Annotated in this window: 55 protein-coding genes and 1 pseudogene; 18 read left to right on the forward strand and 38 right to left on the reverse strand. The window is 38.2% G+C overall.

What is annotated here, in order from left to right; all coding sequences use genetic code 11:
• The 9 genes from Q0162_RS08635 to Q0162_RS08675 form a co-directional block, all read right to left on the reverse strand.
• Window positions 1-603: WG repeat-containing protein (locus tag Q0162_RS08635; RefSeq protein WP_297890946.1), on the reverse strand; the 603-nt coding region annotated here is incomplete at its 3' end.
• Between the two features lie 126 nt (window positions 604-729).
• A complete protein-coding gene (locus Q0162_RS08640) occupies window positions 730-3,153 on the reverse strand; it encodes a DNA translocase FtsK (RefSeq protein WP_297890947.1) in 2,424 nt (807 codons plus the stop codon).
• Window positions 3,154-3,336: 183 nt separating this feature from the next.
• On the reverse strand, window positions 3,337-3,837 hold the full coding sequence (gene tpx, locus Q0162_RS08645; RefSeq protein ID WP_002680011.1) for a thiol peroxidase: 501 nt from the start codon (window positions 3,835-3,837) through the stop codon (window positions 3,337-3,339).
• Between the two features lie 85 nt (window positions 3,838-3,922).
• Window positions 3,923-5,617 (reverse strand): single-stranded-DNA-specific exonuclease RecJ, encoded by a 1,695-nt coding sequence (recJ, locus tag Q0162_RS08650; RefSeq protein WP_297890948.1) that lies wholly within the window; start codon window positions 5,615-5,617, stop codon window positions 3,923-3,925.
• 194 nt (window positions 5,618-5,811) lie between these two features.
• Window positions 5,812-6,750, reverse strand: a complete 939-nt coding sequence (locus tag Q0162_RS08655; protein ID WP_297890949.1) for a hypothetical protein — start codon at window positions 6,748-6,750, stop codon at window positions 5,812-5,814.
• 21 nt (window positions 6,751-6,771) lie between these two features.
• Window positions 6,772-7,704 carry a hypothetical protein gene (locus tag Q0162_RS08660; protein WP_297890950.1) on the reverse strand — a complete coding sequence of 311 codons (933 nt, stop codon included), beginning with the start codon at window positions 7,702-7,704 and terminating at the stop codon, window positions 6,772-6,774.
• Window positions 7,705-7,811: 107 nt separating this feature from the next.
• Window positions 7,812-8,750, reverse strand: a complete 939-nt coding sequence (locus tag Q0162_RS08665) for a hypothetical protein (RefSeq protein WP_297890951.1) — start codon at window positions 8,748-8,750, stop codon at window positions 7,812-7,814.
• 112 nt (window positions 8,751-8,862) lie between these two features.
• Window positions 8,863-9,810: a hypothetical protein gene (locus Q0162_RS08670; protein WP_297890952.1), complete on the reverse strand. Its 948-nt coding sequence runs from the start codon at window positions 9,808-9,810 to the stop codon at window positions 8,863-8,865.
• A gap of 173 nt (window positions 9,811-9,983) precedes the next feature.
• Window positions 9,984-10,847 (reverse strand): sigma-70 family RNA polymerase sigma factor, encoded by an 864-nt coding sequence (locus Q0162_RS08675; protein WP_002680009.1) that lies wholly within the window; start codon window positions 10,845-10,847, stop codon window positions 9,984-9,986.
• Window positions 10,848-10,949: 102 nt separating this feature from the next.
• Here Q0162_RS08675 and Q0162_RS08680 point away from each other — a divergent pair, with 102 nt between their 5' ends.
• Complete coding sequence (locus Q0162_RS08680) at window positions 10,950-11,945, forward strand: glycosyltransferase (protein WP_297890953.1); 996 nt, start codon at window positions 10,950-10,952, stop codon at window positions 11,943-11,945.
• A 111-nt stretch (window positions 11,946-12,056) separates the two neighbouring features.
• Here the strand turns inward: Q0162_RS08680 and Q0162_RS08685 are convergent, their stop codons facing one another.
• From Q0162_RS08685 to pncB, 6 genes are all read right to left on the reverse strand, one after another.
• Window positions 12,057-12,452 (reverse strand): PepSY-like domain-containing protein, encoded by a 396-nt coding sequence (locus Q0162_RS08685; RefSeq protein WP_297890954.1) that lies wholly within the window; start codon window positions 12,450-12,452, stop codon window positions 12,057-12,059.
• Window positions 12,452-12,895, reverse strand: a complete 444-nt coding sequence (locus Q0162_RS08690) for a PepSY-like domain-containing protein (protein WP_096087953.1) — start codon at window positions 12,893-12,895, stop codon at window positions 12,452-12,454. Before Q0162_RS08690 ends, Q0162_RS08685 begins: the two co-directional genes overlap by 1 nt.
• Before the next feature lie 41 nt (window positions 12,896-12,936).
• A complete protein-coding gene (locus Q0162_RS08695) occupies window positions 12,937-13,617 on the reverse strand; it encodes an ABC transporter ATP-binding protein (RefSeq protein ID WP_297890955.1) in 681 nt (226 codons plus the stop codon).
• Entirely contained in the window at window positions 13,618-14,163 is a 546-nt protein-coding gene (locus tag Q0162_RS08700) for a Smr/MutS family protein (protein ID WP_002680007.1), read from the reverse strand.
• Between the two features lie 130 nt (window positions 14,164-14,293).
• On the reverse strand, window positions 14,294-14,494 hold the full coding sequence (locus Q0162_RS08705; protein WP_002679869.1) for a hypothetical protein: 201 nt from the start codon (window positions 14,492-14,494) through the stop codon (window positions 14,294-14,296).
• 68 nt (window positions 14,495-14,562) lie between these two features.
• Window positions 14,563-15,735 carry a nicotinate phosphoribosyltransferase gene (gene pncB, locus Q0162_RS08710; protein ID WP_297890956.1) on the reverse strand — a complete coding sequence of 391 codons (1,173 nt, stop codon included), beginning with the start codon at window positions 15,733-15,735 and terminating at the stop codon, window positions 14,563-14,565.
• A 224-nt stretch (window positions 15,736-15,959) separates the two neighbouring features.
• Between pncB and Q0162_RS08715 the strand changes: the two genes are divergently transcribed.
• The 5 genes from Q0162_RS08715 (at window position 15,960) to Q0162_RS08735 (ending at window position 21,297) form a co-directional block, all read left to right on the forward strand.
• Complete coding sequence (locus Q0162_RS08715) at window positions 15,960-18,440, forward strand: SLBB domain-containing protein (protein WP_297890957.1); 2,481 nt, start codon at window positions 15,960-15,962, stop codon at window positions 18,438-18,440.
• 4 nt (window positions 18,441-18,444) lie between these two features.
• Window positions 18,445-19,587, forward strand: coding sequence for a Wzz/FepE/Etk N-terminal domain-containing protein (locus Q0162_RS08720; RefSeq protein WP_297890958.1), 1,143 nt, complete (start codon window positions 18,445-18,447; stop codon window positions 19,585-19,587).
• A 13-nt stretch (window positions 19,588-19,600) separates the two neighbouring features.
• Window positions 19,601-20,227, forward strand: coding sequence for an HAD family phosphatase (locus Q0162_RS08725; protein WP_297890959.1), 627 nt, complete (start codon window positions 19,601-19,603; stop codon window positions 20,225-20,227).
• The gene (locus Q0162_RS08730; RefSeq protein ID WP_297890960.1) at window positions 20,224-20,622 is read left to right on the forward strand and encodes a pyruvate carboxyltransferase; all 399 of its coding nucleotides are present in this window, start codon (window positions 20,224-20,226) and stop codon (window positions 20,620-20,622) included. The genes Q0162_RS08725 and Q0162_RS08730 overlap by 4 nt, the downstream gene beginning before the upstream one ends.
• Window positions 20,623-20,712: 90 nt before the next feature.
• Entirely contained in the window at window positions 20,713-21,297 is a 585-nt protein-coding gene (locus Q0162_RS08735) for a DUF4112 domain-containing protein (protein ID WP_297890961.1), read from the forward strand.
• 104 nt (window positions 21,298-21,401) lie between these two features.
• Here the strand turns inward: Q0162_RS08735 and Q0162_RS08740 are convergent, their stop codons facing one another.
• The 5 genes from Q0162_RS08740 to Q0162_RS08760 all read right to left on the reverse strand — a co-directional run bounded on the left by Q0162_RS08740 (window position 21,402) and on the right by Q0162_RS08760 (window position 26,392).
• Window positions 21,402-22,670: a DUF2851 family protein gene (locus Q0162_RS08740; RefSeq protein WP_297890962.1), complete on the reverse strand. Its 1,269-nt coding sequence runs from the start codon at window positions 22,668-22,670 to the stop codon at window positions 21,402-21,404.
• Window positions 22,671-22,697: 27 nt separating this feature from the next.
• Window positions 22,698-23,273, reverse strand: coding sequence for a phosphatase PAP2 family protein (locus Q0162_RS08745; RefSeq protein WP_297890963.1), 576 nt, complete (start codon window positions 23,271-23,273; stop codon window positions 22,698-22,700).
• A complete protein-coding gene (locus tag Q0162_RS08750; protein WP_297890964.1) occupies window positions 23,273-25,027 on the reverse strand; it encodes a DEAD/DEAH box helicase in 1,755 nt (584 codons plus the stop codon). Before Q0162_RS08750 ends, Q0162_RS08745 begins: the two co-directional genes overlap by 1 nt.
• 118 nt (window positions 25,028-25,145) lie before the next feature.
• Window positions 25,146-25,382, reverse strand: a complete 237-nt coding sequence (locus Q0162_RS08755) for a hypothetical protein (RefSeq protein WP_297890965.1) — start codon at window positions 25,380-25,382, stop codon at window positions 25,146-25,148.
• Between the two features lie 65 nt (window positions 25,383-25,447).
• Complete coding sequence (locus tag Q0162_RS08760) at window positions 25,448-26,392, reverse strand: hypothetical protein (protein WP_297890966.1); 945 nt, start codon at window positions 26,390-26,392, stop codon at window positions 25,448-25,450.
• 130 nt (window positions 26,393-26,522) lie between these two features.
• Between Q0162_RS08760 and Q0162_RS08765 the strand changes: the two genes are divergently transcribed.
• On the forward strand, window positions 26,523-26,762 hold the full coding sequence (locus tag Q0162_RS08765) for a helix-turn-helix transcriptional regulator (RefSeq protein WP_297890967.1): 240 nt from the start codon (window positions 26,523-26,525) through the stop codon (window positions 26,760-26,762).
• Here the strand turns inward: Q0162_RS08765 and Q0162_RS08770 are convergent.
• From Q0162_RS08770 to Q0162_RS08790, 5 genes are all read right to left on the reverse strand, one after another.
• Entirely contained in the window at window positions 26,759-29,218 is a 2,460-nt protein-coding gene (locus Q0162_RS08770) for a tetratricopeptide repeat protein (RefSeq protein WP_297890968.1), read from the reverse strand. The two genes, Q0162_RS08765 and Q0162_RS08770, sit on opposite strands and share 4 nt — an antisense overlap.
• Before the next feature lie 81 nt (window positions 29,219-29,299).
• Window positions 29,300-30,460 carry a hypothetical protein gene (locus tag Q0162_RS08775; protein ID WP_297890969.1) on the reverse strand — a complete coding sequence of 387 codons (1,161 nt, stop codon included), beginning with the start codon at window positions 30,458-30,460 and terminating at the stop codon, window positions 29,300-29,302.
• Between the two features lie 149 nt (window positions 30,461-30,609).
• A complete protein-coding gene (locus tag Q0162_RS08780) occupies window positions 30,610-31,152 on the reverse strand; it encodes a DUF3592 domain-containing protein (protein ID WP_297890970.1) in 543 nt (180 codons plus the stop codon).
• 11 nt (window positions 31,153-31,163) lie between these two features.
• On the reverse strand, window positions 31,164-34,526 hold the full coding sequence (gene secA / locus Q0162_RS08785) for a preprotein translocase subunit SecA (protein ID WP_297890971.1): 3,363 nt from the start codon (window positions 34,524-34,526) through the stop codon (window positions 31,164-31,166).
• Window positions 34,527-34,687: 161 nt separating this feature from the next.
• Entirely contained in the window at window positions 34,688-34,909 is a 222-nt protein-coding gene (locus Q0162_RS08790; RefSeq protein WP_002673751.1) for a DUF2795 domain-containing protein, read from the reverse strand.
• 276 nt (window positions 34,910-35,185) lie between these two features.
• On the opposite strand from Q0162_RS08790, the gene Q0162_RS08795 reads away from it, so the two are divergent.
• The 4 genes from Q0162_RS08795 (at window position 35,186) to Q0162_RS08810 (ending at window position 39,411) form a co-directional block, all read left to right on the forward strand.
• The gene (locus Q0162_RS08795) at window positions 35,186-36,436 is read left to right on the forward strand and encodes a 3-phosphoshikimate 1-carboxyvinyltransferase (RefSeq protein ID WP_297890972.1); all 1,251 of its coding nucleotides are present in this window, start codon (window positions 35,186-35,188) and stop codon (window positions 36,434-36,436) included.
• A gap of 187 nt (window positions 36,437-36,623) precedes the next feature.
• Entirely contained in the window at window positions 36,624-36,917 is a 294-nt protein-coding gene (locus Q0162_RS08800; RefSeq protein WP_040361328.1) for an HU family DNA-binding protein, read from the forward strand.
• 226 nt (window positions 36,918-37,143) lie between these two features.
• Window positions 37,144-38,688, forward strand: coding sequence for a ribonuclease E/G (locus Q0162_RS08805; protein ID WP_095901959.1), 1,545 nt, complete (start codon window positions 37,144-37,146; stop codon window positions 38,686-38,688).
• Between the two features lie 57 nt (window positions 38,689-38,745).
• On the forward strand, window positions 38,746-39,411 hold the full coding sequence (locus Q0162_RS08810) for a uroporphyrinogen-III synthase (RefSeq protein ID WP_297890973.1): 666 nt from the start codon (window positions 38,746-38,748) through the stop codon (window positions 39,409-39,411).
• Window positions 39,412-39,503: 92 nt separating this feature from the next.
• Here Q0162_RS08810 and Q0162_RS08815 read toward each other — a convergent pair whose 3' ends face one another.
• The gene (locus tag Q0162_RS08815) at window positions 39,504-40,313 is read right to left on the reverse strand and encodes a hypothetical protein (RefSeq protein ID WP_297890974.1); all 810 of its coding nucleotides are present in this window, start codon (window positions 40,311-40,313) and stop codon (window positions 39,504-39,506) included.
• A gap of 153 nt (window positions 40,314-40,466) precedes the next feature.
• Between Q0162_RS08815 and Q0162_RS08820 the strand changes: the two genes are divergently transcribed.
• Window positions 40,467-40,859 (forward strand): helix-turn-helix transcriptional regulator, encoded by a 393-nt coding sequence (locus tag Q0162_RS08820; protein ID WP_297890975.1) that lies wholly within the window; start codon window positions 40,467-40,469, stop codon window positions 40,857-40,859.
• 149 nt (window positions 40,860-41,008) lie between these two features.
• Here the strand turns inward: Q0162_RS08820 and Q0162_RS08825 are convergent, their stop codons facing one another.
• The 9 genes from Q0162_RS08825 to Q0162_RS08865 all read right to left on the reverse strand — a co-directional run bounded on the left by Q0162_RS08825 (window position 41,009) and on the right by Q0162_RS08865 (window position 48,609).
• Complete coding sequence (locus Q0162_RS08825; protein WP_297890976.1) at window positions 41,009-44,548, reverse strand: efflux RND transporter permease subunit; 3,540 nt, start codon at window positions 44,546-44,548, stop codon at window positions 41,009-41,011.
• Window positions 44,549-44,551: 3 nt separating this feature from the next.
• Complete coding sequence (locus Q0162_RS08830; protein WP_126371720.1) at window positions 44,552-45,361, reverse strand: hypothetical protein; 810 nt, start codon at window positions 45,359-45,361, stop codon at window positions 44,552-44,554.
• A gap of 146 nt (window positions 45,362-45,507) precedes the next feature.
• Window positions 45,508-46,128: a WG repeat-containing protein gene (locus Q0162_RS08835; RefSeq protein ID WP_095901953.1), complete on the reverse strand. Its 621-nt coding sequence runs from the start codon at window positions 46,126-46,128 to the stop codon at window positions 45,508-45,510.
• 30 nt (window positions 46,129-46,158) lie between these two features.
• Window positions 46,159-46,683: an O-acetyl-ADP-ribose deacetylase gene (locus Q0162_RS08840; protein WP_095898996.1), complete on the reverse strand. Its 525-nt coding sequence runs from the start codon at window positions 46,681-46,683 to the stop codon at window positions 46,159-46,161.
• A 7-nt stretch (window positions 46,684-46,690) separates the two neighbouring features.
• Window positions 46,691-47,041: a DUF6794 domain-containing protein gene (locus tag Q0162_RS08845; protein WP_235607156.1), complete on the reverse strand. Its 351-nt coding sequence runs from the start codon at window positions 47,039-47,041 to the stop codon at window positions 46,691-46,693.
• Window positions 47,042-47,226: 185 nt separating this feature from the next.
• Window positions 47,227-47,442, reverse strand: a complete 216-nt coding sequence (locus tag Q0162_RS08850; protein WP_232033988.1) for a hypothetical protein — start codon at window positions 47,440-47,442, stop codon at window positions 47,227-47,229.
• A gap of 8 nt (window positions 47,443-47,450) precedes the next feature.
• Window positions 47,451-47,795 carry an SMI1/KNR4 family protein gene (locus tag Q0162_RS08855; RefSeq protein WP_232033987.1) on the reverse strand — a complete coding sequence of 115 codons (345 nt, stop codon included), beginning with the start codon at window positions 47,793-47,795 and terminating at the stop codon, window positions 47,451-47,453.
• Between the two features lie 19 nt (window positions 47,796-47,814).
• Window positions 47,815-48,333 carry a transposase gene (locus tag Q0162_RS08860; protein ID WP_297890977.1) on the reverse strand — a complete coding sequence of 173 codons (519 nt, stop codon included), beginning with the start codon at window positions 48,331-48,333 and terminating at the stop codon, window positions 47,815-47,817.
• 45 nt (window positions 48,334-48,378) lie between these two features.
• The gene (locus tag Q0162_RS08865; RefSeq protein ID WP_232033985.1) at window positions 48,379-48,609 is read right to left on the reverse strand and encodes a transposase; all 231 of its coding nucleotides are present in this window, start codon (window positions 48,607-48,609) and stop codon (window positions 48,379-48,381) included.
• A gap of 117 nt (window positions 48,610-48,726) precedes the next feature.
• Here Q0162_RS08865 and Q0162_RS08870 point away from each other — a divergent pair, with 117 nt between their 5' ends.
• The 6 genes from Q0162_RS08870 to Q0162_RS08895 all read left to right on the forward strand — a co-directional run bounded on the left by Q0162_RS08870 (window position 48,727) and on the right by Q0162_RS08895 (window position 54,212).
• The gene (locus Q0162_RS08870; protein ID WP_009413704.1) at window positions 48,727-49,074 is read left to right on the forward strand and encodes a hypothetical protein; all 348 of its coding nucleotides are present in this window, start codon (window positions 48,727-48,729) and stop codon (window positions 49,072-49,074) included.
• A 228-nt stretch (window positions 49,075-49,302) separates the two neighbouring features.
• Window positions 49,303-49,905: a CDP-alcohol phosphatidyltransferase family protein gene (locus tag Q0162_RS08875; protein WP_088594990.1), complete on the forward strand. Its 603-nt coding sequence runs from the start codon at window positions 49,303-49,305 to the stop codon at window positions 49,903-49,905.
• Complete coding sequence (locus Q0162_RS08880) at window positions 49,895-50,671, forward strand: phosphatidate cytidylyltransferase (protein WP_297890979.1); 777 nt, start codon at window positions 49,895-49,897, stop codon at window positions 50,669-50,671. Before Q0162_RS08875 ends, Q0162_RS08880 begins: the two co-directional genes overlap by 11 nt.
• Window positions 50,659-51,699 carry a patatin-like phospholipase family protein gene (locus Q0162_RS08885; protein ID WP_297890980.1) on the forward strand — a complete coding sequence of 347 codons (1,041 nt, stop codon included), beginning with the start codon at window positions 50,659-50,661 and terminating at the stop codon, window positions 51,697-51,699. The genes Q0162_RS08880 and Q0162_RS08885 overlap by 13 nt, the downstream gene beginning before the upstream one ends.
• Window positions 51,696-52,442 carry an SDR family oxidoreductase gene (locus tag Q0162_RS08890; protein ID WP_002679880.1) on the forward strand — a complete coding sequence of 249 codons (747 nt, stop codon included), beginning with the start codon at window positions 51,696-51,698 and terminating at the stop codon, window positions 52,440-52,442. Before Q0162_RS08885 ends, Q0162_RS08890 begins: the two co-directional genes overlap by 4 nt.
• A gap of 66 nt (window positions 52,443-52,508) precedes the next feature.
• The gene (locus Q0162_RS08895; RefSeq protein WP_297890981.1) at window positions 52,509-54,212 is read left to right on the forward strand and encodes a bifunctional alpha/beta hydrolase/class I SAM-dependent methyltransferase; all 1,704 of its coding nucleotides are present in this window, start codon (window positions 52,509-52,511) and stop codon (window positions 54,210-54,212) included.
• 41 nt (window positions 54,213-54,253) lie between these two features.
• Here the strand turns inward: Q0162_RS08895 and Q0162_RS08900 are convergent, their stop codons facing one another.
• From Q0162_RS08900 to Q0162_RS08910, 3 genes and pseudogenes are all read right to left on the reverse strand, one after another.
• Window positions 54,254-54,430, reverse strand: a complete 177-nt coding sequence (locus tag Q0162_RS08900; RefSeq protein ID WP_002679975.1) for a hypothetical protein — start codon at window positions 54,428-54,430, stop codon at window positions 54,254-54,256.
• Window positions 54,431-54,435: 5 nt separating this feature from the next.
• A pseudogene (locus Q0162_RS08905) lies at window positions 54,436-54,612 on the reverse strand (class I SAM-dependent methyltransferase); the annotation flags it as partial.
• 72 nt (window positions 54,613-54,684) lie between these two features.
• The gene (locus Q0162_RS08910) at window positions 54,685-55,221 is read right to left on the reverse strand and encodes a DUF4304 domain-containing protein (RefSeq protein WP_297890982.1); all 537 of its coding nucleotides are present in this window, start codon (window positions 55,219-55,221) and stop codon (window positions 54,685-54,687) included.
• Window positions 55,222-55,267: the final 46 nt, after the last annotated feature.

Below are 55,267 nucleotides of genomic sequence, written 5' to 3' on the forward strand. Positions count from 1 at the left end.
ATCTATAAAACCCCATTTGTTATTTAGCCTAACGTTTGCTAATCCTTCTGAAAAATCCAAAACAAAATCATACTTTATAGGGATCACTTCTTTACCTGTTTTATCTATAAAACCATATCTATAATTCAAACTCACGCTTGCTAATCCTTCTGAAAAACTGCTCGCATCATCATACTTTATAGGAATCACTTCTTTACCTATTTTATCTATAAAACCATATCTATTATTCAATTTTACTAAAGCTAATCCTTCTGAAAAACCCCTAGCATTATCATACTTTATAGGAGTCACTTCTTTACCTGTTTTATCTATAAAACCATATTTTTTATCTAATATTACTAAAGCTAATCCTTCTGAAAATCTATCTGCATAATCATACTTTATAGGAATAACTTCTTTACCTGTTTTATCTATAAAACCATATTTTTTATCCAATTTTACCATTGCTAATCCTTCATAATATTCATCTTTCCAAGCGTACTTCTTTGTTTGTTGCACAGGCTGGGCAGACGGCTCTTTTTTTACCTTTTCTTCAGGTAGCAGCCCCTGTCCATAACCAAGGGTAGCAGTTAGTAATAGAGTGTAAAGTAATATATTTTTCATGTTTGTAATATTTTTAAAGTATATTGTAATTTTTTGCATATTTATGATTTAAAAATGTTATGTTTTTTACATAACCAACTTTGCTAAAGTTTTACATTTTGGCAAAGTTAAGCGATGCAAAAGTGATTATTCACTTCCTCCTAAGAGGCGGTCTAAACTTGTGATGTCCTGCACGAGCACTTGGCGGGCTTTACTGCCTTCAAAAGGTCCTACTACACCGGCGTGTTCTAACTGGTCGATGAGGCGACCTGCGCGGTTGTAGCCCAATTTGAGTTTGCGTTGCAAGAGCGATGCTGAGCCTTGTTGCGCATTTACCACTATCTCGGCAGCTTCGCGGAACATAGAGTCGCGTTCAGAAGGGTCGAAATCTAAATCCATACTTTCACCCTCAGCACCTACGTATTCAGGTAGCAAGTAGGCATCAGGGTAGGCGCGTTGCGCTCCGATAAAATCAGTGATGTGTTTGATTTCGGGGGTATCCACAAAAGCACATTGTATGCGCACAGGTTCATTACCTTGTGAATAGAGCATATCCCCCCTACCGATGAGCTGTTCAGCCCCAGATCCGTCCAAGATGATTTTGGAGTCGATTTTTGAACTCACTTTAAAGGCAACACGTGTAGGGAAGTTGGCTTTGATAATACCTGTAATTACGTTAGTAGATGGACGTTGGGTAGCGATAATCAAGTGAATACCAATGGCGCGGGCAAGCTGTGCCAAACGAGCGATAGGGAGTTCCACCTCTTTACCTGCCGTCATTATCAAGTCGGCAAACTCATCTACCACTAGTACGATGTAAGGCAAGAAACGATGCCCCTCGTTAGGGTTGAGTTGTCGTGCTTTGAACTTAGCGTTGTACTCTTTGATATTGCGCACTTGAGCATTTTTGAGCAGCTCGTAACGGTTGTCCATTTCTATACAGAGGGAGTTGAGCGTGTTTACCACTTTTTTGTTATCGGTGATAATAGCTTCTTCACTATCAGGTAGTTTGGCGAGGAAGTGGCGTTCAATTGTCTCGAATATAGAAAGTTCTACTTTTTTAGGGTCTACCAACACAAACTTCACCTCAGCAGGGTGTTTTTTGTAGAGCAATGAACTCAGTACCACATTGATACCTACCGATTTACCTTGTCCTGTAGCCCCTGCCATTAGCAAGTGTGGCATCTTAGTAAGATCGGCGACAAAAGTTTCGTTGCTAATGGTTTTACCAAAGGCGATAGGGAGTTCCATTTCGGCATTTTGGAATTTCTGCGCCATAATCATCGAGCGCATATATACAGTGGTAGGTTTTTTATTAGGTACCTCAATACCAATGGTTCCTTTGCCAGGGATAGGAGCGATGATACGAATACCGAGAGCCGCAAGTGAGAGGGCGATATCGTCTTCCAAACTTTTGATTTTAGCAATACGCGTACCTGCCACAGGCACAATCTCATAGAGCGTAACAGTAGGTCCTACAGTTGCTTTGATTTTGGAAATTTCGATTTTGTAATCGGCTAAAGTTTTGATAATGGTGTCGTTGTTTTCCTTTAGTTCTTCTTCGTTGATAATGATACCTTTATCTCTGGGTTCGTTCAACAATTCGATTGTAGGGAAACGATAGTCGCTGAGATCTAAACGAGGGTCGTATTCACCATAGTTTTCCACTAATTGTTTAGCTAAATCCTCAGGGTCTATTACCGAAGGCGGCACAATAGGAGTGATGGTAAGTGGAGGAGCTTCTTCTTCAGGTATATTGGTAATTTCCAATTCGCCTTTGCCATCGAGGAATGGAATTTCTTTTTTATGAGTAAAAGGGTCTATTTTTTCATCTTCTCCTTGTGGTATAACAATTTCTACATCTTGCTGATCGTCATCGTTAACTTCTGTATCGGCAGAGGCGGTAGAAGGAGTTTCGTTTATATCTTTTTGTTCGTGCTCGTGTTCATCGTTGTGTTCACGTTTAAATTTAGCCGAAACACTTTGGAAGAAAGCTAGTATTTTTTCGGGAGTAAGCTGCCATTTTACAACGGCGTACACCAAGGCGAAGAAAAAAAGTATTAAAAAAGTACCTATTTTACCAAAATAATCTTGTAGAAAATGATTTACTTCATAGCCAGAAACTCCTGAAAGGATTGTAGATTTTCCTTGTAGAAATCCTAAAAAAGTAGCGATGAATACCATTGTCAAAGTGCCCCAATACCATCGGTTGAGTAAGGCTATTTTGATATCTAACAAACTTTTGAGTCCTGAGAGGAAAATGAGCCATACCGCAATAAAAGTAGCAATACCAAAGCCTTTGTACATTAACAAATAGCTAAGATAAGCCCCTATTTTACTTCCTATGTTATTGGCAATTTCTTCACGATTAGTAAGATCTTCCCACAAACTTTGGTCGGCTTGCCAGGAAAAGAAAAAAGAGATAAAAACAAAAATCAAAAAGAGAGCGAGAAGTACTAAAAACCCTCCCCATATTAACCGGAGTTGTTTAGATTTAACCGCTTTAGCCTCTTTATTTTTTGCTGAAGGTTTATTGTTATCTTTATCCTTATCTTGTTTTTTTTTTGCCATTTTCTTTTAGGATTTAGGGGTCAAAGGGACAAATGTTAGATGTTAATTATCAGGGAATAGGCAACAGGTGTCAGGGTGACCTCATTGAGGGGGCAAAGGTAAGAATAATTTAGCGATTTGGCAATAAAAAAGGTAACAAGCTGTGTATTACTTGTTACCTCTATAATCTTCAATTATCAATTATTAATTGTTAATTGCTTCGAGTGCTTTAGCGTAGTTAGGTTCGTTTGTTGTTTCGGGTACTTGCTCGGTATATACTACTTTGCCTTGTTCGTCAAGTACTACTATACAACGAGATAGCAATCCTTTTAGCGGACTATCGGTGAAAACGATAGGATAGTGAGCTGCAAAATCACCGCGGAAATCGGAGAGCATTGTAAGATTATCAATACCTTCGGCTGCACAGAAACGTGTGAGCGCAAAAGGTAAATCTTTTGATATACAAAGAATTGCTACGTTGTTGAGCTTTGAAGCCTCAACGTGAAATTTGCGCACAGATGCAGCACATACGCCTGTATCTACACTGGGAAAAATGTTTAGAATTACTTTTTTACCTCTGAAATCAGAGAGTTTTACTTCAGCTAAATCGTTTTTAACAGCTGAAAATTCAGGGGCTGCAACGCCTACTTTTGGAAGTTCACCAGCGGTGTGTGCTGGTTGTTCGTGAAATGTAATGTTTGCCATTTTTTTAGTTAAAAGTTAAAAGTGAATAGTAAATAGTGGAGCTGCAAAAATAATACCAAAATATATTAATTAGCAAATTATCAAATTATCTTATGTCTCTGATTTGCAACTGCAAACTTACTTTGCCATTCCACACATTTTCTTCTACCGAATAGACAATGCTAAAGGGTTTGCCAGAGGTGATTAGGGGAAGTTTATGAGCCAAACCAAAGCCTATGGCATCAAAATAGGCTGTGTTGCCTACCTCTCGCAAACAGAGTTTTAGGTGCTCGTTAGTTTTGCCTATGTGTTTTGCAAAGCCTGTATCGACTACATTTTCGGCATAGAAGAGCGGTGGCAGGTTTTGAGGTCCAAAAGGCTCGAACTGCTTGAGAATATTATAGAATTTTTGAGTGAGTTTGCTCAAAGGAAGTGCAGTATCTATAGAGAGTTTTGGGGTGCGCAATTCAGGGTTGATGGTTTGTTTAACCACAGTTTCAAAGGCTTCTTTGAAGAGTGGATATTGCTCGGGGAGGAGCGTGAGTCCGGCAGCGTATTTATGTCCGCCAAACTGTTCCAAATATTGGCTACACTGCTCCAAAGCCTCATAGATATCAAACCCTTGTACCGAGCGCGCTGAGGCGGCATACTTGTCGCCACTCTTGGTAAATACTATCGTGGGGCGGTAGTAATGTTCAATAAGGCGAGATGCGACAATACCTATCACGCCTTTGTGCCATTCTTCATTCAGCACTACCGAGGTATAGCGATTTTGCTCGCCATTACTCTCTATCTGCCCCAATGCTTGTTCAGCAATATAGCTATCTAATTCCTTTCGGTGGGTGTTGAGTTCATCAATTTCTTGGGCTTTGAGTAGTGCTTTTTCAGCATCAGGTTCAGTAAGGAGCGCTACTGCATATTTGCCGTGCTCTATACGTCCGGCGGCATTGATACGCGGGGCAGCCTTGAACACTACATCACTTACTGTAATCGCCCCTTGATGTTCACCAAAGAGCGCTTTTACTCCTGCTGAGGGCTGCTGGTTGATCACTTCTAAACCAAAGTACATCAGCGTGCGGTTCTCACCATTCATTGGCACAATATCGGCAGCAGTGGCAACGGCTACCAAATCTAAAAGAGGCATCAGTTCGCTGAACGGGCGTTGCAAATACTCGTGATATGCTTGTGCCAATTTAAAACCTAAACCACAGCCACAGAGTTCTTTATACGGATAAAGGCAATCAGCTTGTTGGGGGTCGAGTACTGCCACGGCATCGGGCACTTGATCGGAAGGGCGGTGGTGGTCGGCAATGATACAATCAATTCCTTTTTCTTTGGCATATTGCACTTTATCAATAGCTTTGATACCACAATCCAAAGCGATGATAAGGGTACAACCTTGCGCCTCGGCATAGTCAATCCCTTGAAAAGAAATGCCATAGCCCTCAGTATAACGGTCGGGTACATAAGTGAACAATTTAGAAGTGAAAGTGCTGAGATAACGTTCCATTAGAGAAACCGCACTAGTGCCGTCGACATCGTAATCGCCATAGATAAGGATAGTTTCATTATTTTTTAAGGCTTGGTCTAAACGAGTAACGGCTGCTTGCATTCCTTTCATCAGGAAAGGATTATGCAATTGAGATAGGGTAGGACGGAAGAAGTCTTTAGCCTGCTGAAAAGTGGTGATACCTCGTTGGGCTAAGAGTATTGCCAAGGGCTCGCTGATGTTGAGCTCTTGTTGTAGTTGTTTTACAGTGGCTTGCGGTGGCAGCGGTTTAAAGTTCCAAGTGTAGTTCATTTTATTTAGGTAAGAGGTAAGAGATAAGAAAAAACTTTGCCAAAATCTATTACATTCTAATATTCAAATATATTCGTATTGTTTTTTGATAGATAACACTCCATCAGCATTTAATAATAGTAAAATATTTTCTTGATGATCAACTGCTTTAAGAGTGGTTTTAGTGTTCGTAAGTTAAAGCTATTCTTTATTTTTTAAAAGTCATTATATCCGCTAATTCCATTAGGAGTATTAATAAACCATACTTCCCCTTTATTTTCTAAGGATTTTCCTGCTGAGACTATTCCATAATGTTTGATCTTGTAATTATGCTGAAGAATACTTCTATCATTTGGATCTTTAGTGTTTCTTCCCATATAAGCATCATAATTAGGATATAATGTATTTCCATAAGTATATTCTTGTTTATATAAACTAAGAACCTCAGCTACTGAAAAAGGGGTATTAGCTACTATTTCACCAAAATTAGGAGTTTTAAGAGGTACTGCTACTGCTTTGTTCCCAGATACTCCTCCTTCACTGCTGTATATTCCTTTGAGTACATAGACCGTAGTTTGAGGGGCTAATTCTGGTTTTATCAGGTATAATACTGAAGTAGCCTTATATACAGGAGCTGCACCGCTAGGATATTTAACGACTTTTGTTTTATCTATTTGATTTTTGTTTACAATATCACTACTATTAGCAATCTCATTAGCAGATGAAAACTCTAATTTTTGATTGCCTATAACTGCATATTCAATAGCTACTGATGATAAATTTTTGATTGACAGATAGTCAGCACCAAGAGGAGTGTAATTCATTTTTAATTCATTTTGATGAAATCTTCGAGTAGTTCCGTGCACAAAAAGCAGACTATCATACACTACTTTTACTTCTTCTCCTCCAATGATAAAAGGAGTAGTTTTACGTTCAGTTTTTACAATGTTTTCAGCGTTCCCATTAATAAAAACTGAGTAGCTTACTTCTACCTCAGCAGGTGAGTTATCTACTGAATTAACTACTATGTAATTATGCTTTAACACTTTTGTCTTATTACTTGTAGCTATTTCTATCTCTGGTTTAGAGCAAGTCATAAATACATTGGTAAGGAAAGTGAATAGCACTAAAGTTTTTAAGAATAGATTTTTCATAGTAATACGAATTAAGATACGCTAAAAAGTATTAGTGCCAAAAGTTCCTTCAAAAGTATTGATAAACCATATCTGCCCTGTATTTTCTAATGTTTTACCAGCATCTATAGTTCCATAGAGTTTCAAATAGTACTTCCTCTGGGAAATACTGTGATTATAAGGTCTTGCCCTATCCATATAGGTATTATATTCTGGATATAATGTATTTCCATAAGTATATTCTTGTTTATACAGACTAAGAACCTGAGCTACTGAAAAAGGTGTATGAGCTATCACTTCACCAAAATAAGGTACTTTAAGAGGTACTGCTACAGCTTTGTTTCCAGATACTCCTCCTTCACTACTATATATTCCTTTGAGTACATAGACCATAGTTTGAGGGGCTAATTCTGGCTTTATTAGATACAATACAGGAGTAGCTTTATATATAGGAGCTGCACCGCTAGGATATTTAACTACCTTAGATTTATCAATTTCATTTTTGTTTACAATATCACTGCTATTAGCAATCTCATCAGCAGATAAAAACTCTAATTTTTGATTACCTATAACTGCATATTCAATAGCTACTGATGATAGATTTTTGATTGATAGATAGTCAGCACCTTCAGGGGTATAGTTTCTTTTTAGTTTTCTTTGGTAATCGTGGAATTTTTTATCCCGAATATATACAATACTATCATAATTTACTTGCACAGACTCTCCCCCTATAATGAAAGGTGTTGTCTTGCGTTCTGTTTTTACGATATTTTTAGTATTTCCGCTGATAAAAACTGAATAACTCACTTCTACTTCAGCAGGTGAATTATCTACTGAATTGACTACTATATAATTATGTTTAAGAGAGTTCGTCTTTATGTTTTCAATTACTTCTTCTTCTGTTTTAGTACATTTTAATTGAAAACTGACTAAGATACTAAACACTAAAAATACTTTTACAATAAACTTTTTCATAGTATTTTATTTTTAATCATAAACTAAATACCAAGGATTCCACCAGTGAATGCATAGAAGTAAAACAAAAGTAAGAGTTTATAATTTAAAACTAAATCTCATCTTTTTTAAAAACTATTAGAGCCCATTATTCCATTTGGGATATTGATAAACCATACCTCCCCTTTATTTTCTAAGGATTTTCCTGCTGAGACTATTCCATAATGCTTGATCTTGTAATTATGCTGAAGAATACTTCTATCATTTGGATCTTTAGTGTTTCTTCCCATATAAGCATCATAATTAGGATATAATGTATTTCCATAAGTATATTCTTGTTTATATAAACTAAGAACCTCAGCTACTGAAAAAGGGGTATTAGCTACTATTTCACCAAAATTAGGAGTTTTAAGAGGTACTGCTACTGCTTTGTTCCCAGATACTCCTCCTTCACTGCTGTATATTCCTTTGAGTACATAGACCGTAGTTTGAGGGGCTAATTCTGGTTTTATCAGGTATAATACTGAAGTAGCCTTATATACAGGAGCTGCACCGCTAGGATATTTAACGACTTTTGTTTTATCTATTTGATTTTTGTTTACAATATCACTACTATTAGCAATCTCATTAGCAGATGAAAACTCTAATTTTTGATTGCCTATAACTGCATATTCAATAGCTACTGATGATAAATTTTTGATTGATAGATAGTCAGCACCACGAGGAGTGTAATTCCTTTTTAGTTTTCTTTGGTAATCGTGGAATTTTTTATGCCAAATATACACAATGCTATCGTAATTTACTTGCACAGACTCTCCTCCTATAATGAAAGGTGTTATCTTGCGTTCTGTTTTTACAATATTTTCAGTATTCCCTTCTACAAAAACTGAATAACTCACTTCTACTTCAGCAGGTGAATTATCTACTGAATTAACTACTATATAATTATGTTTAAGAGAGTTTGTCTTTATGTTTTCAATTACTTCTTCTTCTATTTTAGTACATTTTAATTGAAAACTGACTAAGATACTAAATACTAAAAATACTTTTACAAAAAACTTTTTCATAGGATTTCAATTCTAATCATAAAATAAACTAAATACCAAGGATTCTACCAGTCAATGCATAGAAGTAAAACAAGAGTAAGAGTTTATAATTTAAAACTATTCTTCATTTTTCTTAATCTTCATATTCCTGAAAACCATCAAGGGCATAACTTCCTTTAAAAGTATTAATAAACCATATCTGCCCTGTATTTCCTAATGTTTTGTCTGGAAGTATAGTCCCATAAAATTTAAGATAGTATTTGCCTTGAGAAATGCTGTAATTATAGGGTCTTCCTCTATCCATATAGGCATCATATTCTGGATATAATATATTCCCTGAAGTGTATTCCTGTTTGTATAGGCTGAGGATATCAGTTACTGAAAAAGGTGTATGTGCAATCACTTCACCAAAATTAGGAGTTTTAAGAGGTACTGCTACTGCTTTGTTCCCAGATACTCCTCCTTCACTGCTGTATATTCCTTTGAGTACATAGACCGTAGTTTGAGGGGCTAATTCAGGTTTTATTAGGTACAATACAGGAGTAGCCTTATATATAGGGTTTGCACCACCAAGATACTTAACAACTTTTGATTTATCGATTTCATTTTTGTTTATAATATCACTCCTATCAGTTATTTTTTGAATAGGATCATATTCTAATTCTTGGTTGCCTATAATAGCATATTCAATAGCTACTGATGATAAATTTTTGATTGATAGATAGTCAGCGCCACGAGGAGTGTAATTCCTTTTTAATTCATTTTGATGAAATCTTCGAGTAGTTCCGTGCACAAAAAGTAGACTATCATACACTACTTTTACTTCTTCTCCTCCAATGATAAAAGGAGTAGTTTTACGTTCAGTTTTTACAATGTTTTCAGCATTTCCATTAATAAAAACTGAGTAACTTACTTCTACCTCAGCAGGTGAGTTATCTACTGAATTAACTACTATATAATTATGCTTTAACACTTTAGTCTTATTACTTGCAGCTGTTTCTATCTCTGGTTTAGTACATTTTAATTGGAAGCTAATTAAAATACTAAAAATTAGAAATACTTTTACAATAAACTTTTTCATAGGATTTATTTAACTCAAAATTACTATGGAGCAAAGATACAACTTTTATTGTTAAAAAAAATAAGTACAATCACAATAAAAAAACTTTGCCAAAGGTGCGAGCCTTATAGGCAGGAAACTTTGGCAAAGTGTAGAGGTACAGTTATAATTCCTATTTCGTAACTTGTAATTGACTATCCTAAGTATGTCTTTAGAATTTTACTACGGGAAGTGTGTTTGAGACGGCGAATCGCTTTTTCTTTGATTTGACGTACACGCTCACGGGTGAGATCAAAAGTTTCTCCTATTTCCTCAAGGGTCATAGCGTGCTGGTCGCCCAAACCGAAATACAAACGGATTACATCGGCTTCACGAGGGGTAAGGGTTTCGAGTGCACGCTCAATTTCGGTACGCAACGAATCTAAAATAAGCGACTTATCAGGATTAGGCGATTCGTTACTGCGAATCACATCGTAAAGATTAGAATCTTCTCCTTCTACCAAAGGCGCATCCATAGAGATATGACGCCCCGCATTTTTCATTGATTCTTTTACATCGTTTACGGACATATCTAACTCACGTGCAATTTCTTCGGCTGAAGGCACACGCTCGTTCGCCTGTTCGAGGTAAGCGTACATTTTGTTGATTTTGTTGATAGAACCAATTTTGTTCAGCGGCAAACGCACAATACGAGATTGCTCGGCTAAGGCTTGCAAAATAGACTGACGAATCCACCATACGGCATAAGAAATAAACTTAAACCCGCGAGTTTCGTCGAATCGCTGTGCGGCTTTGATGAGCCCTAAGTTCCCTTCGTTGATAAGGTCAGGAAGAGTAAGACCTTGGTTTTGGTATTGCTTAGCTACCGATACTACGAAGCGCAAATTTGCTTTGGTTAGTTTTTCTAAAGCAGCTACATCGCCTGCTTTGATACGTTGTGCTAATTCTACCTCTTCATCGGCAGTGATCAAATCTACACGCCCAATCTCTTGTAAGTACTTATCAAGAGACGCGGTTTCACGGTTGGTTACCTGTTTGGTAATTTTTAGTTGTCTCATTCAGAAAAAATCCTTAATTTTGTCGATTCTTATACGCCCTATTATACGTATAGCTTTACACAGATGTTACAAAACTTTTGAATTTTAACATTATATTAACAGATGAAATATAGTTTTATCATTCCTATATACAACCGTCCGGACGAGTTAGATGAACTACTAAATAGCCTTGTATCACAAACTTACGAAGATACTTTTGAGGTAGTAGTGATTGAAGACGGTTCTTCTATTCCTTCAAAAGAAGTATGCGAGAAATACAATAATGATTTATCAATCACCTATCTTCCTAAACCCAACTCGGGACCTGGGGACTCTCGCAATTACGGGATGCGACACGCTCAACACGATTATTTTTTGATTTTAGATTCCGATTGCATTTTACCTCCTCACTATTTAGAAGCTGTAGACGATTATTTGCAAACTCATTATGTAGATTGCTTTGGAGGACCTGATACCGCTACCGATGATTTTACTGATATACAAAAAGCTATCAACTACACGATGACGTCCTTGCTCACTACTGGGGGGATTCGCGGTAGCCAAAAGCGCATTCAACGATTTGAACCTCGCAGTTTTAATATGGGACTGTCACGCAAGGCTTTTGAGGCGACAGGTGGTTTTGGGAAAATACACCCTGGTGAAGACCCCGATTTAGTGATACGCCTCTGGGAACAAGGCTTTGACACTGCCTTTATCCCTACTGCTTTTGTGTTCCACAAACGCCGTATTTCGTGGGAAAAATTCCGCACCCAAGTGAGTAAATTCGGACAGACACGGGCGATTCTCAACCATTGGCATCCAGAGTCACGCAAACTTACTTTTTGGCTACCTACCTGCTTTACCTTAGGGCTTTGTGGCGCTCTCCTCCTCCTCATTTTTGGGCGTATAGAACCCTTACTTGTGTATGTGTGTTATTTTATACTGATAGCTTGGGACAGCGCTCGAGAAAATCGCAGTGTAAAAATAGGATTGCTCTCGGTTTGGGCGCTTTTGGTGCAGTTTTTTAGCTATGGCTGGGGCTTTCTCAAAGCTACTCTTAAAATTGCTTTTTCTAAAAAACCGATGGAGCAGTTGTTTCCACACTTATTTTTTAATTAGGTGCAAGTGCGAGCCACACAGGCAAGTGCGAGCTAAAATAGTAACATAGCAATATGATATTCAATAAAAAAAGACCTCCGAAAAGAGGTCTTTTTATTTGTAGTAAAGTTATTAATAATTCCCGATAGGGTCACCGTTGTGATTGAAAAACAAATCGGTGTGAGAACCTATGATGTCTACTTTATAACCTATATTGGTTTTTCTAATCCCTTCGATGATATAGCCCTGCTGGGTAACGTAATCGGCTATTTTTTTAGGGAAGAAGGTAGTAGGGATACTATTGCCGTCTTCACCATCTACTTTTAGCCAGTCACCATTAGCTGTAAATTCTAGCTCGGTGCGGTCTCTAAGTTCTACTGAATAGCCGTTGATATCATCTTCTCTTTCAACTTCTTTAACAGAAGTATGAGGAAAGTGAATGCTAATAAAATCACGTGCAGGCTGCGGCAATCGTGCGCACGAGCTGAGTGCAAGGCCTGCAAAAGCAGCAAAAAAGAGTTGTTTCATTAGTCGTCTATTCTTAAAAATTGTCCGTTAGCATTGAATTCTAAATCAAGTCCGTTAGCGAGTTCTACCTCATAACCATAGCGTTTCTTTTGGATTTTGTAAATCTCTGATTGAGGGTAAGTTTTCTTTACGTACTGAGCAATACCATTAGGGATAAGTTTTGCAGGTACAGCCTGAGTGCGAGTTTTTATTTCTTCCCAGTCGCCATTGGCATAAAATTCAATTTGAGTACCATCGTTGAAATACACTTTGTAATCTTGATCGTGGATATCATCGTCTTTCCATACTGATGCGATATCTCCTACTTTAAAGTGTTGTTTTACGAAAGCCTGTGCTTTAGCTGGCAATTGTTCGAAAGTGATAGGTAAATCTCTAGCTGATAAATTTTGTACTGCTACTACAGTCAATAAAAAAGTGGCGATAATTGATACTAATTTTTTCATCGTTTAATCTGTTTTTAAGTTTAACGCTGCAAAGATATGACCTAATTTGGGAAAGAATCTGGAATAATTATACGACCATCTACCATTACGAGTTTTCTATCTGCCATAGTAGCCAATTCTTCGTTATGGGTAACGATTACAAATGTTTGTCGGAATTCATTGCGCAGTTGGAAGAAGAGTTGGTGCAGTTTTTCAGCACTTTCGGAATCGAGGTTGCCGCTGGGTTCATCGGCAAATACTACTGAAGGGTAGTTCACCAAGGCACGTGCTACCGACACTCGCTGTTGTTCGCCTCCTGAAAGAGCATTAGGTTTATGGTCGGCACGCGAGGTGAGATGCAAAAAGTCTAAGAGCTCCATTGCGCGCTTTTCAGCTTCTTTTTTGCCTATTCCTCTAATGAGTGCAGGAATACAAATATTCTCCAAAGCAGTGAACTCAGGCAACAGTTGGTGAAATTGGAAGATAAACCCAATATGTTCATTGCGGAATTTTGCTAAGGCTTTAGAGGATAACGACAATATATCTGTGCCATTAATTACCAACGATGATGGTTTATTGGCATCGGGGCTGTCTAAAGTACCTAAAATGTGTAACAAGGTGGTTTTTCCAGCTCCTGAAGCACCTACTATCGATACAATTTCGCCTTTGGCAACATTCACCGATACGCCTTTGAGTACTTCTAAATTTTTATAAGTTTTATGAATATTGGTAGCTTGAATCATTTATTTTGCATTTTGATAGATATATACTTCGGTAGCGCCTACACCGTATTTGGCATATTCGGCATCGTAGAAAGTAACATTGGAGTAACGCCCTAAAAGGAATTCTAATTCGGTGCGCAGCACTCCCTCTCCCACGCCGTGAATGAACACTACCCGCTGGATGCGCTGTGCAATAGCAAACTCTAACTGCCGGCGAGCGGTTTCGAGTTGTAGGGTAAGCATATCGTAATTGGTCATATTTCTTGTGGAATCAACCAATTGCTCGATGTGCAAATCTACCTCCATTGGAGGGATGTTGCGCTCTTTTTTAGTGAGTGGCGATTTGTTCTTTCGCTTGCTCACTACATCTTTGCGCAAACTCTCTTCATCTATATTTGTGAAAGCTCCTTTTAGAGGTGCTTCTTCTTCAATAACTATTATTTCCTCAGGACGAAAAGTGAGCTCAAAGCCTTCAGTAGTAAGTACTGTTACCTGCTGAGGTGTAAGGCGCACTATATGTCCTTTGATGGTATCGTCTAATACTTCTATGTAATCTCCTATGTTCACAATGCGAGGTGCGAGGTGCGAGGTGCGAGCCGCACGGGCAGTTTATTTATTAATTTGTAAATTTCTTAATTATCCCATTTTAGACACACAAAACGTCATTCGTCATTCGTCATTTGTTATTCGTCATTCGTCATTCGTCTTCTGGGTTTCTTATTTTCGTTGCTGGGTCTTGAAAATCTTCCTCGTTTTTAGAGGGTAGGTTACGTGAAATGCGGTAAATACCTATCATCAATAGGCTTATACCGCCAATGAGTAATGCTTGGTCGTATTTGGGGAATAGATAACGCGACAGTGCTACCAATACCCCTAAAATCATTAGTATGTAATTCATTTTTTATCAGATTTTAGGTTTCAGGCATCAGGGGTCAGCCTAAAATCTGACCCCTGACCCCCAAAAACCTATTTAATTGCTAATATTCCTTTTGCGAGTTCAATCATTCTTGGGTCGCCGGTGTGTTTGTTAGGCTCATCGGAGAGTTTTACAGTAGGCACCCACTCATTGTCGCTGGTGAGTACTTCGGTGAGCTTCATCACTATGTTCATCGGGCGCAACCCTACATCATTAGTAAGGTCGGTACCTATACCAAATGAAATGCCTATTTTTCCTTTACAAGCCTGAGTAATCGCTTGTACTTTTTGAGGATTAAGTCCATCGGAGAAGATAATGTATTTAGAGAGCGGGTCTATACCCATTTTTTTGTAGTGAGCAATCGTTTTTTCAGCAAAGACGATAGGGTCACCACTGTCGTGACGCACACCGTCGAACAACTTACTAAATTTCTTGTCGAACTGCTTGAAAAACACATCGGTAGTATAGGTGTCGGAAAGGGCTACCCCAAGGTCGCCACGATACACATCTACCCAGTGCTCCAAGGATAGTGCATTAGCCATTTTGTAGCTATACTCGGCTGCGTGGAACATAAACCATTCGTGGGCGTGAGTACCTATAGGTTTCACCTTGTATTTCATCGCAAAATGCACATTGCTAGATCCTATAAAAGTTTGGTTGTAGCCTTCCATTAAGGTATGCATCACGATATCGTGCACGTGATACGAATGGCGACGACGGGTACCAAACTCAGCAAATACAACGCCTAATTCTTTATAGAACAATTCTTTTTCGCGAGTATTAGCAATCACCTGCTCATCTGTCCAAGCAGTCGCTTTGGTAAGTTTGTAGAAAAGCTCGCTAATCACCGAAAGCAGAGGCACTTCCCAAAGAATGGTGCGATACCAATAGCCCTCAACAGTTACCTGCAAGTCGGTGCCGTGTTGTTCGATATGCACTTCCGAAGGGTCATAGCGATAGCCTTCTAAAAAGTCTAAATACAGCGGACTCAAATAGGGGCAATTGTCTTTCAAAAACTGTTTTTCGGCTTTAGTGAGCTTTAATTTGGACATATTGTTCACCTCTTCACGCATAGCATCGGCAAAACCTTCGGGAAACTCGTGTTTGCCGCGGTTGATAAAGGTATAACGCGCTTTGTTTTTAGGGAATAATTGCACTACACCACATTGCATAGTGAATTTGTAGAAATCGTTGTCTAATAATGAATTTAAGATTGCAGACATATATTCTCAATTAAATAATTAACAATTAATAATTAACTGTTTATCAATGAATTAAGAGCGAATCCTTTTCATTGAAAAAGTTTTATTTTGGGCAAAGATATGATTTTTTTTTTAATTAGAATGAATTGCTGGGAATATAATAGCTCAAACAGAAAAAAATACTAACACACTCATTGGCTAATTAACAAATTATTCTTAATTTTGCCCCCAAAACAGATTTTAGAATGTCGAGACTTAAATTACTTCTTTTATTTTTATTTATCATAACGGCTCCTGCGATAGCGCAAATAGGTAATAATCAGCAATATAACAATGTTGACATCACCACTGTAAACATCGATAATCTCACCGATGGACAAATCAAAACCTATTGGGATCGCGCTCAAGCACAAGGTTATACTTTAGACCAATTTCTTGCTTTGGCACGTTCACGCGGTATGCAAGAAACGCAAGTGATGAAATTGCGCCAGCGCATTATGCAACTCGACAGCTATTCTGGCACTGAAAAATCTAATGCTAAAAATAAAAATGCCAATGACAAAACTCGTCGTCCTGCCGAGGGTGATGACATCTTTGGTTATACCGGTAGAGAGAAAAAAGATTCTCTCAATCGCAAACAGAAAAAAGACTCTATCTTTGGGATGAGCTTCTTCAAAAATCCTAAAATTTCCTTTACTCCTAACCTAAATATGCCTACCCCCGAAAACTACCAAGTAGGTCCTGGTGACGAGCTACTTGTGGAAGTATGGGGAGCTACCGAGGGTTCTTTCAAACAAAAAGTAGATGCTGAGGGTAATATTTTCCTCAATGGTGTGGGACGCATACACGTATCAGGACTTTCGTTTAGTGAGGTAAAAGCTAAGGTAAATTCGTATCTAAAACGCATCTATTCAGGCATTTCAGCTCCCGATGGCAGTTATGCTAAAATCTATACAGGCGTAACTATCACCCAAGTACGCACCGTAAAAGTGAATATCATAGGCGAGGTAGTAGTGCCTGGTACTTATTCACTTAGCTCACTTTCTACTGTGCTCAACGCTTTATACGCCTGCGGAGGTCCCTCAGAAAGCGGTTCATTTCGCGATATCAACGTATTTAGAGGAGGCAAGAAAGTCGCTACTTTTGATGTGTATAACTTCTTAATTAGTGGCTCAGAAAAAGGGAATATCGGCTTGCAAGACCAAGATGTAATCATCGTATCACCCTATAAAAACCGCGTGTGGGTAGAAGGGAAGGTGAAACGCAAAGGATTGTACGAAATGCTTGATGACGAAACTCTTGCTAACCTTGTTACTTTCTTTGGAGGTTTTACTTCCGATGCTTTTACAAATACCCTTGTGTTAGAACGCATTAAGGATGCTAAACGCGAAGTGCAAGAAATTGCCTTTAGCGAAATTGGCAAGATGAAAATGCAAAACGGCGACCGCCTGAAAGTGCATTCTATCACCAATGAATACCGCAACCGATTGAGTATAGGAGGAGCTGTCTATCAACCTGGTACTTATGAGTTTAAAGAAGGAATGACCGCTCACGACTTGCTTGAAAGAGCTAATGGTGTGAAAAAAGATGCTTCCCTCAATCGCGGACTCATTTTCCGTACCGAAAACCGCGTAGATTACCAAACGCTTAGCTTTTCGGTTAAAGAGCTCATTGAGAAGAAAAACGACATCCCTTTGAAGGATAACGATAGTATCCATATTTTCTACAAAGATTCTCTCCAATACAAACGCTTCGTAAAAGTAGAAGGTGCTGTAAAGTTTCCTAAAGAATTGCCTTTTATGGAGAATATGAAAGTGGAAGATGTGATTGCCTTGGCAGGTGGTCTCTCTAATGGTGCTGACCCTTCAACAATTGAAGTATTTAGAGAAATAAACGATGGCAACTTCCAGAGACTCAGCACAGCTTTCAAAGTATCGTCTAACAATGAACTTTTACCTAAAGAAGGTACTAATACACTCACTCTGCAACCTAACGACATTGTTTCAGTGCGTTATATCAAAGGTTTTACTCCTCTGCAAACTGTCTCGGTAATGGGAGAAGTTGTCTACCCTGGGGTTTATAGTATCCAAAGCAAGAACGATCGCATTTCCGACCTATTAGAGCGTGTGGGAGGATTTACTCCTTTTGCCTATAAAGAAGGGGCAACTTTAGTACGCAAAAAAACTGATGAGGGTGAAATTCAGCAAGAAGATTTTCTAAAAGAATTGGTTGAGTTAGAAAGCAATAGTAATGAAACTGCTAAATCACTGAAAAAAGCCAGCAAAAAAACTTCAGAATATCGTATAGGGATAGATATCAATAAAATTTTGAAAAAGAAACACAGCAAGCACGACCTAATCCTCAGTGAAGGTGATGTATTGCTCATTCCTTCCGAAAAACAAACCGTTGAAGTGCGTGGTGAGGTGTTAGCCCCTTCATTAGTGCGTTATCAAAAAGGATTTTCACTGAGAGAATACATTGATAGAGCAGGGGGGTTTGGCAACCAAGCTAAAAAGCGGGCTATATACGTGCTTTACGCCAATGGTGATGTGCGTGCTACTCGCAATTCTCTTTTCTTTAGAAACTATCCTAAATTAGAACCTGGAGCTATCATTATTGTACCCTCTAAACCTGAACGCCAACGTCTTAGCACTGGAGAAAGTATAGGTATTATTTCGGCAATTAGCACTATGGGAGTGCTTATTTACAATGTACTAAAAAAATAGAACTATGGCATTAAACGAAAATCAAGAAATAAGAGCTTCAGAAGATGTTATCAATCATTTAGGAGAAAATAAATTGATTCCTGTAGTCGACTCTGCAGAAGAAGGAACTGCTGAGGACGAAATAGATTTGATGCAGCTTATCCGCAAAGTATGGGGGGCTCGCAAATCGATTTTGTTATTTACTTTGCTTTTCTTTGTTATAGGGGTACTCATTGCCTTATTCTCGGCTAAAGAATACACCGCTACCACTATTATGGTGCCACAAACTACTGATAACAAATCAACAAGTGGATTAGGTGGATTGGCAGCAATGGCAGGTATCAGTTTAGGAGGAGGCTCCGAAACACTCCCGCTCACTACTTACGCTAAAATCATTGAAAGCGTACCTTTTAAACGAAAATTAGCACAAACCAAACTCACATTTTCTGACATTTCTAAGCCGGTAACTTACGAAGAATATTATAAGAACTACACTAAACCTAGCTTGATGGGGCGCGTGATGAGTATTTTCAGTTTTTCTAAAGCTACTCCAGCTCCCTCTACTGCTACCCAAGATAGTACTGACATTACTCGACTCTCCGATCAAGAGAGAAAAATCCTCAATAGTATAGACGATCGTATTAAGCTCAACGTAAGTGATAAAGATGGTTATTTCACACTCTCGTTTGTGATGGGAGAAGCACTCCCTGCCGCTCAAATGCTTGAGAGTGCCCAAAAAGTACTACAGGAAACTGTTACCGATTTCAAATTGCAAAAAGCTAAAGAAGAATTCGACTTTGTACAAAAACGCTTTGTAGAAGCCGAAAAAGATTTTAAAAACAAACAATACGCTGTGGCAGGTTTCCAAGACCGCAACCGCGACCTCTTTAGCAACCTTCCTCAAACTCGTTTGCAACAACTACAAGCCGAGTACAATTTGGCTTTCAACGTATATACAGAACTCGCTAAACAGCTGGAAGCCAAACGTATCAAGATGAAAGAAGACCAACCTATCTTTGCTGTTATCGAACCTGTGACTGTACCTAACGAACGTTCTAAACCTAAACGAATGATAATTATTGCTATCTGGACATTCTTAGGAATGGTCATAGGTATTGGAAATGTCTTCTTAAAAGACTTTAGACGACAACTCAAATCTAATTCCTAATTTCTAATTCCTAATGAATTACATTATCTTTGATATGGACGGGGTGCTACTAGATAGTGAACCAATGCACCAAGAGATTATTTATGAGACTTTTCAGCTGGAAGGCATTCCGTTTGATAAGGTATATATACAAACCCTCACAGGGATGTCGGCTTTTCCAATGTGGGAAAAGGTAAAACGCGATGCTCAACGTTCAGAAAGTGTAGAAGAACTCATAAAATTTCACCGCGATTATTTTTTCAAACGATTACCCGAAGTAAAAGTACCTTTAGTACCTCACGTAAAGGATGTATTAGAGAAATTCAAAAATGAAGGAAAACACTTATCATTAGCATCTTCATCTGGACACAAACTCATTGATATTTTTACTCAACAAACAAATATAGCACACTATTTTGAAGTGATAATGAGTGGCGATGATGTGAAATACAGCAAGCCTAACCCCGAAATATTCCTAAAGGTAGCCCAATGGTATGGATTACCAGCAACACGATTTACTGTGATAGAGGACAGTACCAATGGCGTAAAGGCTGCCAAAAGTGCTAATATGCAGTGTGTAGGCTTCCAGAATCCCCTTTCAGGCGGACAAGATTTAAGTCAAGCCGACCTACTTATCCATTCAATGCAAGAATTGTTATGACAAACAGTAACATACAACTCATAGAATGTGTAACGATAGCCAATGAGGATTATTTGCAATCTTTATTGGCTGTTGGTTTTTATGGTCTTGCGCTTAAAGCCGAACTACACTCTTTAGTTAGTCATTTAGATTTTTCAAATACCCAAACTAAAATCTTGCTTTTAGACGACGAACTGCCTGCCATTGAAAAACAAGGTATTACTATTAGCAGTTTGGCTACTGCCTACCAAGCCGGCACTACGCGTTTTTATAGTGCTATCAAAGGTTATGGCGGCTATCTCCCTACTGAAAAACTCCTCACCTTCTTCCAAGCCCAACACCTCCCTACGGGTATGAACCTACTCGCTTTTGAGAGTGCTTATAACGAAGCGCTACAAATATTTTCTTCTCTCTGACGCTATTTGGCAGTTTCACTCCCTATCTTTGCCCCGCGAAACAGAATTAACAATATTTTTAAAAGAAAATAAACATATTACCATATAAATATGAACATCCACAATCAAAGCTCAAGGAGAATACAACAAACACAAGAAAGCATTTCTCAGGAATTTGCTGATGTAACAAGAGCTATTCAACGAGAGGAGAAAAGAAGAAAAAAAAGAGAAGAATGGAAAAGGAGTATTGAGCAAAGTAATAGCTACCAAACAATAAAGTCTGTAAAAACACTAATGGATGACTATTATTTAGATCCTTTATTAGGACTAATACCTGTTGTAGGAGATATCTTACCACAGATATTCAATTTTTCTTTTTTCTACGTTTCCACTTTTAAAATTAAATCGTATGCCTTAACAGTGACTATTCTGCGTAATATCTTGATAGATATTTTAGTAGGAATTATTCCATATTTAGGTATTATACTTGATGTTTTTCATAAATCCTATCGAAAGAACTTCAATTTAATTGTAGGATTTGTTAATGATGATAGAAACATAATACGAGAAGTCAATCAGAAAGCGTTTTCAACTACTATATGGATAGCTATTATAGGAGTGGCTATTTATTATTTGACAGTATTTTTATGGTCTATAGTAATGGGAGTATATCATTGGTTTATAGGTCTATTCTAAAAAATCTATTTGTAAAAATAGTGGAAAACACTCCTACATTTCATTTTATCAAAGTTTGTGATATGAGGTTGATTTAAAGACTTTTTTAAATCCTACTTTGTTATTTATTTCCTCCCTAAAATCGAAATCCCTATAGCACAATCTAAACAGCGTTTGGATTGGCAATAATGTTTGTACTGTTGTAGAAGCACTTGGGTATCAAAAGCGGTGTTGATGGTGACACCTAATTGTTGGTATTGAGTGATAATGCTGTTGCTCTCGGCTGTCATTGTTTTGAGTTCTTCGATGAGAGATTCATTCATATCCTTGCCCAAACTTTGGTAATAGGCATATTTGATAGGAATGAATACATTGATCCAAATAAGTGTGATGAGACTCGCACTAATAGGCTTTTTTACTTTTTTAGAAGTTTTGGTAAAGGTATAGTGGGTTTCCCAAAATTCAGAGACTCCTACGGCAAAGAGTTTTTGGATACTTTTAAAATCATTCACTTCAAGAATTTGTGAAAACAAACCTTCGTTTAGTTCATATAGCTGTGCGAGTTGCGAGAGTCGGATAGTGGGAAAACCTTGCGGACGCAAACCGGTGAAATGTATTTTTACTACGGGTGCAGAGAGATTGTATTTCTGTTGTAGGTAATGATAATTTTGCAAGAGTTCACGTGGGTAAGTGAGTTCAGTTTCTTCGGGGAGTAAGCCTGCTTGCCCCAATAGTAGTGCTTCTAAATGTAAGGGGTGTGAACGCTCTTTACGGATAATACTAAAATCGAGATGTTTGCCCAATTGTAGGAAGGTTTCGCCGTTTACAGTGCCTCCAAAAGACTTGAGAAGCATACAAAAAAGTACTTTCTCCCAATCGAAATTGGCAGCTTTCCACAACTCGTTTACAACAGTGGCTTTTTCTTCTAAACGTTCCACTAACAAACGCTCATTCCACGAAAGTAAAGTAATGGCTGGCACAGTAGTATATTCCTTTTCACAAGGAATAAACCGGTAGTGTGAGGCTACAGTGGTATTGTATCGCTCTAAGAGTTCGGGGGAGATAAGACCTTGGAGTTCTAAAGTGGGAATAGGCTGGTTGTTAGCATCGAATACTTCTATATCGTGTTCCCAAACTACGTGCAGAATCACATTGCGATAGGCAGGATCACTCTCGTGACCGTGAACGTACCAATGCGATGATTTGAGATGCATTTCTACATTACCTGCCCATTGCTGCTCACCTATAAGCAGTTGGGCACTTTGGAAATCGGGACCAGAAAGGGTATTGTAGTCACCAAATGAGAGAATTTGCAAGCGCTCTCCTGTAGTAAGTACAGTGTTGAGAGGTACTTTTTTGTATTTCCATAGGTAGTGTAAGAAATCTTCTTTCATTTTGATTAGGTAACAGGTTTAGGAGGTTTATTGTTTAGTTGGGATTTTTAATCTTTTTTCGGTATATAGAAATAGAAAATAATAAAGGGTAGCTAAGAGTATACCGAAAATCCAACCCACCAATACATCACCTGGGAAATGCACGCCTAAATAAATACGGCTATAACTCACAATCACCGACCAACAGAGCAATAGAGTGGGGATATATCGGGCGTTTTTTCTAAGCAAGTAACTAAAAAATATGGCTATTGCCATTGTATTGGCGGCGTGTGCTGAAAAGAACCCATACTTACCACCGCAAATCACCATTCGCATTTGCCCTATAAGACTCTCATCGTGACAAGGGCGCAAGCGCTGGAATCCGTATTTGAAAACGTTCGCCAGCTGGTCGGTGGTGGTGATGAGAAGGGCGATGAATACCAAGATGAGCAACACTCTTTTCCAATGGAAATACTTGAAACACAAGTATAACAAGAAAGCATAGAGGGGGATAGACGAGAGTTCATTGGTGATTACTAACCAAAGGCTGTCGGCTTCGGGCGTCCCCCAGCTATTGAGGGAACAGAGTAGTTGCTTATCCGTTTCTATAAGGTATTCCAACATTATTTGCGTTTTTTCTTCTTTTTAAAAGCTTGTTGGAGGGCTTCAGCAGTCTTTTGTTTACGACTTTCTCTTTGTCCTTTTTTGCGACTTCTACCCTCGTCGTTGCCGTGTTTTCTACCGTCATCATTTCCGCGTTTGCGTCCACCACGGTCTCTGCCAGCACCTTTGGTAGAGAGTTCTACATTGATGAAACGACCGTCCAATTGGAAGTCGTTGAAAGTATCCATCACCAAATCGGAGAGGTCGGCATCGGTATTGAAGAAAGAGAAACTGTTCTTTACATCTACTTTGAAAACATCATCACGACCTAAATTAAGGGTTGCTTTGAGGAAGTCTTTGAGCGACTTCCAGTCGTAACCATCGCGTTCACCTATGTTGATGAAATAGCGCACTTCATCGCTATTACCCCCACTACGGCTTTCGCGCTCGTTCTCTACCGATAAGTTTTCGGCATTTTTATAATAATTGAAGAAACGCGTAAACTCTACTGAGAATATTTTTTTGATCAGCTCATCGCGATCCACATTTTTCAGTTCTTTATAGATAGCTGGTAAATAATCGTCGATAGCAGGGTTTACTTTTGTATTTTTAAGATTGTTAGCCAAGTGATAGAGCTGTATCTCACAGATTTCCATACCGGATGGCAATTGTTTCTGCTCAAAAGGTTGCCCTATCATCTTTTCGATAGTTTTGATTTTCTTTACCTCACTTTTTGGTAAAATTACCATCGAAATTCCCGATTTACCGGCACGACCTGTACGCCCACTGCGGTGGTTGTAGGTTTCTATTTCGTCGGGCAATTGGTAGTGAATTACGTGAGTGATATCGTCTACATCGATACCGCGGGCAGCGACATCGGTAGCAACGAGCATTTGTATTTGGCGTGCGCGGAAAGATTTCATTACCAAATCGCGCTGATTCTGACTCAAATCACCGTGAAGAGCAGCGGCATTATAACCGTCTTCAATAAGTTTTTCGGCTACTGCCTGTGTATCGCGTTTGGTGCGGCAAAATACTACCGAGAAGATATCGGGGTTAGCATCAGCGAGGCGTTTTAGGGCTTGGTATCTATGGCGACCGCTCACCACATAGTACTCGTGTTGCACGGTGTTAGTAGCCTGATTGCGAGTTCCTACTGTTATTTCAATAGGCTTGCGCATAAACTTACGCGCTATCTTAGCCACCTCGTTAGGCATGGTAGCCGAAAAGAGCCAAGTGCTTTTTTCTTGAGGGGTATGTGAGAGAATAGCGGTAATATCTTCATAGAAGCCCATATTGAGCATTTCGTCGGCTTCGTCGAGCACACAATAGTTGATATGACTGATATCTACGAAGTTACGGCGTATCATATCTTGCATACGCCCAGGAGTAGCCACAATGATTTGCGCGCCTTTTTTGAGGCTACGGGCTTGTTCCTCAATACTTGCGCCGCCATATACCGCTACTACATTCACCTTAGGAAGGTACTTAGCATAATTGCGGAGCTCGGAAGCGATTTGCAAGCAGAGTTCGCGTGTAGGTGAAAGGATAAGACCTTGAGTTACACGGCTATCAGTATCGATAAGTTGGAGGAGAGGAAAGCCGAAAGCGGCTGTTTTACCAGTACCCGTTTGGGCTAAAGCTACCATATCAGCACCATTCGCCAAAAGAGTAGGGATGGCTTTTTGCTGAATTTCAGAAGGGGTTTCAAAGCCCATATCGCTGATGGCTTTGAGGATAGGTTCATCAAGACCTAATTGTTCAAATAAATTCATTAATACAATTTGTAAATTAGCAAATTTGCCAATTTGCTAATGTATTTCAGGGCGCAAAGGTACAACAATATTTTCAATTGACAATTGATAATTGACAATTAAGAAGAAAAAACACTAATTAATCTTCGTAGCCGCACAATTTTCGTCCCTTAGATTTAGCTTCTTCTAAAGTTATTTTTTCTAATGAAGTAGAGCACTTTCTCAATCCTCTACAATTAGGGTTGTAATGATAAGCATAACTACTAGAACCTTTGCAGATATATACATACTTAGAGGTTGCATTGCTAGCGTAAGCTATCACACTTACTAATAGGGTAGTAAAAGCGGAAACGAGTTTGGATGTGAAGGATTTCATAGGTAAAAGGTGTTTAGTTATATGTTTTATTATTCATCATTAAGGTAGGTGAGTTTGTTGCTACTCTATTGGCAACAACTCTTACAAGCTGTAAAATTATGCTTTTTTAAAAATTGAGGATCAAATTCCTTATTTCTAAAATTATACTTGTACTCTATGTAATCAGAAAGAATCTTTATGACTTCATTTTTTAATTGATAACATCTCTTTAAAAATTTACGAATCCCTTCTACACCTAATTGATCTAGTTTTTCCTGCATTCCCAATTCATTTATTTTTCTTATGATTTCTTCTTCAGATTTGTCATGTAAGTAATTATATTTAGATAAGAGGTAAGCATTGCTAAAATTACATATAAAATACCTTTCAGCTAAAATATCTTGTAATTTTCTAAAAGTATTTTCATAATTAAATTGAGAGATATCTGTTTCACCTGTTATTTGACTATTTTTTTCTTCTAATAACTTGTACTTTTCATTTAAAGGAATGCAAAAATCTTTATATTTCACAGGGAAAAAGGAATTATATCTCATTACTAATTGGTCTACTGTAAATTCTCCTTTTTTATATTTTTCTACTGTAAAACCATTGAGAATAAACCAATCTCGTAACTCCCATATGATTTCTTGAACTTTAGGGTTGTCTTTCTTTTCGCTAAGTTCAGCAGGAGTATTGAAATTTACAAATCCTCCATTAAGTCTTGGGCAATTTCTATCATTATGATAACACAATTTTCCTCCTATCTTAAAAATGTAATCAAGATTATCTTTTCTCTCTTCAGTTTCTTTATATTCTTTCTTCTTGATTACAAACTTATTTCTCTCTTCTTCATCTAATAAAATAACTGTTTGAGTGAGCAAACTTCTAAGCTCAACTTTATTGAATATTTTACAGACTAATTCATCATCCAAGATGTATTTTTTAAATAATTCTGACAATACACTTTCATCAACTTCTATTTGACTTTCTCTACAAAATTGTGCATAAGATGTTTTAGTAATAAAAGCCATATTTTTACATTTTTGTATCTCCTACTCTTTAAAGGATTTTCGGCTTCTCCTATTTTTTTAAATACTTGCCATATATGACATTATCGCCCTGCAAAATTAATACTTTTTTTGACCTGCAAAAATATATTGTATGGAAAATTTAGAAATATTTAAACAGGTTGGTAAAAAAGTACAGAAAATCAGAACTTTAAAAGGACTCTCACAAGTGGATTTAGTAGGTAAGATGGAGGGTAATATTGATACTACTAACATCTCACGTATTGAATCGGGGCGTACTAACCCTACCCTACTTACCCTCTACCGTCTTGCACAAGCTTTAGAAGTACCTATTAGTGAACTAGTTTCTTTTGATGATGCAAAGGTAAACTAAAAAGGGATTCCATTTTCAGAGTTGCAAAATTGCAACTCATAAACATAAGTATTGTAATGGTAAAATACTTTGTTATAGAATTCAAAAAGGTCTTTAAAATCTTCGGCTTCAAAATAAATGTTGATGCTTTCGTCACCTGATAGAGGTATTTTGTAACAGGGATTAGGTACAAATAGCATATTGAGTGAGAGCATTTTATTTCCTATGGCAAAAATATCCTTATAACGTTTCTCTATTCTTTCAAAATACTTTTGTAACAATGTTTTATCATTTTTGATAATCTCAAACTCTTTTAAGAGTTCTTGATATATAGTAAGGTGATAAGACATAAAAAGCTTTAAGGTGTCATAGATCTCAATAAACATTCCATCATAGAGGTATGTATTATCATAACTATATTCCCTAAGCCATTGCTGTAAGAAACATCTATCTGAAAACGATCTTTTTATGAGTTCTGAAATTGCTTTCTCATCTTTTAATTCATAAATCTTATCAGCCCCAATAGCATTTTGCCTTTTCAAAAGGATTTTATTTTTAAGGCTAATAAAACGGCTATACTCCTTTAAATCTATACCTAAGAAAAGTGCTCTTTTAAGCCAATAGAATTCTCTCCCTTCATTAGCAGTTTCGCAAGGATAAAGGGAATATCTTCTACCTTGTGTATTATAAGCATCTACTAACAAAAGGAGTATAGCTCTATGATTTTCGAGGTTAGCAGCTTGTATAAGCCAATAGAGTCCTTCGGGATAGATGCTTTCATTGTAAAATTTCTCACCTAAAAATAACATAGCCTCTACATTACCTGATTGGGCTTCTTTTTCAAGATAGGATATGATTTTTTTATCAATAAAATCAATATTAATTAAAAAATCTAATGCTTTTTTATCTCCTCTTTTTGCAGCCTTTTTTAACCAATAGATAGCTTTTTCTCTATTCTGGGGCATATATTGTCCATCTATATATAATTTTCCTAACTCTCTTTGTGCTTTTATACTTCTATTTTCAGCGGCATTAATAAGCAATTTAATAGCCTTATCTATATTTTGCTTTACTCCTTCCTCAAGATAAGAGAGTGCCAACTGATATTGTTTTAACGCTTCATTTGGCAGTAAAAAAACAGGTTTAGGTAGTTCTATTTCCTTTGTAATTTGGAAAAAAGATGGCTCACAAAAGAAAGTAGAAATTTTATTATAGAACTCAAAAAAATCTTTAAAATCTTCATTGTCAAAATATATTTTTAGACTTTCAATAGGAGATAAGTCAAGTTCATAATAAGGGGTAGAGGTATGAAGCATTTTTTGAGTTTGAAGTGTTTTCATCACTTTAAAAATGTCTGGGTAGCGTTGTTGAGTCGTAACACACCATTGTTGAACTTCCTCTATACCCTTTAAATGGTCAAAATCGATTGATAATTGCTGAAAAATTGTTTTATGATAGATACATTTTTTAAAGAGTTTCGAAAGATTATTAATAGTAGATTTTTGTTCTTCTTCATCATCATTAGACTGATAAAAAGTATAATAAATTTGCTGTACTTTTTTTGTGTCGGTTAAGCTTGTAGAATCAACTGATTCGTCATAATAAGCATCTGTAATAAATGTCATAAGAGTATCAATAGCAAAATCTTCTTCATCGTAATAATAACCCCCATTATCTGAAAGCCATTGTTTTATAAAGTTCATAGTTAAAGGACTGTTATCCCTAATAGATTTTATAGCCGTATAATGCATATTGCTGTCAAAAAAAGAATCAGGATCTATTTCTTTTTCAAGTAGAAAAACAGCTGTCTTATTAGGAGCGATATGTTTTCTTTTTAAATCAATACCTAATGAAAGTGCTTTTCTGACCCAGTAACAAAGATTTTCGAGATTACAATTATATTTTTCATATTTATCATCATAGATTTTTATCAATTCTATAATTGCTTCTTCATAATCTTGCTCGGCACTTTTAGTTAACCACTCTTCTTCTTCTTCAAAATCAAATTTAAAAAAGTATAATTTTCCTATGCTATATTGAATTTTCGGATTATTAGTTAAAGTAGTTTTTTCTAACCAAGAAAGTATTTCGTTTTCATTCAAAAAAGTTTTTTTATCTAATATAGTAGACATATTCCAATATTCTCTTTCAATAATCCTGCTATGATAATCTCTTCCAATAATCCTGCTACGATGATCTCTTCTAATAAGCTCGATGAGATAAGTAGACAACTTATCTTCTGCCTCTGTATAACCTTGTTCTGCAGCTTCTTTTAACCAATAGAGAGCTTTTTTCAAATCCTCTGCTACAAATTCTCCTTCAGCATATAGTCTTCCTAAACGGCATTGAGCTTCTGCATTACCTTTTTCGGCTGCAAGAGTAAGGAGTTCTATAGCTTTATATATATTTTGCGTATCACCTTGTTCTAAATAGAAAAGGGCGTTTTTGTATTGTTCTACAGCGTTATTTTCTTTCATAATAGATAAAATTTTATTGGACAAAGATAATGCAAAATAATAAGACTTACAGAGAGTTGCAATATTGCAACTCTAAAAAGACTATGGCAGTATGTTCTTTCTACACCAAGGAATATATCTTATCTCCTTGTTTTCAGGGTCAGACACTATACAGTAATGTAAGGCAATTTCAGGATAAAGTTGTTCACAAAAACAGGCTTTGATACGAGAGATATGGGTAGCAATATTGGCAGGAGATTTGAGCAAATCATCTATACTATTCATCATCTTATTATAGTCATTTTGATTTGAAATTGCCAAGTAAAGTTGCCTGAGTTCTTCTCGATATTTAGGCAACTCAGTAAGATGTATACCCCAGGGATGATGGTAAAATAGTACATAAAAGGCTTTGGTAAGATGGCTCAGTTGTATCTCCATATTAAATTGAGGCAATAGAATTCGATAATCATCCGTAATTTCCAAACGACTTAACACTTTAGTATCACGAATAGCTTGCTCTCTAAGGAACTTATCTAATAAAGGTAACACCAAGAAGAGTTGCCCTGTAGTTCGAAGTTCTTCCAAGTTGTCAATGATGATTTGTATACGCTCTTGCGTAGAGGGGTCAAAGTTTTGTAGTCGTTTCTTTAGATCTTCGTAAAAAAGATGTTCAGAATAAAAATTACGAGGACTAAAACACTCAAAACTTTCTCTAATTTTTTTATCCTCAAAATACTTATCGAATGCCTCCACCACTTGAGCGACACCAAAATCATTAGAATTGTCTGTAGCTATTGAATCTTCTGGAATGAAAACTATATCAATTGTTTGTAAAAGTATATCTATTGATTGATAACGTACTACATATTGAGGTATATAACTATTGAAGACTATAAAACCTGCAGATATATTTGGAGAAAAAAGACTATGAATCCATTTATAAAACGCTTCAATTGGCCAATTTTTACCATTGAATTGAGGAAAATAATAACCTAAAGTGTTACTCAATTGCTTGGCGACAACTTTTTGAGGATAGAGTATTTGCAATTGATAGTGTTGATGTTGTCCTTGAAAAGGAGCTACGCTAGGAAAAAGGAAATCTTCACCTTCTGAAGCAAAATACAGTACATAATTTCCGTCATAAGGAAAAAGAAATTGAGCATATTCGTTAGCTAAAGAACTAAAAATATTTTTAGTATTTACTTTATAAACTTCGTATCTATCATCTAAAAAATCGGAGAGGTCTTTCTCAGTTGTTATCATTAGCATTATAAACTTTTAATTGTTTTTCACGACAAAGGTAGAAAGTATTTTTTAATTAATCAATAAAAAAACTTTACCAAAGGTCTTAGCACAGGAGGCTATTAAGACCTTTGGCAAAGTATAATAAATAATTTATATTGTGTTTCTTCTTATTTTTTTATGAAAAAGGAAACAATCAAGAGAATTATTGCAATGGACATTATTGCGAATCCTGCTATGCGAAACCCCTTATAAAAAAACGTTTTATCTTTATCGTCTACTATTTGGTGTTCACTGGGAGTTTCGGGCAAATAAGCTACTGTAATACTCTCGCCTGCTCGATAATTGGTTTGACGGCTACCACTATGAGCCCCAAAATAGGTTACACAAAAAGTATGAGCCGAATTAGCATATTTCAAGTTTATAGGGGCGTTTGAGTTGAGAACAAGAGGTTTTACAATAAAAGTATTTTCTCCTACAGTATACTTATAGACTACATAAGTTCTATTATTAAAACCAATACCTCCTACACCTTGACTGCCTGATTTGACAATTTCTAATACCTCTCCTTGTGCTTTCCCTTGATATAGTTTTTTGTTCTTTTCGGTAATTCTTTTGTTAATCTCAGCAGTGACCAAGAATACAAGCGCAAACAGAAAGAATATGCCAGAGCTTAGCAACATTCCCATTTGGTTGTTCATTTGGTTGTCCATTACTTAGTGATTTATTTATTGGATACTAATATCCATTCTCCGCTGTTTATTAGGGGGTCAGCTTGCTTGAACTTGAGTTCTTTGCGTTCACCGGTGCGGATATTTTGGATCACTACCTTGTCATTACGACCAATTTTAGGTTGTTCGCGTACGATGGTTTCTACTACCGAACGGCGTTGTGAGGCTTGTTGCCCTACTTCACGAGCACGTTGTGCCATCTCGTCGCTGTTGAGAGTTTCTTCCTTATTGGTTTGGTAGTTCTCACGGGTGCGTTGTGGCGCGTGAGCTTCCTGCACTGGTGGATTTTGAGTAGGCAATTCGGCTTTGAACAAGAAAGAGATAATCTCTTTGTTTACCTTATCGAGCATAGATTTGAACAACTGATAGGCTTCAAACTTATAGATGAGTAGCGGGTCTTTTTGTTCGTGTACCGCTAATTGCACTGATTGTTTGAGCTCATCCATACGGCGGAGGTGCGTTTTCCACTCCTCGTCGATGATGCCTAATGTGATGTTCTTCTCGAAATCGCTTACGAGTTTCTTACCTTGGGTTTCGTACGCCTCTTTAAGGTCGGTTACAATGTTGAGCATCTTTTCGCCATCGGTGAAAGGCACAACAATACGCTCGTAAGTATTATTAGGATTTTCGTATACGTCTTTAATCACTGGGAAGGCTTGAGCGGCACTGCGTTCAGCTTTTTCCTGATAGTGTTTGAGCACTTCGTGATATAAGGCGAAAGTAAGATCGTTTACTGATTGTTTGGCAAATTCGGCTTCTGAAATTTGTGTTTTCAGTGAGAAATATTTGATGAGTTCGAAAGTAAAATTCTTGTAGTTATTACCACCTTTGTTGTTCTCTACTATATTCTCGCAAGTATCGAATATCATATTTGCCAAATCCACTTTTAGGCGTTCACCTTCAAGAGCGTGGCGACGGCGTTTGTAAATTTGCTTGCGTTGTGCGTTCATCACGTCGTCGTACTCTAACAGACGTTTACGCATACCGAAGTTGTTTTCTTCTACCTTTTTCTGGGCTGCCTCGATGCGTTTGGTCATCATAGAGTGCTGAATTACATCACCTTCTTTATGACCTAAACTATCCATTAGTCGGGCGATACGTTCAGAACCAAAGAGGCGCATTAGGTTATCTTCGAGAGAAACGAAGAAGAGTGAGCTACCGGGGTCACCTTGACGACCAGAACGACCGCGCAACTGACGATCGACACGGCGAGAGTCGTGGCGTTCGGTACCTATAATTGCCAAACCTCCTGCAGCTTTTACTTCGGGGGTTAGCTTGATGTCGGTACCACGTCCCGCCATATTGGTTGCAATGGTTACCACACCACTATGTCCGGCTTCGGCTACGATTTCAGCTTCTTTTTTATGTAATTTAGCGTTCAATACATTGTGTTTCACCTTGCGCATTGTAAGCATACGGCTAAGGAGTTCGGATACTTCCACAGAAGTAGTACCAATCAACACTGGGCGACCTGCTTCGGATAGTTTTACTACCTCATCAATCACAGCGTTATATTTCTCGCGTTTGGTTTTATAAATAAGGTCGTTATGGTCTTTACGAGCGATAGGACGATTGGTAGGGATTTCCATTACATCGAGTTTATAGATTTCCCAGAACTCACCCGCTTCGGTGATAGCTGTACCCGTCATACCCGATAACTTGCTGTACATACGGAAGTAGTTTTGCAAGGTAATAGTCGCATAGGTTTGGGTAGCTGCCTCAATTTTTACATTCTCTTTGGCTTCAATCGCTTGGTGCAAACCATCGGAATAACGACGACCGTCCATAATACGACCTGTTTGTTCATCGACGATGAGCACTTTGTTATCAATTACTACATATTCTACATCTTTTTCAAAGAGGGTGTAGGCTTTAAGCAATTGGTTAAGGGTGTGAATACGTTCGCTTTTTACGCTAAAATCTTGGAATAATTTATCTTTTAGTTTAGCTTCTTCTTCAATAGGAAGACCTTGGTTCTCGATATTGGCAATTTCTATTCCAATATCAGGTAAAACGAAGAAATCTTTATCACCATCGTAGGCAATATCAGCAAAACCTTTATCGGTAAGCTCGATTTGGTTGTTTTTCTCATCAATCACGAAGTACAATTCGGCATCTACCTTTGGCATTTCGCGATTGTTATCCTGCATATAGTAATTTTCAGTTTTTTGGAGGAGTTGTTTTACCCCTTCTTCACTGAGGAACTTGATGAGTGCTTTGTTTTTAGGTAACCCACGATACACGCGCAAGAGTTGGAATCCACCTTCTTTGGTATCACCTTCGGCGATGAGTTTGCGGGCATCGGCTAATACTTTGGTAAGGTAAGTACGCTGTTTGTTTACCAAATCTTCTACCAAAGGTTTCAGTTCGTTGAACTCGTGCAATTCGCCTTTAGGGGTAGGACCTGAGATGATGAGCGGCGTACGAGCATCGTCTATCAATACTGAATCGACCTCATCGACAATGGCATAGTTGTGAGCGCGTTGCACCAAATCTTCGGGGGTGTGCGCCATATTGTCGCGTAGGTAGTCGAAACCAAATTCGTTGTTAGTTCCGTAGGTAATGTCGGCATTGTAAGCACGGCGGCGGGATTCGGAGTTAGGTTGGTGGTTGTCAATACAATCCACACGCAAACCGTGGAACTCAAATAAAGGTCCCATCCACGCACTATCTCGGCGTGCCAAATAGTCGTTCACGGTTACCAGATGCACTCCATTTCCCGTTAGGGCATTGAGATAGACAGGCAAGGTAGCCACGAGGGTTTTACCTTCCCCTGTTTGCATTTCGGCAATTTTACCTTGGTGAAGAGCGATACCTCCAATGAGCTGTACATCGTAGTGTACCATATCCCAAGTAACATCTTTACCAGCGGCGTCCCAGTGGTTTTTCCACACCGCTTTATCACCCTCGATAGTTACATAGTCGTGGGTAGCCGATAGTTCGCGGTCGTGCTCGGTAGCGGTAACGATGATGTTCTCGTTATTAGCAAAACGACGAGTAGTTTCCTTCATTGTTGCGAAAGCTTCAGGGAGAATCTCGTTCAATACCTTTTCAGATACTTGATAGGCTTCGCCGTTGAGTTTGTCTACTTCAGCATAGAGGTCTTCTTTAGCATCGATATCGTCGGTAGCATTTGCTTGAGCTTCGAGCTCAGCTATTTTAGTATCGAACTGGGCGCGAGCGTCTTTTATTCTTTGTTTGAACTCAATAGTTTTTGCACGCAACTCGTCATTAGAGATATTTTCTAACTGAGAGGCGTAAGTTTTTATTTTCTCAACGATAGGTTGGATAGCTTTTAGGTCGTTTTTGGCTTTATCGCCAACAAAAATTTTAATAAGGGAGTTTATAATACTCATATAGTGAGGATTTTTTTATAATATAATTATTCTAAAATTCATACCGCAATTTTGTCAATAAACATACCAAACTGACAACAGCTGACAAATTGTCACCGCATAATTGATCGATTAACAAATTTGCAAATTAAAAAAAGTCTCTTTGGAGAGACTTTTATTTTTTAGTATTCATCTTCATTCCATAGGTAGTCTTCTTCCGACGGATAATCAGGCCAGATTTCGTCGATAGATTCATACATATCACCTTCATCTTCTATTTCTTGAAGGTTTTCCACCACTTCCATAGGAGCGCCTGTACGGATAGCATAATCAATAAGCTCGTCTTTGGTAGCAGGCCAAGGAGCATCACTTAAATAAGATGCGAGTTCTAACGTCCAATACATAAACTAATAGAATTTTATAAATTTCGCGCAAAAGTAATATATTTTATTGAATGTGCAAATTTTTGTCTATTTTATTTTTAAATAGAGAGTTATTATCATAAGGGTGAGTGTAATGAATAGAGCTACTAAAAGATACAAATATCTGACCAATTAGCAGGAAATAAACTTTTTGTACGCGGTGTTTGTTGTGGGCGTTTGCAAAATGCCCCTACATATTTGTTAATTTGCTAATTTGCCAACTATCGCGTATCTTTGCGGTTGTTAAACAGTTATGCAATGAACATCACTCTGCCTTTATCGCAACTTGTTTCAGGGAAAACGTTACAACTCTCGGGCTCTAAATCGGAGAGCAATAGAGCGCTTTTGCTACAAGCATTCTTCTCTGAATTACAGATAAAAAACCTCTCTACTGCCGATGATACACTTCTCTTACAACGCGCGTTACAATCCAAAGAGGCAACTATAAATATTCATCACGCAGGTACAGCAATGCGTTTTCTCACCGCTTATTTTGCTACCCAAGTAGGGCGTGAGGTGTTACTCACTGGATCGGCAAGAATGAAAGAGCGCCCCATTCACTTATTAGTAGAGGCATTACAGCGCTTAGGGGCTAATATTCGCTATGGAGAACGCGAAGGTTTTCCACCCTTATATATTAAAGGTGTAGCACTTAGCAAAAAAGAAGTGCGTATTCGCGGCGATGTGAGCAGTCAGTTTCTTTCAGCCTTATTGCTTATCGCACCTTCATTGTCGAATGGGCTTACGCTGATTTTAGAAGGTGAACTCACTTCGGTGCCTTATCTGAAAATGACGGTGAGTTTTCTGCAATATTGTTTGGGTGAAGAAGTTGTACAATGGGAAGGCAATGTGCTGAAAGTAGCTTCACACATAAACAAACCTTTAAAAAACAATATATGGGAAGTAGAATCGGATTGGTCATCGGCTTCCTATTGGTTCTCGTTTGTAGCACTTTCGCCCATAGGCACACAGCTCACGCTCACACACTTCAAAGAAGATAGTTTGCAGGGTGATAGCGCATTACCACAACTCTATAAATATTTTGGCGTAAACACTACTTTTAAAGGTAGTACAATGCACATTGAAAAAACTGCCCTCCCCTACTCTACCCGTTTAGAACTTCAGCTAAACGATACCCCCGACATCGCACAAACTATAGCTGTTACAGCTTTAGGATTGGGATTAGAGGCACACCTCAGCGGATTGCACACACTCAAAATTAAAGAAACCGACCGACTACAGGCGCTACAAACCGAAATGACAAAACTCGGTGCGACAGTGAACATCACTGATGAGAGTTTGTATTTAGCCCCTTGTAAGCAGCTACGTGAGGGGGTGCCTATTGCGACTTATAACGACCACCGTATAGCAATGGCTTTCGCTCCTTTGATGATCAAAATCCCTATAGTGATAGAGGACAAAGAGGTGGTAAGCAAATCGTATCCAGAGTTTTGGGAACAAGCGGAAGAGGTGTCAGGTGTCAGGTTTCAGGGAAGAGATAAGAGGTAAGAGATAAGAGGTAAGAGGCATTAGAAAAATATAAATAATTGATAGTTAGTACATTAGTTTATTTTTAAAAGAGAATAGAAAAATAAATACTAATTTTTTTAATGTAACATAGTGTTTATTAAAGATTTAATTTGTATCTTTGCCGCCTGAAAAGAAAAAAGAATATTCATACAAAAACATATTAAAGATGACAAAAGCAGAAATTGTATCAAAGATTTCCGACAAATTGGGTCTTGACAGAAACGACGTACAACTTACCGTTGAGAACTTTATGGATGAGGTAATTAACTCATTAGAAAGTGGACAAAATGTATATTTGAGAGGTTTTGGTAGCTTCATTATCAAAACAAGAGCTGAAAAAACAGGTCGCAACATCTCAAAAAATACTACTATCAAAATCCCTGCACACAACATTCCTGCCTTTAAGCCAGCAAAAGTATTTGTAGAAGGGGTGAAAGCAAAAGTGAAAGTTAAAAAGTAATACCCCCGTATTAGTTTAAGTAACTGAATAATTAACACATAAAAAAATAATAAAGTTATGCCAAGCGGAAAAAAAAGAAAAAGACATAAAGTGGCTAACCACAAACGCAAAAAAAGAGCGAGAGCTAATCGTCACAAAAAGAAAAAGTAGTGTAATACTACTTTTTCTTTTTAACAGACAAATCGTACCTTGATTTATTAATTATTAACTAAAAAAATCCAACAAAGTGGACAAAGAATTAATTATTCGTTCTGGTTCCTCTTACGTAGATTTTGCTTTGCTCAGAGATGGTAGGCTCATAGAACTTCACAAAGAAGAAGATGCCAATGGATTGGGAGTAGGTGATATAATGCTAGCCAAAGTGCGCAAACCTATACAAGGGCTCAATGCAGCTTTTGTGAATGTAGGGCACGAAAAGGATGCTTTTTTGCATTATCACGACTTGGGACCTCAATTGGCTTCCTTACAGAAGTTTCTCAAATGGGTACTCTCGGGAAAACTAAAAGACTTTTCACTAAAAGATTTCCCCTTAGAACCAGACATCAACAAAAATGGGTCGATAGCCGATACCCTCAAGCCTAACCAGCCTATATTAGTGCAGATAGTGAAAGAACCTATCTCTACCAAAGGACCACGCATTAGCTCTGAACTTTCTATCGCAGGGCGTTACCTAGTGCTGGTACCTTTCTCCGACCGCATTTCTATCTCGCAAAAAATAGAAGGTAAAGCCGAGAAAGAACGGTTGAGAAAACTCTTGCAAGGCATCAAACCTAAAGGTTTTGGCGTAATTGTACGCACTGTAGCCGAAGGTAAAAAAGTAGCGGAACTAGACAAAGATCTGCAAGGTCTCTTCAACCGTTGGGTTTTGATGTGTAGAAAAATACAAAAAGCGGTTTACCCCTCTAAGGTAATGAGTGAAGTGAGCAAAACAGGTGCTATACTTCGCGATATGTTCAACGACACGTTTACGGGTATACACGTGGATAACGAGCATCTCTACGAACAAATAAAGAAATATGTACAAGAGATTGCTCCTGAAAAAGAAAACATCGTAAAACTCTACCATTCATCAGTGCCGATATTTGAGAAGTTCCATATCGAACGACAAATAAAAACGGCTTTTGGTCGTACTGTATCGATGCCTAAAGGAGCTTATCTAGTGATAGAACACACCGAAGCTCTACACGTGATAGATGTGAATAGTGGTAACCATTCTAACAAGAATAACGATCAAGAAACCACTGCACTATCTGTAAATCTCATCGCTGCCACCGAAATCGCACGACAATTGCGATTGCGAGATATGGGAGGTATTATCGTTGTAGATTTCATCGATATGGGCAATAGTGAAAACCGCCGTATCCTATTTGACCACCTGCGCAACGAAATGGCTGAAGACCGCGCCAAACACAAAATATTGCCCCCGAGCAAGTTTGGCTTGATACAAATTACTCGCCAACGCGTGCGCCAAGAACTCAACATCAAAACAAAAGAAGAGAACCCAAGCAAAGAAGGCGAAATAGAAGCGCCTATCGTTCTGGTTGATAAAATCAACATAGAACTTGAAAGCATTATTAAGGAGGACGCCTATAAAGGACGCATTGTGCTGAACGCTCACCCTTTTATAGCGGCTTATTTAACCAAAGGGCTCTTTAGCTCTATCCGTTTTAAATGGTTTTTGAAATACAAACGATGGATAAAAATCCTACCTCGCGATGCCTATAGTTACTTAGAGTATCGATTCAAAACCAGTGAAGGAACCCCTCTTTAACATTACCAAACTCAGCGCTTGTGCGCCGAGTTTTTTATTTTAAAGCCTTAGAACAAAATGAAAACCATTGTCTCTACAAAAATATTAACCGAAACACAGAAGTCTGTACTTTCGGGACTTACTATACAGCTGATTGAACACAATTTTGTAAGTATAAATTTGCTACCGATAAAACTTACTCTTCCTTATAATCTCTTAATCTTCACAAGCCAAAATGCGGTGAGGAGTGTTTTGCAGCATCCTTTGGCTACTGCCTTAAAAAATAGTCTGGTGCTATGTGTAGGCGAACGTACCGCACAACTACTTGAAAAAAGCGGTTTTACGGTGCATTGCTCTTTCCACTACGCTACCGATTTAACGAAATATCTTTCAGCTAATTTAAAAGAATTTGAAAAAATGCATCGCATTGCTTTTTTTGCGGGCACACAGCGCTTGGAAACGCTCCCACAGTTCTTTGCGAAGTACTTGCCTAATGTAGAGGAAATTACAGCTTATCAAACAGAACTAACACCTATCACTATTCACAAAAAAGTAGACGGGATACTATTTTTCAGTCCGTCGGGGGTGGAGAGTTATCACTTGTGTAATCCTGCAGGCGAAGAAAAAATATTTTGCATAGGCGACACTACTGCCGAAGCTGCTCAACGCTATTGGAAAGATGTGGTGATAGCTGAAAAACCAACAATTGAGAGTGTGCTGACTCAGGTAAGAGATATGAGGTAAGAGGTAAAAAAATAATGAAATACTATAACAATAATAAAGAAAAAGCTGCCTGAGAAAATTTCCAGACAGCTTTTTATTTTTTTCAAGAGCTTCTAATCTATTCCAAAAAGTTGAAAAGTTTCTCTTGAACTATCTAAAGTTACTGCATATTCACCAGGTTCTTCAATGTTTAGTTCTACAATAAAAGAACTATCTTTATAAGGATAAGCATTAAAAGGTAAAAAGTCTATTTCAGACACTTTTGAACCTGCAAAAGTATGAGCTTCTCCTACTACAATTGATCTATCTTTTTTCCCCTGTTCTAATTTAAAGATATTGAATATTTCTTTAGGATTGATTTTAGGATTAGTTACTTTAGCTAGCAACAATATTTTACCTTTAGAAATACGCACTGGAGAGGTTCTATCTTTTACATAATTTCTTGCTTTTACCTTTCCTACCCCTACAATAAATACACCAGCATTAGCATTACTTCTTATCGCTGATTTTTTAGTTTCTAAAGTATTGAGTACATTGCCTTTCTCATCTATTTGTAATATAGTGCCCACATACTCAGGTTCAGGAGTATTGATTTTATAAGGAGAGGAATGAGTACTCTCACTGCTTTTGTTATTACTTTTTTGAGAAGCCTTATAAGCTGCTTCTAAGGCATTTATTTCAGTAGTATTATTAAACTTCTGTACCCTACCTGATTTAAATTTGATTTGCTTGATTTGGTCGACACCAAGTTTGTTAACCATAGTTTCTTTAGGATAGGTAAAAATCACTTCAGCATCATTCACTTCTTGTACATTTACCTTGAGTGTTTCTCCATTTTTTAGGCTTACTATATCCTGCCCATAGAGTGAGAAAACAAATGTTGAAAGCAGTAACATTACTGCACTTAAAAATAATTTTTTCATTTTGATGATTACTTGTTAAAATATTAATATTTACGAACTTATAAAATTTTATTGCTTATAAAATTTTGAAAAAGCAAAAGTAAAACAAAAAAAGACCAGTGATTATTCGGAAAATAGATATTTTTACCCTACTTTTGCATAAAAACAATAGAAATGAACGCTATTATAGGTCATAAAATAAGAGATTTGCGTGAAAGTAAGAATCTTACACAGGAACAAGTAGCTGAGTTTATCCACGTTTCGCAATCTACTTATGCGCGCATAGAGAGTGGAACTACAAGTTCATGGGCAGGGTATATAGAGCCTTTATGTAAACTTTTCGAAATTCAGCCTGAAGAACTGCTTAAGAATGATAGTATTGTGATTAACAACCACAATAGTCAGTCGCAATACAGTGGTAATGGTTATATCATTAACAACTTATCAGAAAAACTTATAGAGCAGTACGAAAAGCGTTTGGAAGAGAAAGATGCCCTCATTAAGGAGCTAAAAGAAGAAGTGAAAAGACTTAATAAAGTAAAAGATAAAGGCTTTGTCAAAGTCTAAGTGCTTTGACAAAGTCTTTCTATTTTCACACAACACTGTAAGTCAATACCTTATTATATAGAAGTAAAATTAAATTTTTCTCTTAAACGCTGTGATATATCCTATTTATTTTTTGGAAAGCATCATTGTAAAGGCAAATTCTTCAGTATTTAGTGTTTGATAGGGCAAAGATACGAATTATTTATCGTAAAATCAAAATTATCCATTGTCCATTGCTCATCGTCAATTGACTTTATGTATTGTATTTTGCGGATTTTGGTGAGGTAACTATGTTGTGCAATGGCGTGCTTCTCGTCATCAGCGATGACGGATACAATTTCACGCTCAGGATAAGTGAGCAATAACAAGAAATCTAACTGACCATAATCATCGGCGATATGCAAAATACGGGCTTTTTCAGGTAGTGAATGCACAAGCTCGTGATAGTGTTCGCGATGTTGCTTATAATCTTCTTTTACAGCACGCACTACATAATTTTCCTTGTATAAATAGTTTAAAAACAGTTTCTTTTTTAGGTAATCTACTCCTTCCAATCGTTTGCGCAAAGCGAGGAATTGCTGACGATAGAAAGCACCTATCTGTTTGGCTTTTTCGCGTGGAGTGTTACCAAAACGCTCATCATCAGGTGTTATAGGGTCGCCTACTACTACCGTAATAGCACCATCGTAGATAATCACATCTCCTTTGGGTTGCACTTCCGAACAACCGTGAATATACACAGGCACGATAGGGGTTTGGAAATGTTCGGCTATTAGGAAAGCACCTTTGTGAAAACGGTGTACTTGGTTGGTATCAGAACGTTTGCCTTCTGGGAAAATCATTACTGAAATACCGTTCTTCAAGTTCTTTTCGAATAAGGGCATTCCTTTTTCTATACCTTCAGAGGCTGGAAAGAAGCCCATTGCCTGCACATAACGTCCAAATACTACCGATTTATACACCCAATCATTCACCATATAACTGACGCGATGTGTGAAAAGCCCTATTGCCAAAGTATCAAGCCACGAGGTATGATTAGAAATTACTACCGAAGGGGTTGTAAGCTGTATATGGTGTGGATTCTCTACCTTTTTGCGCACAAAAGGATTGGCATAAAGCACTGAAGTAGTGAGCGAAGTAGCCAAACGTCTGAGCCACATAGTGCGTTTAGGAGTTATTTTGGCAAGTAGCCAACCTATATTGGAGAGAATAATAGACGATAGTGCATAATAGGTAGTTAGCAGTATGGATTGCAATAAAAGACGCAAACTCACCGGAGAACGCCCCTTATCAGGACGGCGGAAGATACAAAACTTAAATATCGTAGGGTAAAATACAAAAGTTATTGCTAAAGCAGTGAAAATACCTATCACCGATACCGATGCAATTGATTTTAAGGCGGGGTGTTTGGCAAAAATAAGCGTACCGATAGCCAAAAAGGTAGTAATAGACGCCAAAAGCACTGACACTTTGTAAACGGGAAGTTCATTTTTACCATCGGTATAGTCTTTTTGTAGCGCACAAGTCATAAAAATACTAAAATCTACCGAATGTCCTAATACCAAAGTGCAGACAATCATACTAAACACATTGAACTCTATGCCAAAAAAGTTCATCAGAGCGGAAGTAACTACCCCTGTAACCCCAATAGGAATAAGAGTGAGTAACACCAATTCTATACGCCTAAAAAACAAGAGCAGTATAAGGAAAATAGCGATAGACGAATAGTTTACTAACAGCAATATATCGTCTTTGAGTTTGCCTAAAAACGTTTCACTTAGGTTCTTACGGTCGATAACAACGGTAGGCGTGTGTTTTTCTACTGAATGAATAAAAGGGTCACGCTCGGCGACAGTGAGCTTTACGAGATTGGCAATGGTATAAAAACCTTCTTTTTCGGTAATAAAATCTTCTAACGGAATGGCTGAAAGGGCTTTATAAGCATCAAGGTTTTTTATAACTTCAAAATCACCAGCTATACTTTGGTAGAAAGGTGCGTAGGTTTCTTCTTTAAAACCAACTTCATTTCCTCTTTCTATCAGTTGTTGTTTTAGAAATTGCTGTCTTTCGGCATTCCAAAAATCTTTCCATCGTTGCAATCGCGCTTCTTGTTCTTTTTTAGGCAATACAATCCCCCCAATAGAACTGAATTGTTTGATACTATCGTGTGCTTTATAACTTTGCAACTGCTGATATAGTGTATAATTGCGCTCTAAGGCTTCCTCTAACGAGTTGCCATAAGCAGCGGCATAGAGCGATTTGTATTCGCTATCAGTGATGTTTTCTAATTGATGTTCAGCTGCTTTATAACGTTCGTTGATATAGTTGATATTGGCAATATCGCCATTGAAACGGACATTATGAAAAGTAAAGCAACTGACCACTATCAGCAGTAAGCAAGCGACAACCACCCACTTGTTGTGATGAAATGGATAAGCCCCTATGCGGTCTAAAAAGGTTTTGCGCACCTCGATAGTGCGATTGCCACGATAGAAATGAGGCACGAGCACCAACGATAATATGGCTGATACCATTATGCCCACAAAGGCAAATACGCCTAAATCTTGCATCACCTCGGAATGCACAAAGAGCAAGCAGAGGAATGAAATGGCGGTAGTGATACTGCTGAGCAAGATAGGCACGGTTACAGCACGGTACAACTCGGCGGTGTTTTTAGCTACCTTGTAATGGGTAAGAATATGCAGTGAATAATCGATTGTAACTCCCAAGAGTACCGCTCCTAAACTGATAGAAATTGCCGAAATACTGCCTTTAAGCACATAGAGTGTCGCCAAGGCAGAGAGCACCCCAAAAGCTGAAGGGATAAACGCAATAAATGGGATATAGACACTTCGATAAAAAAAGACAAGTAATAAATAAAGTACTGATAGTGAAATGAGTACCGTGGTGAGAATATCAGTTTTGATTTGAGAAGCATTGCTCACCGAGATAAAGGGAGCTCCAAAGAAATCTACACGCACTTTCCCTTGATACTGGGCATTGAGATGGTCTTGCAACTCATCTAATCCTGCGACAAAAGCGGCATTGTGCTCGCTGTCGTTGCCATCGTACTTAGGGTTGATGAAGAAGAGGATATGTTGCTCGTCGTTAGTTGTGAGGAAACCATTAGCAATCTTAAAATCGTTCCCTGTATTGAGCTCTTGAAGTTTGCGCAAACCGCGAAAAGTGAGACCAAAAGGGTCTTTGCGAATAAACTGTTGTGCCACCATACCCGCAGGCGTGAGCATCGTTTTGTACTGACTCTCCACCATTGATTTGAGACTATCGGGGGCTAAACGGCGTTCTAAATAAGCGTAATCGTAATCGTTTAGAAAAAGAGGTAGGTGATCGTTTACAAACTGCCAAGTCTCATCGATTTCTTCTTCGTTTATAATCCCCTGAATACTTTTGATATACTTCGTCATAGAAGCATTGAGCGTATCTTGCAGAATTTCGGCAACTGCCTGCATATCGGTGAGTGTTCCGCCTTGTTCAGCCGTTACTATTACTGAGATTTTATCGGCGAAGTTGAGTTGCTTGAGTACCTTAGAAGTGAGGTTCGTTTTGTCGTTTTGAGGGAGTACTTTGGTGATATCCTCTTCAAACCGCAACTGACTCAAGCCATAAATGGCAATAAGCGCCCAAGCGGTGAAGAATGAGAAAGTTGCGAGTTTATGAATGGTGATATATTGGTAAATTCTGTTTAACATCTCTTACTTGTAATAGCTAATGATTCTTTTTTCTATTTGTGTTTCTTTATAATTATTATTTTTATCCCTTACTTCTATTTTTCTCGATATCCAATTATGATTTTTATCATATACATAATTCGTAATTAGGTATTCCGACATTAAATTATCTTCTAAATCATATAACTTTAGTGATAATACATCTCTTTTATTATTGCTTTTAAATTTTCTTTTCATCTCATACTCCTCATAATCACTAACAATTTCAATAATATCCCCCTTTTCATCATATTTAAATTCTGTAAAACCTTTTACTAACCCCTCAACCTCTGAACTTAGTTCCTCTTTACGGATTTTATTCCCTCTTTTATCATATTTATTTACCAATTTATAACTTCTCTCTTTGATATAAGAACTATCTTTTTCATTTACTAATACATATACAAGCATCTCCTCATCTATTACCTCTCCTTTATCATTGTATTTCAAAGTATTTTTACTTGTTCTCCTACCTACTCTATACGAAACAATTTCTACAACATTATCTTTCAGATAAGAATAAACCGACCTACTTTTTTGCTTGTTAGATATAGAGTCAGTAAATTCTGTTAAGAATCCTTTATTGTTAAAAGAGCTAACAGATAATCTTTCTTGATCCATATAAGGAGTTCCATCATCATTCTTTATAGAATCATAGACTTTATATTGTGTTACAATTACGCTTTTTACTTGTCCGTGAAGATTCTGATCTTCCCAATCCGTTTTTCTATGTGATGAAGTATTACAAGATACTAATATAAGTATAAAAATAAATAGTCTAAACGTATAATACATATTTTTAATTTTAAAAGGCAAAAGTAAGGCTTTTTTTTCAAAAAAAGAAAGCAATTGAATAAAAATAAGGTCTGATTTTGATTATTTTAAGACTTTGTGACAGGCACGAGCTACAAGCTCGCATCAGCGGAAGGATAGAGACACAATTATCGACTAATCTCAAATTGTTTATCCCCAATCTGTACCCACGCTTTACCATTCTCAAAGAGAGCGCCATCGTCATAAATAAAAGGGAAGACGGTTTCGTTTTTGTCATTGATATAGCCATATTTAGCACCTTTCTTTACCAAGGCAAGCCCCTCGGTAAAATAAGAAGCATCGTCGTAGAGAAAAGGAATGATTTGTTCGCCTTTTTGGTTGATAAAGCCCCATTTGCCGTCTTTCTTTACGGCTACATAATCTTTATGAAAGTAGGTAGTATCTTCATAGATAAATGGAATCACCTCTTCTCCTTTCTCATTGATAAAGCCCCATTTGCCATTCAATAGAGCAGCTGCAGGGCGATGGTTATAGAAGTCGTTGTCATCTATAAGGTCGTATTTTACGGGAGTAATCTCCTTGCCAGAGGTATCTATCAATCCGTATTGCGCACCTATTCTCACCATTGCCACTCCTTGAAAGAAGTCATAGACAAAATCGTACTTTATAGGGGTAATCAGGGTTCCCTTCTCATTGATGTAGCCCCATTTGTCACCTTGCCTTACACAAGCAAAGCCCTTGCGAAAATCGGTTATTTCATCATATTTTTCTTGCTTGTTTGTGTTCATTGTTTTAACTTTTAATTATCTTGTGAGTTCTTAAACCTTCTGTATGTTTGTATAAATATCGTAGTTTTCTTGATCAAAACAAACCATCTTCACCTGCTTGATTTTATCCGTTTTTTGCAAGAAATGAGCTATGGTATGAAGCGCTATTTGTGCTGCTTTTTCCTTCGGAAATCTATACCTCCCAGTACTGATATTAGGAAATGAAATAGTAGCTACTTGATGCTCTAAAGCCAACTCCAAACAACTAATGTAAACTTGTGCCAGTAGGTTTTCTTCATTATGTGTCCCCCCATTCCACACAGGACCTACTGTGTGAATAACATATTTAGCAGGCAAATTGCCGGCAGTAGTAATAACTGCACTACCTACTTTGCAACCTCCTTGTTTATTTCTTATCTTCTCACATTCTTCAGTAAGAGCTCTACCCCCTGCTTTATGAATAGCTCCATCAACCCCACCTCCACCAAGTAGAGAAGTGTTGGCTGCATTCACAATGGCATCTACGGAAATTTTAGTGATATCTCCTAATACAATTTCAATGTTACTATGTATCATCACTCAATTAATCATTAGAATTTGTTAGATACCTATAATAGCTTGTGAGTATCATAGCCGACATATCATCGGGGTGTTTAACGCCTTGGTCTAAAAAGAACTTCACAAGTTCAGGGTTCCCACTGCGAATCCACTCATTGCGAATGCCCATTCCTAAAGTAAAATGACTTTCCATAAAGAATTCATCTTCGGTAAGCGTTTTTATATACTCTTTATCCTGCTTTTTGAGGTTCTTATCCAGCATTTGGATACATTCTGTTAAGTTTTTAGGTTTTTGTTTTTTCATATCGATGTTTTTTATTTGTCCAAAAGCTATAAAACTAATGATACACATACAAAAAGTAATGAGATGTTTCATATAATTATTTGGAGTTCATTTGTTATTTATTGATTTTTTTGAATTTTATTCTATTGAAAGTCAGTTATTTTAGGTTCTGTTGTAGGGGCAATTTGCAAATCGCCCACTAAAGACAAGGCTTTGTATCTTTTGTATATCACCAATGGGTAGGTTGTTGAAACAACAACTTATCAAATACATTAGCATTACATTTGTACTGCTTCATCAAGCCATTCAGTAAACCAAGAGATGAAAGATACTCTTTCTCCTTTTTCATTCAATAGAGGCTCTATACCTCCATAATCTGCTCTCTCATCAAGCCATATATTGCCATACTCTTCACCATTTACAACTAATAAATAAGTGGCTCCGTGCCCTATATGACAAATTTGCAAACAACCTGTGATATGATCAGTACTCATATACTTCTCTAATACTTCATCATCAGGGCGTCCCCCCCATCCCAGTCAATAGCATCAATCCATTCATCTTCATCCCATTTTTCATTATAAGGGAAAGGCTTAGATAGATTAATTGCAGGATTATCTCTAAGTTTGAAGTCTTTCATTGACTCTTGCAAAGAAAGCAGTCCATAATCTGGTCCTATACATCCATTCCCTATTTTTGTTATAAATTCTCTATAACCTTTAGGAAGTATTATATTGTTCCTTTTTTCTATTTCAGAAACTTCATCTTCTGAAATCGTAGGGTTTATAAATACCTCTTTAGGAACAATTGATTTTAAAGAATCAGGATGTGCTAATAAAAATAGCATCTTTTTTTAATAAACGTGTTTAAACTTTTTTGAGGAACTTGGAGATAAACCCTAATAGGAGCATTCCAATCCAAGTTACATCAAGATACTCATATCTCATTATCAAACCTTTATATCCGTCAAGCCAACCATTTGCTTGTTCAATCTTAAACCTATTTTTGTACAATTCTTCATCAAAATAAACATCTGGTTGCTCTCCATTTCGGGGATTAGGTTTAATATTTGCTATAATTTCTTTGCTTTCTAAAAACTCTCTAAGAGATTTGCTATCAAATCCTGCATCAGCATTGAGAAACAGTCCTTTGTGTTCTATTCCTGCTTCTTCTAATAAAGCTAAGATTTCTTTTAGTACTTCTTCTATTTTATATAAGTCATTGTGATTTCCTGCTTTAGGGCTTCCCATTGCTATCATTTGCCCTTTATTATCACACAAAAAAATACTATTGGTGGTTACAGCTTTTTTCCTTGCTTGATAACCTGCTGACGCTCCTTTTTGACGACAACGTGTATGACTACCATCCAATTGAACACAAGACATATCTAATTTTCTTTTCTTCTTACTTAATAGATTCAACCATACTCGCTAAAAACTACCATCTTTACTCCATTTATTGAAGTAGTAATAGACATTTTGCCAAGAGATTTCAGCTTTTTCAAAATAGCTTTCAATTGGAAGTTCTCTCCATTGCACCCCTGTTTTTAATCTCTTGAGAATCAATAAAAATATTGAAGCTAAATCAAAATTACTTTTAAATCCTCTTTTTCCTACACTTAAAAAGGGAATAATCCAGTTATTTATTGTATCTTTGCCCAAAGTTCCTGAATTTTGGTGTTCTTTTTTTTTGCAAACACAAAATTACTAATTTTCGGGAACTTTTACTTTATTATAGGAAAAAATTTAAACAGCTTCTATAAATAATATATCAACATTATGACCTCAGACGAATTTGCAAAGAACTTTTACCTTGAAAAACTAGCGTTTTTAAAGTCATGCTTTCAAGCACAACCCGAACAAGCTTCGGCTGTAAATGTAAAAATAAAAGAAATGGCTCTGACAGAGAGTCAAACTGAGAAACTTAAGGAAGTTATTGATATTCTGTTAGAAGATGTATTTTACACTATCCTATTAGGCCTAGATGGTGAATGCCCCATAGGTGAGATCCAACAGAATTATAAGATATATGACCAAGACAATAATCTTATTTCCGATTGTGGAGAATTGGAAGCCAGTGCTTATGAGTACTTTCACGAAGACAAATATGAGAGGGAAACTCTCTGATAATTAACAAATGAACCTATTATGAAAAAACACACTCTGAAAGACATCATCCGTGCTTTGGTAGCGGAGTACCTTACTGATGATGGAAAAACCTATAACACCAAGCACTATAATCTATCTGCAATTATAGTGGTAGGTATAAGGTTAACTCGGAAAAGTTGGTGTCGTTCCGCAAGTGGCTACTCGGATTTTGATAAGTTTTTTAACTAATATACTCATTAACCTATTATGATTTCTGTATACAAACTAAAACCTAAATTCCAGCAGCTATTGCACCCGCTACTGGTATGGCTACACAGGAGAGGTGTTACTGCCAATGAGATTACTGTAGTGGCCATTGTGTTCTCCTTTGGGATTGGCGTGCTCTTTTGGGAGGCTTCGGCGGTACCACTTTTCTTTTTGGCACTGCCCATAGGGCTGTTGGTGCGTATGATCCTCAATGCTCTTGACGGTATGATGGCGCGAGAGTTCGGACAAACCTCCCGCTTAGGAGAGGTACTCAATGAGGTGGGCGATGTGGTCTCGGATGTGTTTATCTTCTTCCCCTTGCTAAAGTACCACCCCGAAAGCCTTTACTGGGTGGTAGCTTTTATTGTACTGAGCGTACTCAATGAGTTTGCTGGCGTCATGGGCAAGGTCTTAGGAGGGCAAAGGCGCTATGAGGGGCCTATGGGTAAGAGCGACCGAGCACTGCTGATGGGTATCTATGGGCTGCTTGCCTACTTTGGTGTGGGAATACAAGCCTACTCTCAAGTGGTTTTTGCCATAGTTATTGCCTTGCTACTTTTAAGTACTTTCACCCGCTTAAAAAAAGGACTTTATGCCGCTTGACAACAAATATGCCGATGTACCGCTTCGTATCAGGAGCTGGGGAGTGATTATCTGTGTTTTTGCTGCGGCTGTCTCCCACCCCTACGCCATGTGTCTTTTTTCCCTATGGGTAAGCTTTCAAGCCCTTACGGAATTGGGCGGACTCTTTGGTTTTAATCCGAGCTATTGGCGTATGGCTATTCCCTTGTTACAAGGGGTTTTACTATGGAGCTGTCCAAACTACTCCACTTATATGGTAGAAGCTTGTATAGTTGTGGGGATAGGCCTTATCCTATATCTATGCCTTAGGCAAATCCCCTTAGGATTGCCCCTTTCCCTACTGATTGTTTTGGCAGCCTACCCTCACCTGACTTTCTTACGTATGAAGCCACAAGGGGTGGAGTGGTTCATCTTCTTGGTGGTAACGACCGAACTCAACGACATCTTCCAATACCTCACTGGAAAGCGCTTTGGCAAGCACAAGATCTTACCCAAGATAAGCCCCAATAAGACCGTGGAAGGGTTTGTAGGCGGCTTACTGCTCACCCCTTTTTTGAGTGTGGGCTTAGGCTACTTGCTGAGGCTTCCTATTGCACTACATACATTAGTTTTTGTAGGCTTATTCATTAGCTTTTTTGGTTTCTGGGGCGATGTGACTTTCTCTTACCTCAAGCGGCGGGCGGGGGTAAAGGACACCAGCCAACTGATTCCTGGTCATGGTGGTCTCTTGGATCGCATAGATAGTCTCTTGTTCAACTGTATTTGGTTTTACCTATGGATACGATAAAGCCCTTTTCCCGTAGTTTGCTTCTCTCCGGAGGAGGCACCCGCTTTGCCTTATACAATGGTATGTATGCAGCGTTGTGTGATATAGGCAAAGCTCCTGAGCTACTTATTGCCAGCTGTGGTGGGGCTTTTGCTGCCTTGGTAATCAATGCTTTTGCTAATAATACAGAGAGAAAAGCCTATCTGCAATCACAGGAGTTTTACCACTTTATCCAAAGCCTGTCCCTTACCCCTTATAGCAAGCTATATCGCTTGGGGCTTTTAGTCCTACAGAAGCGCTATGACCGGCGTCGTGCTCCCTTGGTAGAGGATGTATATACACGCTATTTGGTAGAAATGTCCCAAGACCTATCGGGGCTACTCCCCTCCTTGACCAAGTTAGCTTTTTCTGCTGCCTTGCCCACTATCATCATAGGAGCAAAGATGTGCTTTGCCCCCCATGAGTGTGGCAAGCGTAGGGGTAAGCGAAAACTCTACCAAGAGGTGCTCATAACCGACCCTGAGACTGCCCAGAGGATCCCTCTTGAGACACTGCAACATACCGAATCCAACTATACGCTTTCGGCCGTAGCAACCGATATAAGTGTGGAAACGGCTATTCCCTTGCTCTGGGCTGCCCGTATTTCTGTCTCGGATATGTTCTATGTAGCTCCTGTAAGCTATCAGGGGACATACTATGCAGGCGGGGCTATTGACCTTGTTCCTATGGAGCTGGCTTATGCGCTTTCAACTACCGTAATTGCTGAGCACAAGCAGGCCTACTCTCCTACCGAAGAGTCTTTGGTACGTGCCGTCTTGGGCTTTAGTGGCAACGAGCGGTTGGCGTCGGTGGCTTCCTATCCTGCCCAATGGATAGATACTCAAAGAGCAACTACCATTCTAAAGGGCTTTTACTCTGAGAAATATATCAATTGGAAGCATCTGGAGATAGGAATTCACTTTCCCAAGGACTATCCCTCTTACCGAGAGCAGATAGAGCGGCAATGGGACTATGGTTACCAAACTATTCTTAACACCTTTAGCTTATGAATGTATTTATCATAGGAGGCACCACTGGCATAGGGTTTGCCTTGGCTCACTTCTACCAGCAAAGCGGCCATCGGGTTGGGGTATGCGGCAGAGATCTTAGCAAGCTCCCCAAGGCAGTTCCTTTTGAGAGTTATAAGGCTGATGTTATAGACAAAGCACTATTAACCCAGGTGATACGACAGTTTGTAGGCTCAGACACCCTCTCCTTACTTATCAACTGTGCGGGTAGCTATGCCGAGGATGTGGTAGGAGAAATTTCTTACGAGGAGGCGGTCAGTATACTACAAACCAATATCATAGGAGCCGTCAATACCTTGGAGGTTGGCCGAGAACTTATGGCTCATCATGGAGGCCAAATCGTCCTGCTAGCATCTATCTCAGGGATTTTGGACTATCCCTCCTCCAGCCTATATACCAAGACCAAGCGCAGTGTTTTACAGATAGCCGATGCCTATAGGCGTGCCTTACGCCCCTTTGGCATCTATATCACCTCTATTGCGCCTGGGTATGTAGCCACCCAAAAGCTCTACAAGCTCAACCAAAACAACCTCTCTAAGAAACCTTTTCTGGTGAGTGAAGATAGAGCAGTAGCAGAAATCAGCAGGGCTATCACTCAAAAGAAAAGCCTACACCTCTTCCCTACTCGTATGAAGTGGCTCATGCAATTACTCTCGCTACTGCCTAAGCCTTTGCTGTCCTTACTAATGTACAGAAAGGCCAAATGGATGCAAAATCACAACTAATTCTAACAAAAAATTAGGTAATTAAAAAATAATTTTCTATTTTTGTCGTATCAAAATCATTATACCATGAACACAGGTTTTTTCAAAAGTCATGAAGGGGAAGAGCTATTCTTCTACGAATGGAATTACAAGCCCGGACAAAAGACCCTTATCGTAATCCATAGAGGGCATGAGTATGGGGAGCGTCTACAGGAATTTGCTACCCATCCGCTCTTTGCTGCCTACAACATCTTTGCTTTTGACATGCGTGGACATGGGCACACCAAAGCCGCTGTATCTCCTGTTTTCATGGATTCGGTACGGGACTTGGATACCTTTGCCAAGTTCCTTGGGCAGCACTATGAGGTACGCGAGGAAGATATCTTTGTAGTGGCCAATAGTATTGGCGGGGTAATCACATCGGCTTGGGTACATGATTTTGCACCCCGCATCGCTGGCATGGCGCTCTTGGCTCCTGCCTTTGAGATCAACCTGATCGTTCCTATGGCCAAGCAAGCCATCGAGTTGGCTCTAAAAATCAATCCTAAACTGATTGTTAAGAGCTATGTAAAATCCAAGATGCTCACTCGCGACACTAAGCAGCAACAGGATTACGATAATGACCCTCTCATCACCCGCTCTATCAATGGCAAACTCCTCATTGACCTTGCCAATGCTGGTAAGCGATTGGTGGAAGATGCCGCTGCAATCACCACCCCTACCCTACTGCTCTCCGCTAAAAAAGACTTTGTGGTGATTAACCGACAGCAAAAGCAGTTTTATGTAAACCTATCTTCCCCTATAAAAGAGTTTATTACCTTGGAGGGCTTCCATCATGGAATTCTCTTCGAGCAAGGCCGTGAGGAAGTATATAAGCTCCTACAACACTTTATCCAAAAGGCTTTCTCTGCACCCTTGCCTACTCCTACTCTTGATTCTGATCTCTTTACTCAGAAAGAATTTGAAACCATGCAATATGAACTGATTCCCACCAGAGAGCGTTGGGGTTACCATCTTCAGAAATGGGCGTTGAGCAAGCTTGGTCACCTCAGTGGTGGTATGACTGTAGGGCTTACCTATGGCTTCGATTCTGGCGCCTCCATGGATTATGTATATAAAAACACGCCACAAGGCAAGTGGGGTATAGGTCGTTGGATGGACAAAAGCTATCTCAATGCCATAGGCTGGCGCGGGGTACGTATCCGCAAGAGACACCTCCTACAACAGGTAGAAAAGGCTATACAAGCCCTACAAGCCCAAGAACAGGAGGTAAAAATATTGGACATCGCAGGTGGAGTGGGCAACTACCTTTTTGATATCAAAGAGCGCCACCCTGAAGTGGAGATCGTTATCAATGAGTTCCTACCAGCCAACATACAGAAGGGAGAGCAAATTATCAAAGAGCGTGGCTACCAGAATATTCGCTTTACCAATTACAATTGTTTTGAGGCTGATACTTACCGCAAACTAAATTATTCGCCCAATATCACCATCATCTCAGGTATTTTTGAGCTTTTTGGCGATAATATCTTGGCCTCTGAGGCAATCAAGGGGGTGGTTTCTATCTCGGACAATGCGTATATCATCTATACAGGACAGCCATGGCACCCCCAGCTCAAAACCATTGCCTTTGTCCTGAAGAGCCATCAGGAAAAAGACTGGGTGATGCGCCGCCGTAGCCAGCGTGAATTGGACGGACTTTTCTCCCTCCAAGGAGTCAAGAAAAAAAGTATGCTGATTGATGATTTTGGAATCTTTACTGTTAGTTTAGGACAAGTAAAGAAATATTAGGTGAGAATATATGAAAATAATTTATGCTTTTATAATAGCGCTTATCCTAAGTGTGATTGCTTTTTTCCTTCTTTAAAACTAAGTATTTTGTATTCTTCATTTAGGTGATATTTCACTTTGGTTTCATTGTACCAAGTATCGTGTTCTTTTCCATCACACAAGCTATTTTCGTGAGGAACGGTTTCTATTTGTGCTAATCGTTTCTGTAAGACATTCATTTAGTTGCTTTTTCTAAAAGTGATTCCATAAAGTCGGCAGTCTCATCGGCGATAAGGAGTTTGTTCCCTGCTTTGGCAACCCGAAGCATTTCGCTTATAGCAAGTGCTTTATCGTTAAAGAAATTGATACCTCCGTTGTGAAACACAATATCAAAAGTATTATCGGCAAAAGGCAATTCCTCTCTCGTGGACTTCTCCCAAGGAGAGGGGCAACCCGCAAGAGTGATTTTTTTATTTTTGATTTACTTTGATAATTAAATATTTAAGTCATATTTTTTAGCATATCCTTCTAAAGTAGGCTTAGCCAAGGGATTTACTTTTTGTAAAAGCTGGTTATATACTGCTTGGGCTTTTTCGGTTTTCCCATGTTCTGCATAGAAAATAAGAAGGTCAAAGGTAATACCCAAGAGATTAGAATCCTTTTCTAATGCTGAAAGGATTTTTTCTACCGAATCAAGCTGGTCAAAGAAAGGCAAGATATAATTTTGTATATCTTCCTGCACTTCTTTGATGAGTTTTTGTTCATCAGTATAGTTGTGAATCTCGTACCACAAATCCTTTCTACCACGCAAGTCATTAATAGTTTTACGGATAAGGCAGACAGGTTCTGTAGGGTAATCAGGCACTTGCCCTGTATGGCTAACAGACCAAAATTTAGGCTCAAAAATCCCTGTGTTGATGCGAAACCTAATATGATTTCTATGGCTATAGATGCTTTTCTGTATGTTGATAATATGCCCTACTTCGGAAAGCTGGCGATAATAGTTCAAGGCTTTCTTTTTAAAGAAAATTACGAATAAAAAGCAAAACTACAAAAAATAATGTAATTAGCTCATA

It is taken from the genome of uncultured Capnocytophaga sp., assembly GCF_937936315.1.
Lineage (GTDB): Bacteria > Bacteroidota > Bacteroidia > Flavobacteriales > Flavobacteriaceae > Capnocytophaga.

Coding starts and splice junctions, on each gene's coding strand:
- Q0162_RS08705 (WP_002679869.1), bottom strand. CDS start 14,494: ATGAATTACATACTAATGATTTTAGGGGTATTGGTAGCACTGTCGCGT.
- Q0162_RS08800 (WP_040361328.1), top strand. CDS start 36,624: ATGACAAAAGCAGAAATTGTATCAAAGATTTCCGACAAATTGGGTCTT.
- Q0162_RS08835 (WP_095901953.1), bottom strand. CDS start 46,128: ATGAACACAAACAAGCAAGAAAAATATGATGAAATAACCGATTTTCGC.
- Q0162_RS08675 (WP_002680009.1), bottom strand. CDS start 10,847: ATGAGACAACTAAAAATTACCAAACAGGTAACCAACCGTGAAACCGCG.
- Q0162_RS08795 (WP_297890972.1), top strand. CDS start 35,186: ATGAACATCACTCTGCCTTTATCGCAACTTGTTTCAGGGAAAACGTTA.
- Q0162_RS08695 (WP_297890955.1), bottom strand. CDS start 13,617: ATGATTCAAGCTACCAATATTCATAAAACTTATAAAAATTTAGAAGTA.
- Q0162_RS08670 (WP_297890952.1), bottom strand. CDS start 9,810: ATGAAAAAGTTTATTGTAAAAGTATTTCTAATTTTTAGTATTTTAATT.
- Q0162_RS08735 (WP_297890961.1), top strand. CDS start 20,713: ATGAACATCCACAATCAAAGCTCAAGGAGAATACAACAAACACAAGAA.
- Q0162_RS08740 (WP_297890962.1), bottom strand. CDS start 22,670: ATGAAAGAAGATTTCTTACACTACCTATGGAAATACAAAAAAGTACCT.
- Q0162_RS08780 (WP_297890970.1), bottom strand. CDS start 31,152: ATGGACAACCAAATGAACAACCAAATGGGAATGTTGCTAAGCTCTGGC.
- Q0162_RS08750 (WP_297890964.1), bottom strand. CDS start 25,027: ATGAATTTATTTGAACAATTAGGTCTTGATGAACCTATCCTCAAAGCC.
- Q0162_RS08890 (WP_002679880.1), top strand. CDS start 51,696: ATGAATGTATTTATCATAGGAGGCACCACTGGCATAGGGTTTGCCTTG.
- Q0162_RS08885 (WP_297890980.1), top strand. CDS start 50,659: ATGGATACGATAAAGCCCTTTTCCCGTAGTTTGCTTCTCTCCGGAGGA.
- Q0162_RS08660 (WP_297890950.1), bottom strand. CDS start 7,704: ATGAAAAAGTTTATTGTAAAAGTATTTTTAGTGTTTAGTATCTTAGTC.
- secA (WP_297890971.1), bottom strand. CDS start 34,526: ATGAGTATTATAAACTCCCTTATTAAAATTTTTGTTGGCGATAAAGCC.
- Q0162_RS08745 (WP_297890963.1), bottom strand. CDS start 23,273: ATGTTGGAATACCTTATAGAAACGGATAAGCAACTACTCTGTTCCCTC.
- Q0162_RS08730 (WP_297890960.1), top strand. CDS start 20,224: ATGACAAACAGTAACATACAACTCATAGAATGTGTAACGATAGCCAAT.
- Q0162_RS08830 (WP_126371720.1), bottom strand. CDS start 45,361: ATGTATTATACGTTTAGACTATTTATTTTTATACTTATATTAGTATCT.
- Q0162_RS08880 (WP_297890979.1), top strand. CDS start 49,895: ATGCCGCTTGACAACAAATATGCCGATGTACCGCTTCGTATCAGGAGC.
- Q0162_RS08715 (WP_297890957.1), top strand. CDS start 15,960: ATGTCGAGACTTAAATTACTTCTTTTATTTTTATTTATCATAACGGCT.
- Q0162_RS08755 (WP_297890965.1), bottom strand. CDS start 25,382: ATGAAATCCTTCACATCCAAACTCGTTTCCGCTTTTACTACCCTATTA.
- Q0162_RS08760 (WP_297890966.1), bottom strand. CDS start 26,392: ATGGCTTTTATTACTAAAACATCTTATGCACAATTTTGTAGAGAAAGT.
- Q0162_RS08765 (WP_297890967.1), top strand. CDS start 26,523: ATGGAAAATTTAGAAATATTTAAACAGGTTGGTAAAAAAGTACAGAAA.
- Q0162_RS08770 (WP_297890968.1), bottom strand. CDS start 29,218: ATGAAAGAAAATAACGCTGTAGAACAATACAAAAACGCCCTTTTCTAT.
- Q0162_RS08725 (WP_297890959.1), top strand. CDS start 19,601: ATGAATTACATTATCTTTGATATGGACGGGGTGCTACTAGATAGTGAA.
- Q0162_RS08895 (WP_297890981.1), top strand. CDS start 52,509: ATGAACACAGGTTTTTTCAAAAGTCATGAAGGGGAAGAGCTATTCTTC.
- Q0162_RS08680 (WP_297890953.1), top strand. CDS start 10,950: ATGAAATATAGTTTTATCATTCCTATATACAACCGTCCGGACGAGTTA.
- Q0162_RS08640 (WP_297890947.1), bottom strand. CDS start 3,153: ATGGCAAAAAAAAAACAAGATAAGGATAAAGATAACAATAAACCTTCA.
- Q0162_RS08825 (WP_297890976.1), bottom strand. CDS start 44,548: ATGTTAAACAGAATTTACCAATATATCACCATTCATAAACTCGCAACT.
- Q0162_RS08845 (WP_235607156.1), bottom strand. CDS start 47,041: ATGAAACATCTCATTACTTTTTGTATGTGTATCATTAGTTTTATAGCT.
- Q0162_RS08875 (WP_088594990.1), top strand. CDS start 49,303: ATGATTTCTGTATACAAACTAAAACCTAAATTCCAGCAGCTATTGCAC.
- Q0162_RS08720 (WP_297890958.1), top strand. CDS start 18,445: ATGGCATTAAACGAAAATCAAGAAATAAGAGCTTCAGAAGATGTTATC.
- pncB (WP_297890956.1), bottom strand. CDS start 15,735: ATGTCTGCAATCTTAAATTCATTATTAGACAACGATTTCTACAAATTC.
- Q0162_RS08855 (WP_232033987.1), bottom strand. CDS start 47,795: ATGCTATTTTTATTAGCACATCCTGATTCTTTAAAATCAATTGTTCCT.
- Q0162_RS08820 (WP_297890975.1), top strand. CDS start 40,467: ATGAACGCTATTATAGGTCATAAAATAAGAGATTTGCGTGAAAGTAAG.
- recJ (WP_297890948.1), bottom strand. CDS start 5,617: ATGAACTACACTTGGAACTTTAAACCGCTGCCACCGCAAGCCACTGTA.
- Q0162_RS08685 (WP_297890954.1), bottom strand. CDS start 12,452: ATGAAACAACTCTTTTTTGCTGCTTTTGCAGGCCTTGCACTCAGCTCG.
- Q0162_RS08850 (WP_232033988.1), bottom strand. CDS start 47,442: ATGAGTACTGATCATATCACAGGTTGTTTGCAAATTTGTCATATAGGG.
- Q0162_RS08860 (WP_297890977.1), bottom strand. CDS start 48,333: ATGTCTTGTGTTCAATTGGATGGTAGTCATACACGTTGTCGTCAAAAA.
- Q0162_RS08810 (WP_297890973.1), top strand. CDS start 38,746: ATGAAAACCATTGTCTCTACAAAAATATTAACCGAAACACAGAAGTCT.
- Q0162_RS08690 (WP_096087953.1), bottom strand. CDS start 12,895: ATGAAAAAATTAGTATCAATTATCGCCACTTTTTTATTGACTGTAGTA.
- Q0162_RS08840 (WP_095898996.1), bottom strand. CDS start 46,683: ATGATACATAGTAACATTGAAATTGTATTAGGAGATATCACTAAAATT.
- Q0162_RS08655 (WP_297890949.1), bottom strand. CDS start 6,750: ATGAAAAATCTATTCTTAAAAACTTTAGTGCTATTCACTTTCCTTACC.
- Q0162_RS08870 (WP_009413704.1), top strand. CDS start 48,727: ATGACCTCAGACGAATTTGCAAAGAACTTTTACCTTGAAAAACTAGCG.
- Q0162_RS08815 (WP_297890974.1), bottom strand. CDS start 40,313: ATGAAAAAATTATTTTTAAGTGCAGTAATGTTACTGCTTTCAACATTT.
- Q0162_RS08790 (WP_002673751.1), bottom strand. CDS start 34,909: ATGTATTGGACGTTAGAACTCGCATCTTATTTAAGTGATGCTCCTTGG.
- Q0162_RS08900 (WP_002679975.1), bottom strand. CDS start 54,430: ATGAATGTCTTACAGAAACGATTAGCACAAATAGAAACCGTTCCTCAC.
- Q0162_RS08775 (WP_297890969.1), bottom strand. CDS start 30,460: ATGATAACAACTGAGAAAGACCTCTCCGATTTTTTAGATGATAGATAC.
- tpx (WP_002680011.1), bottom strand. CDS start 3,837: ATGGCAAACATTACATTTCACGAACAACCAGCACACACCGCTGGTGAA.
- Q0162_RS08665 (WP_297890951.1), bottom strand. CDS start 8,750: ATGAAAAAGTTTTTTGTAAAAGTATTTTTAGTATTTAGTATCTTAGTC.